The sequence below is a fragment of the Streptomyces sp. NPDC007901 genome, from assembly GCF_042959465.1.
Lineage (GTDB): Bacteria > Actinomycetota > Actinomycetes > Streptomycetales > Streptomycetaceae > Streptomyces.
This window is the reverse complement of record NZ_JBIBKW010000003.1, coordinates 538,323-595,993: the sequence shown is the minus strand read 5'-3', so window position 1 is coordinate 595,993 and position 57,671 is coordinate 538,323. Positions and strand designations below refer to the sequence as shown.

General features: G+C 72.9%; 40 protein-coding genes (2 of these 40 cut by a window edge). 15 read left to right on the top strand and 25 right to left on the bottom strand.

The window, feature by feature from the left end; translation table 11 throughout:
* The 8 genes from ACFZDK_RS12945 to ACFZDK_RS12910 all read right to left on the bottom strand — a co-directional run.
* On the bottom strand, nt 1–1,279 hold the 5' portion of the coding sequence (locus tag ACFZDK_RS12945; RefSeq protein WP_390972055.1) for an ABC transporter substrate-binding protein. The gene continues 389 nt to the left of window position 1, outside the view; the window shows 1,279 of its 1,668 coding nt (coding positions 1–1,279); it begins with the start codon at nt 1,277–1,279; the stop codon falls past the left edge of the window.
* 73 nt (nt 1,280–1,352) lie between these two features.
* Nucleotides 1,353–2,402, bottom strand: a complete 1,050-nt coding sequence (locus ACFZDK_RS12940) for a MupA/Atu3671 family FMN-dependent luciferase-like monooxygenase (protein ID WP_390972054.1) — start codon at nt 2,400–2,402, stop codon at nt 1,353–1,355.
* A 40-nt stretch (nt 2,403–2,442) separates the two neighbouring features.
* Nucleotides 2,443–2,643 carry an MbtH family NRPS accessory protein gene (locus ACFZDK_RS12935; RefSeq protein ID WP_390972053.1) on the bottom strand — a complete coding sequence of 67 codons (201 nt, stop codon included), beginning with the start codon at nt 2,641–2,643 and terminating at the stop codon, nt 2,443–2,445.
* Nucleotides 2,643–3,974 carry an MFS transporter gene (locus ACFZDK_RS12930; RefSeq protein WP_390972052.1) on the bottom strand — a complete coding sequence of 444 codons (1,332 nt, stop codon included), beginning with the start codon at nt 3,972–3,974 and terminating at the stop codon, nt 2,643–2,645. The genes ACFZDK_RS12935 and ACFZDK_RS12930 overlap by 1 nt, the downstream gene beginning before the upstream one ends.
* A 51-nt stretch (nt 3,975–4,025) precedes the next feature.
* On the bottom strand, nt 4,026–7,985 hold the full coding sequence (locus tag ACFZDK_RS12925; RefSeq protein WP_390972051.1) for an amino acid adenylation domain-containing protein: 3,960 nt from the start codon (nt 7,983–7,985) through the stop codon (nt 4,026–4,028).
* A gap of 44 nt (nt 7,986–8,029) precedes the next feature.
* Nucleotides 8,030–14,434 (bottom strand): amino acid adenylation domain-containing protein, encoded by a 6,405-nt coding sequence (locus ACFZDK_RS12920; RefSeq protein ID WP_390972050.1) that lies wholly within the window; start codon nt 14,432–14,434, stop codon nt 8,030–8,032.
* The gene (locus ACFZDK_RS12915; protein WP_390972049.1) at nt 14,431–17,874 is read right to left on the bottom strand and encodes an AMP-binding protein; all 3,444 of its coding nucleotides are present in this window, start codon (nt 17,872–17,874) and stop codon (nt 14,431–14,433) included. Before ACFZDK_RS12915 ends, ACFZDK_RS12920 begins: the two co-directional genes overlap by 4 nt.
* A complete protein-coding gene (locus tag ACFZDK_RS12910; protein ID WP_390972048.1) occupies nt 17,871–18,119 on the bottom strand; it encodes a phosphopantetheine-binding protein in 249 nt (82 codons plus the stop codon). The genes ACFZDK_RS12915 and ACFZDK_RS12910 overlap by 4 nt, the downstream gene beginning before the upstream one ends.
* 491 nt (nt 18,120–18,610) lie before the next feature.
* Between ACFZDK_RS12910 and ACFZDK_RS12905 the strand changes: the two genes are divergently transcribed.
* Nucleotides 18,611–19,528 (top strand): LuxR C-terminal-related transcriptional regulator, encoded by a 918-nt coding sequence (locus tag ACFZDK_RS12905; RefSeq protein WP_390972047.1) that lies wholly within the window; start codon nt 18,611–18,613, stop codon nt 19,526–19,528.
* A 103-nt stretch (nt 19,529–19,631) separates the two neighbouring features.
* On the opposite strand, the gene clpB is transcribed toward ACFZDK_RS12905, so the two are convergent.
* A complete protein-coding gene (gene clpB, locus ACFZDK_RS12900; protein ID WP_390972046.1) occupies nt 19,632–22,244 on the bottom strand; it encodes an ATP-dependent chaperone ClpB in 2,613 nt (870 codons plus the stop codon).
* 113 nt (nt 22,245–22,357) lie between these two features.
* Between clpB and ACFZDK_RS12895 the strand changes: the two genes are divergently transcribed.
* A complete protein-coding gene (locus ACFZDK_RS12895; RefSeq protein ID WP_390972045.1) occupies nt 22,358–22,768 on the top strand; it encodes a pyridoxamine 5'-phosphate oxidase family protein in 411 nt (136 codons plus the stop codon).
* 190 nt (nt 22,769–22,958) lie between these two features.
* Here the strand turns inward: ACFZDK_RS12895 and ACFZDK_RS12890 are convergent, their stop codons facing one another.
* Both ACFZDK_RS12890 and ACFZDK_RS12885 read right to left on the bottom strand, forming a co-directional pair.
* Nucleotides 22,959–23,255 (bottom strand): (2Fe-2S)-binding protein, encoded by a 297-nt coding sequence (locus tag ACFZDK_RS12890; RefSeq protein WP_330461901.1) that lies wholly within the window; start codon nt 23,253–23,255, stop codon nt 22,959–22,961.
* Between the two features lie 43 nt (nt 23,256–23,298).
* Nucleotides 23,299–23,511 (bottom strand): hypothetical protein, encoded by a 213-nt coding sequence (locus ACFZDK_RS12885; protein ID WP_390972044.1) that lies wholly within the window; start codon nt 23,509–23,511, stop codon nt 23,299–23,301.
* Nucleotides 23,512–23,598: 87 nt separating this feature from the next.
* Between ACFZDK_RS12885 and ACFZDK_RS12880 the strand changes: the two genes are divergently transcribed.
* Both ACFZDK_RS12880 and ACFZDK_RS12875 read left to right on the top strand, forming a co-directional pair.
* On the top strand, nt 23,599–24,630 hold the full coding sequence (locus ACFZDK_RS12880; RefSeq protein WP_390972043.1) for a helix-turn-helix transcriptional regulator: 1,032 nt from the start codon (nt 23,599–23,601) through the stop codon (nt 24,628–24,630).
* Entirely contained in the window at nt 24,627–25,616 is a 990-nt protein-coding gene (locus tag ACFZDK_RS12875; RefSeq protein ID WP_390972042.1) for a helix-turn-helix transcriptional regulator, read from the top strand. The genes ACFZDK_RS12880 and ACFZDK_RS12875 overlap by 4 nt, the downstream gene beginning before the upstream one ends.
* On the opposite strand, the gene ACFZDK_RS12870 is transcribed toward ACFZDK_RS12875, so the two are convergent.
* Nucleotides 25,579–26,631, bottom strand: a complete 1,053-nt coding sequence (locus ACFZDK_RS12870; protein WP_390972041.1) for a LuxR C-terminal-related transcriptional regulator — start codon at nt 26,629–26,631, stop codon at nt 25,579–25,581. The genes ACFZDK_RS12875 and ACFZDK_RS12870 overlap by 38 nt on opposite strands.
* A gap of 394 nt (nt 26,632–27,025) precedes the next feature.
* Between ACFZDK_RS12870 and ACFZDK_RS12865 the strand changes: the two genes are divergently transcribed.
* The 4 genes from ACFZDK_RS12865 (at nt 27,026) to ACFZDK_RS12850 (ending at nt 30,977) form a co-directional block, all read left to right on the top strand.
* Complete coding sequence (locus ACFZDK_RS12865; protein ID WP_390972040.1) at nt 27,026–28,573, top strand: circularly permuted type 2 ATP-grasp protein; 1,548 nt, start codon at nt 27,026–27,028, stop codon at nt 28,571–28,573.
* Complete coding sequence (locus tag ACFZDK_RS12860; protein WP_355725256.1) at nt 28,570–29,502, top strand: alpha-E domain-containing protein; 933 nt, start codon at nt 28,570–28,572, stop codon at nt 29,500–29,502. Before ACFZDK_RS12865 ends, ACFZDK_RS12860 begins: the two co-directional genes overlap by 4 nt.
* Nucleotide 29,503: 1 nt before the next feature.
* A complete protein-coding gene (locus ACFZDK_RS12855) occupies nt 29,504–30,346 on the top strand; it encodes a transglutaminase N-terminal domain-containing protein (protein ID WP_390972039.1) in 843 nt (280 codons plus the stop codon).
* Between the two features lie 265 nt (nt 30,347–30,611).
* Nucleotides 30,612–30,977 carry a hypothetical protein gene (locus tag ACFZDK_RS12850; RefSeq protein ID WP_390972038.1) on the top strand — a complete coding sequence of 122 codons (366 nt, stop codon included), beginning with the start codon at nt 30,612–30,614 and terminating at the stop codon, nt 30,975–30,977.
* Nucleotides 30,978–30,995: 18 nt separating this feature from the next.
* Here the strand turns inward: ACFZDK_RS12850 and ACFZDK_RS12845 are convergent, their stop codons facing one another.
* Nucleotides 30,996–32,105: a substrate-binding domain-containing protein gene (locus ACFZDK_RS12845; RefSeq protein ID WP_390972037.1), complete on the bottom strand. Its 1,110-nt coding sequence runs from the start codon at nt 32,103–32,105 to the stop codon at nt 30,996–30,998.
* A gap of 293 nt (nt 32,106–32,398) precedes the next feature.
* Here ACFZDK_RS12845 and ACFZDK_RS12840 point away from each other — a divergent pair, with 293 nt between their 5' ends.
* Nucleotides 32,399–34,432, top strand: coding sequence for a PA14 domain-containing protein (locus ACFZDK_RS12840; protein WP_390972036.1), 2,034 nt, complete (start codon nt 32,399–32,401; stop codon nt 34,430–34,432).
* A gap of 7 nt (nt 34,433–34,439) precedes the next feature.
* Nucleotides 34,440–36,413, top strand: a complete 1,974-nt coding sequence (locus ACFZDK_RS12835) for a PA14 domain-containing protein (RefSeq protein WP_390972035.1) — start codon at nt 34,440–34,442, stop codon at nt 36,411–36,413.
* A gap of 53 nt (nt 36,414–36,466) precedes the next feature.
* On the opposite strand, the gene ACFZDK_RS12830 is transcribed toward ACFZDK_RS12835, so the two are convergent.
* The 5 genes from ACFZDK_RS12830 to ACFZDK_RS12810 form a co-directional block, all read right to left on the bottom strand.
* Nucleotides 36,467–36,913 carry a heat shock protein transcriptional repressor HspR gene (locus tag ACFZDK_RS12830; protein WP_390972515.1) on the bottom strand — a complete coding sequence of 149 codons (447 nt, stop codon included), beginning with the start codon at nt 36,911–36,913 and terminating at the stop codon, nt 36,467–36,469.
* 5 nt (nt 36,914–36,918) lie between these two features.
* On the bottom strand, nt 36,919–38,097 hold the full coding sequence (gene dnaJ, locus ACFZDK_RS12825; protein WP_390972034.1) for a molecular chaperone DnaJ: 1,179 nt from the start codon (nt 38,095–38,097) through the stop codon (nt 36,919–36,921).
* 36 nt (nt 38,098–38,133) lie between these two features.
* Nucleotides 38,134–38,790 carry a nucleotide exchange factor GrpE gene (gene grpE, locus ACFZDK_RS12820; RefSeq protein ID WP_390972033.1) on the bottom strand — a complete coding sequence of 219 codons (657 nt, stop codon included), beginning with the start codon at nt 38,788–38,790 and terminating at the stop codon, nt 38,134–38,136.
* Nucleotides 38,787–40,622 carry a molecular chaperone DnaK gene (gene dnaK / locus ACFZDK_RS12815; protein ID WP_359206418.1) on the bottom strand — a complete coding sequence of 612 codons (1,836 nt, stop codon included), beginning with the start codon at nt 40,620–40,622 and terminating at the stop codon, nt 38,787–38,789. The genes grpE and dnaK overlap by 4 nt, the downstream gene beginning before the upstream one ends.
* A gap of 94 nt (nt 40,623–40,716) precedes the next feature.
* Nucleotides 40,717–41,736: an MraY family glycosyltransferase gene (locus ACFZDK_RS12810; protein WP_390972032.1), complete on the bottom strand. Its 1,020-nt coding sequence runs from the start codon at nt 41,734–41,736 to the stop codon at nt 40,717–40,719.
* A gap of 200 nt (nt 41,737–41,936) precedes the next feature.
* Here ACFZDK_RS12810 and ACFZDK_RS12805 point away from each other — a divergent pair, with 200 nt between their 5' ends.
* Nucleotides 41,937–44,204, top strand: coding sequence for a heterodisulfide reductase-related iron-sulfur binding cluster (locus ACFZDK_RS12805; RefSeq protein ID WP_390972031.1), 2,268 nt, complete (start codon nt 41,937–41,939; stop codon nt 44,202–44,204).
* A gap of 187 nt (nt 44,205–44,391) precedes the next feature.
* Here the strand turns inward: ACFZDK_RS12805 and ACFZDK_RS12800 are convergent, their stop codons facing one another.
* Both ACFZDK_RS12800 and ACFZDK_RS12795 read right to left on the bottom strand, forming a co-directional pair.
* Nucleotides 44,392–45,528, bottom strand: coding sequence for a substrate-binding domain-containing protein (locus ACFZDK_RS12800; RefSeq protein ID WP_390972030.1), 1,137 nt, complete (start codon nt 45,526–45,528; stop codon nt 44,392–44,394).
* A 136-nt stretch (nt 45,529–45,664) separates the two neighbouring features.
* Entirely contained in the window at nt 45,665–46,174 is a 510-nt protein-coding gene (locus ACFZDK_RS12795) for a DUF664 domain-containing protein (RefSeq protein WP_390972029.1), read from the bottom strand.
* Nucleotides 46,175–46,403: 229 nt separating this feature from the next.
* Here ACFZDK_RS12795 and ACFZDK_RS12790 point away from each other — a divergent pair, with 229 nt between their 5' ends.
* Nucleotides 46,404–46,787, top strand: a complete 384-nt coding sequence (locus ACFZDK_RS12790) for a hypothetical protein (RefSeq protein WP_390972028.1) — start codon at nt 46,404–46,406, stop codon at nt 46,785–46,787.
* Nucleotides 46,788–46,899: 112 nt separating this feature from the next.
* Nucleotides 46,900–47,064, top strand: coding sequence for a hypothetical protein (locus tag ACFZDK_RS12785; RefSeq protein WP_390972027.1), 165 nt, complete (start codon nt 46,900–46,902; stop codon nt 47,062–47,064).
* Nucleotides 47,065–47,068: 4 nt separating this feature from the next.
* Here ACFZDK_RS12785 and ACFZDK_RS12780 read toward each other — a convergent pair whose 3' ends face one another.
* Nucleotides 47,069–50,095 (bottom strand): BTAD domain-containing putative transcriptional regulator, encoded by a 3,027-nt coding sequence (locus ACFZDK_RS12780; protein ID WP_390972026.1) that lies wholly within the window; start codon nt 50,093–50,095, stop codon nt 47,069–47,071.
* Nucleotides 50,096–50,609: 514 nt separating this feature from the next.
* On the opposite strand from ACFZDK_RS12780, the gene ACFZDK_RS12775 reads away from it, so the two are divergent.
* Together ACFZDK_RS12775 and ACFZDK_RS12770 are read left to right on the top strand one after the other, a co-directional pair.
* Nucleotides 50,610–52,166: an NB-ARC domain-containing protein gene (locus ACFZDK_RS12775; RefSeq protein ID WP_390972025.1), complete on the top strand. Its 1,557-nt coding sequence runs from the start codon at nt 50,610–50,612 to the stop codon at nt 52,164–52,166.
* Entirely contained in the window at nt 52,163–53,815 is a 1,653-nt protein-coding gene (locus ACFZDK_RS12770) for a DUF885 family protein (protein WP_390972024.1), read from the top strand. Before ACFZDK_RS12775 ends, ACFZDK_RS12770 begins: the two co-directional genes overlap by 4 nt.
* A 55-nt stretch (nt 53,816–53,870) precedes the next feature.
* On the opposite strand, the gene ACFZDK_RS12765 is transcribed toward ACFZDK_RS12770, so the two are convergent.
* From ACFZDK_RS12765 to ACFZDK_RS12750, 4 genes are all read right to left on the bottom strand, one after another.
* Nucleotides 53,871–54,707, bottom strand: coding sequence for an isocitrate lyase/phosphoenolpyruvate mutase family protein (locus ACFZDK_RS12765; RefSeq protein ID WP_390972023.1), 837 nt, complete (start codon nt 54,705–54,707; stop codon nt 53,871–53,873).
* A 120-nt stretch (nt 54,708–54,827) separates the two neighbouring features.
* Nucleotides 54,828–55,826 carry an MmcQ/YjbR family DNA-binding protein gene (locus ACFZDK_RS12760; RefSeq protein WP_390972022.1) on the bottom strand — a complete coding sequence of 333 codons (999 nt, stop codon included), beginning with the start codon at nt 55,824–55,826 and terminating at the stop codon, nt 54,828–54,830.
* A gap of 50 nt (nt 55,827–55,876) precedes the next feature.
* Nucleotides 55,877–57,145, bottom strand: a complete 1,269-nt coding sequence (locus ACFZDK_RS12755) for an ATP-grasp domain-containing protein (protein ID WP_390972021.1) — start codon at nt 57,143–57,145, stop codon at nt 55,877–55,879.
* A gap of 35 nt (nt 57,146–57,180) precedes the next feature.
* A protein-coding gene (locus ACFZDK_RS12750; protein ID WP_390972020.1) for an ATP-grasp domain-containing protein crosses the window boundary here: on the bottom strand, nt 57,181–57,671 show its 3' portion. The gene runs 766 nt beyond the window's last position; the window shows 491 of its 1,257 coding nt (coding positions 767–1,257); its start codon lies beyond the right edge, outside the window; the stop codon is at nt 57,181–57,183.

Below are 57,671 nucleotides of genomic sequence, written 5' to 3'. Positions count from 1 at the left end.
GGTAGAGGTCGAAGTCGTGGCCGCGGGTGAGGACCGCGGTGTTGTGCCGGGGGCGTTCGGTCTCCACCACGTCGACGGTGAAGCCGGCCGCCGTCAGGGAGCGGGCGACCTCCCGGGCCCCGGCCGTGAAGTAGGCCCCGTCGCGGCTGAGCAGCCGCAGCGGACGGCCGTCCCAGCCGTCCGGCAGACCGCGCGGGCCGCCGGCGTGCGGGTCGGGGTAGGGGCGGTGGCCGATGGTGGCCGGGGACAGGATGGTGTGGGTGATCTCGCCCTGGGTGGCGCCCGCCATCGCGTCGCGGACCGCCTCCTTGTCGAGGGCGCGGGCGATCTCCCGGCGGACCTCGACGTGCGTCACCCGGGCCGTGTTGATCGCCAGGTACCAGACGAGCGGGGTGCGGTCGCGGTGCACCCGGGGGCCCGGGTCCGGGTCGGCCAGCAGCTGGGCGGCGACCTCCTCGGGAGCCTGGTTCTCGGCGATGGCGAAGGCGTCCGGGCCCTGTCCGGCGTGGGCGCGCCGGTTCTGGTCGGCGGCGTCGACGCCGAGCTCGAACTCGATCCGGTCCGGGTGGTCGTGGCGTACGGCGTCGGTGGCCGGGTCCCAGTGCGGGTTGCGCTCCAGGACCAGGCGCTCCCCGGGGACGTTCTCGGTGATGCGGTACGGCCCGGAGGCGAGCGGTGCCTTGCCGTACGTCTCGCCGGTGTCGGCGTCGCGCGGGACCGGCACGGTGGTCACCAGGGCGGCGGCGAACGGCAGGTCGGGACGCGGCTCGGGGAAGCGGAACACCAGGGTGCGCGCGCCGCGCACCTCCAGGCCCGGGACCTGGCCGGTGCCGTCGGTGAAGGGGCCCGCGTAGGGGCCGTTCGCGCCCAGCCAGTCCTGGAGGTGGTGGGGGCCGCCGGCCAGGCTCTCCTCGAAGGAGCGGGCGATGCCGTGGGCGACGTCGGCGGCGGTGATCTCCCGGCCGTCCTCGTAGCGCAGGCCCGCCTTGAGCGTGAACTCCCAGGTGCGGCCGTCGCCGTCGACGTCCCGGCCGGGGTCGTCGGCGAGGTCGCCGACCAGCCGCCAGCCGCCCGCGCCGTCCTCGGCGAACATCGTCAGCGTGCGGAAGAGGAGGTGGCCGAGCGCGGTGGCCTGGAGGGTCTGGACGCGCTGCGGGTCCAGGTGGTCGTGGTCGCCGTCGCGCAGCACGCGCAGGGTGCCGCCGCGCACGGCGCCCGGCACCGGCCGGGCCGGCCCCCGCGAGTCGCGCGGGTCGCGGGCGATGGATGCCTTGCTCATGTGCGTGCTCCGATTCGTGCGGCGCGGGGGCCGGTGGCGGGGACGGCGGAGGGGGCGGGGACAGGAAGCGGGGTCACGCGGACGCCTCGCGCAGGGTGTCGAGATGCGCCAGGCCGGCCAGCACCGCGTCCTTGGCCACCCCGAAGTCGATCAGGCAGGCCAGTTCGTCGACCCCGGCGGCGCGCGCCCGCTCCACCACGGCCGCCGCCTGCGCCACCGTCCCGAACAGGCCGCTGGTGGTGTAGTAGGTGTCGAAGGAGCGCCGGACCAGGAAGTCGATGTCGGACTCGCGGAGCTTGTCGGGGTCGAAGCCGGACAGGATGCTGCCCGCCGAGCGGGCGATGAGTCCGAAGGAGCTCTTGAGATACGCGGTGAACGGCTCGCGGACCGTCGCCTTCACCTCCTCCGGGTCCTCCCCGAGGTAGGTGTGCAGCATCAGCGCCACCTGGCCGGGCCATCCGTCGTGGCCGGGGCGTTCGGCGAGCGCCTTGCGGTAGAGGGCGATCTTCTCGGCGAGCTGGTCGAAGTCCTGGCCGAGGAGGTGGGTGAGGACGCCCGCGCCCGCCGCGCCGGCCGCGCGGAAGGTCTCGGGGCCGCCCGCGCTGGTCACCCAGACCGGCAGTTCGGGCTGGACGGGCGGCGGGAAGACGCGCACCTCGGCGGGGTGGCCGGCGCCGTCGGTGACGGCGAGGGGCTCACCCCGCCACAGGGCGCGCACCTGCCGCACGGCGTCGATGACGGCGGTCTTGCGACCCGCGTAGCCCTCGGGGCGCAGCGCGAAGTCGACGGCGTTCCAGCCGGAGGCCAGGGACAGGCCGGCCCGGCCGCCGGAGAGGTTGTCGACGACCGACCACTCCTCGGCGATGCGCAGCGGGTGGTGCAGCGGGGCGACCACGCTGCCGGCGCGGATCGCGACCCGCTCGGTGACGGCGGCGACGGCGGCGCCGGTCACCGACGGGTTCGGGTAGAGCCCGCCGAAGGGGTGGAAGTGGCGCTCGGGGGTCCATACGGCCGAGAAGCCGTGCGTGTCGGCGTACTTGGCGCCTTCGAGCAGCAGGTCGTAGCGACCGCCGCCGCCACCCTCGTCGGCGCCGTCGGCGAAGTAGAAGAGGCTGAAGTCCATTGCGGGGCCCTCTCGGGACGGGTGATCGGTGACGGCCGGGTCAGCGCACGCTGAGCGGGCGCAGGTCGGTCCAGACCGTGGCGATGTGCGCGAGGGCCTCCTCGCGGGTGCCTTCGAATCCGGTGGCGCGCCAGCCGGCGGGCAGGGGCAGCGGGGCGGGCCACACCGAGTACTGCTCCTCGTGATTGACGACCACGAGATGGCGGGGCTGCCCGGCGGTGGCGGTGTTCTGCTGGGTCATCAGACGGCTTCCTTGGTGTCGGGCGTGGAGTGGGGGGCGGGGTCCGTGAGCGGGGCCGGCAGGTCGTACCTGATCCGGGCGAGTGAGGAAAGGCCCAGCGGGAGCAGCGCCGAGGAGAGGCCGATCGCGGTGATCAGGACCGTGGCGCGCAGGCCGACGGCGCCGCCGAGGAATCCGCCGAGCAGGGCGCCGACGGGGGCGATGCCCATGGCGACGAACCGGTTGGTGGCGGCCACCCGGCCCTGCAGGGAGTCGGGGGTGAGGGTCTGCCGGATGCTGAGGACGGTGACGTTGTTGGCGACGCCGAAGGACGCGAACAGGAAGTTGACCAGCATCAGGGTGCCGACGGCGAGGACCCCGGAGCCGTGCACGGCGGAGAGGCCGAGCATGACGAGGTTGGCGATGGCGGCGGTGACCAGCATGGTGCGGCCGTAGCCGAAGCGCCGCGGCAGCCGGCCCGCGAAGGCCGCGCCGACCAGGAAGCCGGGCCCCAGCGCGGCCATCACCAGGCCGATCTCGCCCGCGGACAGCCCCAGGGTGCGGGGCATGAACTGGACGAAGGCGACCTCCAGCGCGGTGAAGGACAGGTTGAAGATCGAGGCCATGACGGTCATGGCGCGCAGCGGTTCGTTGCCGAAGACGAACCGCAGGCCCGCCCACACCTCGCGCAGCGTGCCGGCCGGGGAGGCGTCCCCGGCGTGCTCGGCGCGGTCCTCCCGGTGCCGGATGGTGGCGACGGTCAGCGCGGACACCAGGTACGAGACCGAGGCGGCCAGCACCGCGACGGGCGCGGTCAGCCACTGCACCAGCACACCGCCGAGCGCGGGCCCGCCGATGGTGGCGGCGGACTGGCTGGCGCCGAGCGCCGAGTTGCCCGCGGTGAGCTGGTCGCGCTCCACCAGCCGGGGCAGATAGGCCTGTCCGGCCACGTCGAAGAGGACGCTGCCGCAGCCGGCGAGGAAGCCGAGCACGTACAGCCAGCTGATGCCGAGCCGGTCGGTCCAGTACAGGACGGGCACCACGGACAGCACCAGGGCCCGGCCGAGGTCGGTGGCGATGAGGATGTTCTTGCGCCGGACCCGGTCCACGAGCACGCCCGCGAACAACGAGACCAGCAGATACGGCAGTTTGACCACCGAGGTGAGCAGGCCGACCTGGGCCGAGGTGGCGGCCAGGGCCAGCACCGCGACCAGGGGCAGCGCGAGTTCGCTGATCTGGGCGGCGAACAGGGAGGCGGTCTGCCCGGTCCACAGCCGGGTGAAGTCGGCGTTGCGCCAGACGCTGGGGGCGGGCGGGGCGGCGGCTTCCCCGACGGTCGCGGCGTCGCTCATGAGGTGCTCCTACAGAGGGGGTCGGGTCCTGCAGAGGGGGTGGGGGACGGATCAGGACTCGGCGGGGACGCCGCGCGGCCGGCCGGCGGCCGCGTCCTGAAGACGGCTCGCGACCTGGGGGACGTTGGGCTGTTCGAGCATGCTGAAGTGGTTGCCGGGCGACTCGTCGATCAGCAGGGTGCCGCCGACCCGGGGCTGCCATCCCATGTGCCAGCCCTCGAACAGCTCGGTCTCGGCGCGGATCAGCACCGCGTCGCCGCGCAGCGGCTCGCGCGGGGTGTCGCGGTAGGCGAGCAGGGCGCGGGCGTGCCGGGTGTACAGCCGCACCAGCCGGCGCAGGTCCTCCACCGAGCGCGCGTCGGCCCGCTCGTCGCTGGTGCCCTGGGTGAGCTGGACGACCCTGGCGAGCCGGGCCTCGGGGTCGAGGGCCTCCAGTTCGGCCTCGGTGACGTCGAGCCGGCCGGCGAAGGCGCCGAGGATGGCGGCGGACTCGCTGGTGGCGTAGCGCGGCGGGACCGGGTCGTCGATGCTGGCGCTGATGATCGTCAGCATGCCGACCTCCTCGCCGGCGGCCTCCAGCTGGCGGGCCATCTCGTAGGAGACCATGCCGCCCATGCACCAGCCGCCCAGGAAGTACGGGCCCTCGGGCTGCACGGCCCGCACCTCGGAGAGGTACAGCGCGGCGATCTCCTCGACGCTCTCCGGGCGGGGCACGTCGGGGCCCGCGTACTCCGGTGCCTGGAAGGCGTACAGCGGGCGGTCCGGGTCGAGGACGTCGACGAGTTCGGAGTAGCAGAAGACGCTGCCGCCCAGCGGGTGGACCAGGAAGAACGGGGACTCGGTGCCGGTCGAGCGCAGCGGCACCAGGGTGGACGCGGCCTGCTGCCGTTCGCCGCTGACGATCTCGGCGAGCCGCTCGACGGTGCCGCCCTCGAACAGCGCGGCCACCGGCACCTCGACGTCGGTGATCTCGGGCAGCCGCATGATCACGCGGAGCGCGGAGATGGAGTTGCCGCCGAGGTCGAGGAAGGCGTCGGTGACACCGACCTCCGCCACGCCGAGGACGTCCCGCCAGATCGCGGCGACGGCCTCCTCGGTGGGGGTGCGGGGCGCGACGAAGGCACCCGCGGTGGTCTCCTCCCGGCCGGGGGCGGGCAGGGCGAGGCGGTCGACCTTGCCGTTGGGGGTGAGCGGGAAGGCGTCCAGGACGACGAAGGCGCTGGGCACCATGTACTCGGGCAGCGCACCGGCGGCCAGCTCGCGGAGTTCGGCCGCGCCCGGGGCGGTGCCGCTCTCGGCGGTGAGGTAGGCGACCAGGCGGGCGTCTCCGGGCTGGTCGCGCCGGGCCATGACGACGACCCGGCCGACCCCCGGATGCCGGGCCAGCACGGTCTCTATCTCGCCGAGTTCGATGCGGAAGCCGCGCACCTTCACCTGGTGGTCGGAGCGGCCGAGGAACTCCAGCCGCCCGTCCGGCAGCCGGCGGGCCACGTCGCCGGTGCGGTACATCCGGGCGCCCGGCGCATCGCCGTACGGGTCGGGCACGAAGCGGTCGGCGGTCAGGTCGCCGCGCCGGGAGTAGCCGCGGGCCAGCCCGTCGCCGGCAATGTAGAGGTCGCCGGGGACGCCCACGGGGACCGGGGCGAAGGAGGCGTCGAGGACGTGGAGGCGGGTGCCGGCGATCGGGCGGCCCAGGGTGACCGGCTCGCCGGGGAGCACCCGGTCCAGGGCGGACCAGATGGTGGTCTCGGTGGGCCCGTAGGCGTTCCACACCACCGGGAAGCGGGCGGTCAGCTCCTCGGCGAGGTCCTCGGGCAGCGCCTCGCCGCCGGAGACCACCCGCAGCCGCTCGTCGCCGCCGAGCCCGGCCTCCACCAGCAGCCGCCAGCTGGACGGGGTGGCCTGGACGACGGTCGCGCCGGAGCGCTTCACCGCCTCGCGCAGCCGGGGCCCGTCCACCGCGATGTCGGGGGCGACGATCAGCTCGGCCCCGGCCAGCAGCGGCAGGTACACCTCCAGGGCGGCGATGTCGAAGGACAGCGAGGTGACCGCCAGCAGCCGGTCCTCCTCGGTCAGTTCGAGGTCGCGGCCGAAGGAGAACAGCAGGTTGAGCAGCGCCCGGTGCGGGATCTGCACGCCCTTGGGGCGGCCGGTGGAGCCCGAGGTGTAGATCGTGTACGCCAGGTGCCCGGGCCCGGCCTGCGGCAGCGGGTCGGTCTCCGGCCGGTCCGCGGCGACCGCGCGGTCCACCTCGACCACGGCCGTCCCCTCGGGCACGGCGGGCGGGGCGAGCCCGGCGCCGGTCAGCAGGACGGGCACCCGGGCGTCGTCGAGCATGTACTCCAGGCGCTCGCGTGGATATCCCGGGTCCAGCGGGACGTACGCGCCGCCCGCCTTCAGCACCGCGACCAGCGCCACGATCAGCTCGGCCGAGCGTTCCAGGTGGACGCCGACCAGGGTGTCCGGGCCGACGCCGAGTCCGCGCAGCTCGTGGGCGAGCCGGTTGGCCCAGGCGTTGAACTCGCCGTAGGTCAGGACGGTGTCGCCGAAGCGTACGGCGGTGCGGTCGGGGTGCTTGGCGGCGCGCTCGGCGAGGAGTTCGGGCAGGGTGCGGTCGAGGTCCCAGCCGGCCGCGGTGTCGTTCCACTCGGTGAACAGCCGGTCCAGGTCGGCGGCGGCCAGCAGCGGGGTGGCGTGCACGGCGGCGTGCGGGTCGGCGACCAGCGCGGCGAGCGCACCGGCGTAGTAGCCGCCGACGGTGTCGATCCGGGCGGCGGTGAACTCGGCGGCGTCGTAGTTGATGCGCAGCCGGACCGCGCCGGTGACCGGGTCGGTGCCGAAGTTGGCGGTGAACGGGAAGTTGGTCTGTTCGAAGAACTCGCCGCCGGTGACGGCCAGGTGCTCCAGTTCCATGTCGTAGCTGCGGAAGCTGCGGTGGTCGACGACCGTCTCGAAGAACCGCGGCCGGCGCTGGTCCTGGAGCATCTGGGCCAGCGGGTAGCGGCGGTGCGGCAGCGCGCCGCTCTCCGCGCCGTGGACGCGCCGGGCCAGCTCGATCCAGGTGGTGGCGGTGACGTCGACGACGAGCGGCAGGGTGTTCAGGAACAGGCCGACGACCTGGTCGCCGTCGGCGGTCTCCGGGCGGCCGTTGCCGACCAGGCCGGTGACGACCCGGCTCTGCCCGGACAGCAGGGACAGCACCCGGGCGTGGGCCGCGAACATCACCGACTTCACCGGCACCCGGGCCTCGGCGGCCACCGCGCGCAGCCGCTCCCCGAGCCCCTCGGGCAGCGGCACCTCGTGCACCCGGGCCGTGCGCACGGCCGCGAGTTGAGGGTCCGCCTGCCGGGGCAGCCCGGTGAAGTCGGTGTCCTCCAGGACGTCGGCCCAGTAGGCGCGGGACTCCTCGCTGGCCAGCGCCTCCTGCTCCAGGGCCAGGAAGTCACGGAACCGGGTGGCCGGAGCGGTCGCCGGGTCGGGGCGGCCGGCCAGCCGGGCGTCGTAGCCGGTGATCAGCTGGGAGGTGACCAGGGACAGGCTCCAGCCGTCCAGGACCGCGTGGTGGAAGCTGAGGGCGAGCCGGAAGTCGTCGTCGGCGAAGACGTGCACCTGCAGGGTGAGCAGCGGGGCCCGGGTCAGCGTGAACGGCGTCGCCTTCTCCTGCTCGGTCCAGGCGGCCACCCGCCGCTCCTGCTCCGCCGGGTCGAGACCGCGCAGGTCCGTCACGGTCAGCGGGGTCTCGACGGCGGCGTGCACCAGCTGCATCGGTCTGCTGAACCGGGTCAGGTCGAAGGAGCTGCGCAGGATGTCGGAGCGCTCGACCACCGCGGCGAGCGCGGCGCGCAGGGCGGACTCGTCGAACGGACCGGACAGCCGGACCGCGGAGATGTCGTGGTAGGTGGGGGTGGCGCCGTCGGCGTGGCTGTGGAACAGCATGCCGGACTGGAGCAGGGTCAGCGGATAGGCGTCGATGATGTCGGCGGTGGCGGCGTTGTCGTCGTGGGACGGCACGGGGTTCCTTCCGGAGTGGGGGGCGGGTGGCCGGGGCGGCGGGGTCAGGGCCTGAGGCGGGCGAGGTCCTCCGGGGAGAGCAGGCCGAAGGCGGCGACCTCCTGCCGGGCGGGCCCGGCGCCGCCGTTCGCGGCCAGCCGGCGGGCCAGGGCCTCGACGGTCTGCGCGGCGAACAGCTGCTGGAGGGGGATCTCGTGACCGGCCTCGCGGGCCAGGCCGACGATCCGGACGGCGTGCATCGAGTCGCCGCCGATCTCGAAGAAGTTGTCCCGGGTGCCGACCCGGTCCAGACCCAGCACGCGCTGCCACAGCCCGGCCAGCAGCTCCTCCTCCGGGGTGGCCGGGGCGATGTGCTCACCCGCCGCGCCGGCGAGCGGGCCCGGGGCGGGCAGGGCCTTGCGGTCGACCTTGCCGTTGGGGCTGAGCGGCAGCGCGTCGAGCACGACGAAGGCACTGGGCACCATGTGCTCGGGCAGCCGCTCGGCGAGGACGGAGCGCAGCTCGCCCACCGACGGCTCGTGGGACGCCGTCAGATAGGCGACGATCCGCCGGTCCCCCGGCCGGTCCTCGCGGACCACGACCACCGCCTGCCCGACGGCGTCCAGGTCCAGCAACGCGGCCTCGATCTCGCCGAGTTCGATGCGGAAGCCGCGCACCTTGACCTGGTGGTCGGTGCGGCCCAGGTACTCGAGGTGGCCGTCGGCGTGCCAGCGAGCCACGTCCCCGGTGCGGTAGAGGCGGGCGCCGGGGGTGCCGCCGTACGGGTCGGGCACGAAGCGGTCGGCGGTCATTTCGGGGCGGCCGCCGTAGCCGCGGGCCAGCTGCACCCCGCCCAGGTACAGCTCACCGGGCACCCCGACGGGGGCGGGGCGCAGAAGGGCGTCCAGGACGTAGGCGCGGGTGTTGGCGATGGGGGTGCCGATGGGGACGGCGGCGCCGTTCCGTTCGGGGCGGGACGTCCAGCGGGTGACGTCGACGGACGCCTCGGTGGGGCCGTACAGGTTCTCCAGGGCGGCCCGCGGCAGCTCCCGGTGGAAGCGGCGGGCCAGCTCCGCCGGGAGGGCCTCGCCGCTGCACACCACCAGCCGCAGCGACCCGCAGTCGGCGGCCCGCCCCGCCGCGAGGAACGTGTCCAGCATGGGCGGCACGAAGTGGCAGACGGTGACCCGCTCGTCCCGCACCAGCGCGGCCAGGTGCGCGGGGTCGCGGTGCCCGCCGGGCTCGGCCAGCACCAGCCGGGCGCCGGTCAGCAGCGGCCAGAACAGCTCCCACACCGACACGTCGAAGCTGATGGGCGTCTTCTGCAGCACGGTGTCCGCACCGGTCAGCCGGTACGCGTCCTGCATCCAGCGCAGCCGGTTGACGATGCCCCGGTGCGGCACCTGCACGCCCTTGGGCCGGCCGGTGGAACCGGAGGTGTAGATCACGTACGCCAGGTGGCCGGGACCGGCGACCGGTTCGGGCTCGGACGCCGGGTACCCGTCCCCGGCCCGCTCGTCCACGGCTACGACGGTGATCCCGTCGGCGGCGAGCGCCTCGCCCCCGCCCGGGTGGGCGAGCAGCACCGGCACCCGGGCGTCGGCGAGCATGAACGCCAGCCGCTCGTGCGGGTATCCGGTGTCCAGCGGCAGATAGGCGCCGCCCGCCTTGAGGACCGCGAGCAGGGCCACCATCAGCTCCGGCGAGCGGTCCAGGTGGACGCCGACGACCGTGTCCGGGCCGACGCCGAGGCTCCGCAGCCGGTGCGCGAGCGCGTTGGCCCGGCCGTGCAGTTCGCCGTAGGTCAGCTCGCGGTCCGCGAACCGGACGGCGACCGCGTCCCCGTGCCGGCCGGCGGCCTCGGCGAGCAGCCCGGTCAGGGTGTCGCCGTCCGGCCAGTCCACGGCCGTGTCGTTCCAGGTGTCCAGGAGCCGGGCGCGCTCGGCGGACCCGAGCGGGTCGATCCGGGAGAGCGCGGCCGTCGGGTCGGCGGCGACGGCGGTGAGCACACGGGTGAAGTGCTCCGCGAACCGTTCCGCGGTGGCCGGGTCGAACAGCTCCACGTCGTGGTCGAGCCAGCCGATCAGCTCCCGGCCGGTGTCGATCATCCGCAGGTTGAGGTCGAACTGGCTGTTGGCTGCGGATACCTCCACCAACTCACTCTCCACACCGGGCAGTTCCAGGGTGCCGAGCTCGACGTTCTGCAGGGCGAACAGCGCCTGCACCAGCGGCCCCCGGGACAGGTCGCGCTCCGGGGCCAGCTCGTTCACCAGCCGTCCGAAGGGCACCCGCTGGTGGGCGAAGGCCGCCAGGGCGCTGTCCCGGACCCGGCCGAGCAGCGCGCCGAAGCCGGGGTCGCCGTCGAGGTCGACCCGGAGCGGCACGGTGTTGAGGAAGCAGCCGGGCAGGTCCTCGAACTCGGCGCGCGGCCGGTTGGCGACGGGCGTGCCGACCAGCAGCCGTTCCTGGCCGCTCCAGCGGGACAGCACGACGGCGTAGGCGGACAGCAGGGTCATGAACAGGGTCGCGCCCCGGGCCCGGGACAGCTCGCGCAGCGCGGCCGAGGTGGCCGCGTCCACGGTCACCCGGCGGCGGGCGCCGCGGTGGGCGCGCACGGCCGGGCGCGGCCGGTCGGTGGGCAGCTCCAGCACCCGGGGCGTGCCGTCCAGGTGGCCGCGCCACCACTCCACCAGCCCGTCGAGCACCGGCCCGTCCAGGTCGGCACGCTCCCAGCGGGCCACGTCGGCGAACTGGAGTGCGGGCTCCGGCAGTTCGCCCGCCCGCCCGGCGCAGGCGGCCGACAGCTCACGCAGCAGCACCCCGAACGACCAGCCGTCGAACACGATGTGATGCACCGTCAGGGCCAGTACGTGATCCCCGTCGGCGATCCGCAGCAGCGCCACCCGCAGCAGCGGGCCGCGCGCCAGGTCGAAGGGCTCCCGGACGCTCTCCATCGCCGCGGCCACGGCCGCCGCCTCCGGGTCCGGCCGGTCCGACAGGTCCGTGACGCGGACGACGACCCGGGCACCGGGGACGGCCCGCTGGCGCGGGCCGCCGTCCGGTCCGGCCTCGAAGACGGTCCGCAGCACGGCGTGCCGGTCCACCACCGTGTCCACGGCCCGCTGCAGCACGGCCGCGTCCAGCGGGCCGCGCAGCCGCAGCACCACGGGCATGTGATACGCCGTGTCGCCGGGGCGCAACTGCTCCTCCAGCCACAGCCGTTCCTGGGTCCAGGACAGCGGCGCGGGCTCGGCGGGGTCGGTGCGCGCGATGTCCGCGTACGCCGCCGGGCCCGTCTCCGCCCGCGTCTCCCCGTCCACCAGGAGGGGTGCGAGTGCGGCGACGGTCGGGTGGGCGAACAGGTCCTGGAGGGTGAGTCGTTCGGCGGCCGGGCCCGGGAACTCGCGCCGGATCCGGGCCAGCAGCCGGGTCAGCAGCAGCGAGTGCCCGCCGAGCGCGAAGAAGTCGTCGGTGGCGCCGACGCGTTCGCGGTGCAGCAGCGCCCGCCACTGCGCGGCCAGCCGCTCCTGCACCGGGCCCCGGGGGGCGACGAAGGTGCCGGTGGCGGCCTCGGCGCGGTGCTCCAGGGCGCGCAGGGCGTCCCGGTCGACCTTGCGGTTGGCGGTGAGCGGAAGGGCGTCGAGGACCACGTACGCGGACGGCACCAGGTGGCCGGGCAGCCGCCGGGCCAGCGCGGTGCGCACCTCGGCGAGGTCCGGGGCGGTGTCGCCGGCAGCGTCACCGGCGGCGAGGAAGGCCACCAGCCGGTGGTCGCCGTCGGTGTCCGGCAGCGCGAGGACGGTGCTCTGCCGGATCCCGGGCAGCGCGTCGAGCGCGGCCTCCGTCTCGGCGGGCTCCACCCGGTGACCGCGCACCTTGGCCTGCCGGTCGGCGCGCCCGAGGTGGTCCAGCAGCCCGTCGGGGCGCAGCCGGGCGAGGTCGCCGGTCCGGTAGATCCGCTCCCCGACCCGTTCGGAGAACGGATCGGGCACGAACCCGGAAGCGTCCTCGTCGTCGCCGTACCGGGCCAGGTACGGGGTCCGTACGACGAGTTCGCCGATCTCCCCGAGCCCGGCGGGGCGGTCGCCCGCGAGGACCAGCAGCTGAACGCCCTCGATGCCGGGACCGAGCGGCACCGGCCCGGCCGGGAGGGCGTCGGCGGGCGTGCCCGCGCGGTGCGCGAGGTGGACGGAGACCGCCTGCGGGGTCTCGGTGGCGCCGTACAGGTTCAGCAGGTCGGCGCCGGGCGCCAGCCGGGCCCAGGCGCGCAGGGTGCGGCCGGTGAGGGTGTCGCCGCCGAAGCCGGCCAGCCGCAGCGCGGGCCAGCCCGCCGTGCCGTCCGCCTGGTCGGCGAGGGCGCGGCCGAGGGCCGGGGTGAGGTGGGCGACGGTCGGCGCGGCCTCGGCGAGCCAGCCGGCGAGGGCGGCGGTGTCCCGGACGTCCGGACCGGGGAAGACGGCGGCGCCGCCCGCCCACAGCGGGGTGAGGACGTCCCGCAGGAACGGGTCGTGGCCGAGCCCGGACAGCACGGCGAACCGGTCGTCCGGGCCGAGGCCGAAGGCGCGCGTGTACCAGTCCAGGAAGTGGATGAGCGGCCGGTGGGTGCCGACGACCCGGCGGGGCCGCCCTGTGGTGCCCGAGGTGAAGGCGACATAGGCGTCGGCGTCGAGGGCCGGAGTGACAGCGGGGCCGTCGTCGGGCAGTCCGGCCGGAGCGCGTTCCGGCTCCTCGCCGGGTTCGGCGCGCAGCACCGGTCCGGTGACGAAGCCGGGCAGCGGCAGGCCGGGGGCGCAGCCGATCCAGGCCCGGGGCGCGAGGGCCTCGGCGCGGACCCGCAGGGCGTCCTCGGGATGGTCCGCGTCCAGCACGGCGAAGACCGCGCCCGCCTTGACGGCGGCCAGGACGCCGAGGACGACGGCAGGGTGCCGGGACGCGTGCAGGGCGACGACGTCACCGGGCCGGACACCGCGCTCGTGCAGCAGCCGGGCCAGCCGGCCGGTGGTGCGTTCGACCTCGGCGTACGACCACACGCGGTCGCCCGCGATCAGGGCGGGGGCGTCCGGGGTGGCCGCGGCGTGCTTGGCGAGCCGCTCGGCGAGCGGCTCGGGGGCGACGGGCACCAGCTCCGCCGCGGGGTCGGGCAGCAGGGCCGCGGAACGCCGGGTCGCCAGGTCGAAGTCCCTTACCGTGCGGGCGGGTTCGGCCGCCGCCTGGGCCAGGACGGAGCGCAGCTGGCGCAGCAGCTCCTCGACCCGTCCGGCGTCGAACAGACCGGCGTCGTACACCGCCTCCAGGGTGTAGCCGCCGTCGGATCGGGCACCGGCGTACAGGGTGAGGTCGAACTTGTTGTCGATGTCGCCGTAGGGCAGCTGTTCCACCGCGCAGCCCGCCAGGCCGGGGGTGCCGACGGGCGGCAGCATGTTGAAGAAGACCTGCACCAGCCGGCCCCGGGACAGATCGCGTTCCGGCGCGAGACCGGCGACCAGCCGTCCGAACGGCACCCGCTGCCGGGCGAAGGCCTCCAGCGCGTCGTCCCGGACCCGGCCGAGCAGCTCGCCGAACGCCGGATCGCCCGCCGCGTCCACCTTCAGCGGCAGGGTGTTGAGGAAGCAGCCGACCAGGTCGCGGCTGCCGGGACCGCGGGTGGACGCCGGGGTGCCGACGATCATCCGCTGCTGCCCGCTCTGCCGGGCGAGTACGACACCGAACGCGGCGAGCAGGGTCATGAACGGCGTCGCCTCATGGGCTCGGGCCAGCTCCCGCACCGCCGCCCCGGCCACCGCGTCCAGCTCCCGCCCGACCCGGGCGCCACGGTGACCGCGTACGGCGGGACGCGGGCGGTCGGCGGGCAGCTCCAGCACCCGGGGCACCCCGTCGAGGTGCCCGCGCCACCACGCCACCAGCTCGTCGGCCCCCGCCTCGCCGACCCGCTCCCGCTCGGCGCGCACCGCCTCGGCGAAACCGCTCCGGGGCGGCCTGAGGGCGGTGCCGGGGTCGGCGTACAGCCGGGACAGCTCGTCGAGGAGGACCGCGAACGACTGGCCGTCCGCGATCAGGTGATGGGCCGACAGCAGGAGCAGCCGCGCGTCGTCGGCGTACCGGACGGCCAGGACGCGCAGCAGCGGTCCGTGGGCCAGGTCGAACGGCTCGCGCACGGCCCGGCGCAGCGCCGTGTGCGCCGCCGCCTCCGGGTCGGCGAACCCGCGTACGTCCTCGGTGCGGACGGGTACGGTCACCACGGCCGACACCCGCTGCCGGGGCTCCCCGTCCTCGGCGGAGAAGACGGTGCGCAGGGCGTCGTGGCGGGCCACCAGGGCGTCCACGGCGGTCTGCAGCGCGGTGGGGTCGAGGGGTCCGCGCACCCGTAGCACCACCGGCATGTGGTACGCGGTGCCGCCCGGGCTCAGCTGCTCCTCGAACCAGATCCGCTCCTGGGTCCAGGAGAGCGGGGCGGCCGGGTGGTCGGTCATGAGGGGTCCCCCAGAAGATCGGTGCGGCCGGTGAGGTCGGCGAGGCCGGTGGTGAACAGGGCCGCGGTCTCGGCGAGCGCGGCGGGGCCCAGCAGCCCCTCGGGTGCGGTGACGGCACCGGCGAAGGACCGGCCGTCGTCCCAGAGTTCGCAGGTCAGCTCGGTCTGGCAGCCGAGGGCGGGGGCGGGCAGCGGAGTGAACCGCACGCCGTCCGCCTCGGCCGGGACGGCCACCCGCTGCAGCGCCAGCAGGTTCTGGTAGAGCGGGGCGCGGCCCGGCGCCGGGCGGGGCGCGCACGCGGCGACCTCGTCGGTGCCGAGGGCCGTGTGCGCGAAGACCTCCAGGAGCCGCTCGCGGACCAGCCCCAGCAGGGCCGGGCCGTCCAGGGCCGGGTCGGCGGCGATCCGTACGGGCAGGCCGTTGGCGAAGTAGCCGACGGTGCGCTCGTGGCCGTCGGGGCGGTCCTCGACGACCGTGCCGACGGCGAGGTCGTCCTGCCCGGTGACCTTGGCGAGCGCCCGCCACCAGGCGGCGAGCAGCGGCACCAGCACCGGGTACCGCTCCCGGGCGGCGAACTCCCGCAGCCGTGCGGTGTCCTGCGGGCCGAGGTCGACGGGGTGCGCGACGACGGGCCGCGTCCACACCTCCCGTAGCCCGGGTACCGCCCCGCCGGGCCACCGCGGCGCGGCCAGCCCGGCCAGCCGCCCCCGCCAGAACTCCCGCGCCGCCACGGCACCGGCATGCGGCACACCCGTGGGCGGCGCGGGTGCCGGTGCCGGGGACCGGCCCGCGTAGGCGGCGGCGAGGTCGGCCACCAGGATCTCCTCGGACCGGCCGTCGTAGACGATGTGGTGCACCGCGAGCAGCAGCAGCCGACGCCCGTCCGCCGACTCGACGACACCGGCCGCGAACAGCGGACCGGCCTCGATGTCCCGGACCCGGGCGGCGAGTTCCCGGGTGAGTGCCGCCTCCACGGACCCGGCGGCCGGAGCGCGCCCGCCGTCGGAGGTGGACCGGGGGTGGGGGTTCGCGTCGGCGGCGGGCCGCGGCCGGTGGTCCCCCGGTGCGGCCGTACGCATCAGCAGCGCGGGCGGGGCCGGGGCCTCGACGACCCTCCGGCGCGGCCGGCCGCCCTCGCGGGAGAACGTGGTGCGCAGTGCCGGATGGGCGGCGGCGACCGCCTCCAGCGCGTGCCGCAACCGGTCCGGGTCCAGCGGGCCGTCGACCTCGATCCGGCTGACCGCCACATGGCCGGGGGCGCCGGGCGCCAGCCGCGAGGCCAGCCAGAAGCGCCGCTCCCCCGGGGACAGCGCGGCCGGATCACCGGAGCCGCTGTCACCGGCCGGTTTCTCGGCCCCCCGGGCCGCCGCGAGCTTCTCCAGCGCGGACACGCTCGGGTTCTCGTACACGTCCCGCGCCGACAACCGCACCCCGAGCACCCGGGAGAACCGGGCGGCGATCCGCAGCACATGCAGCGAGGTCGCCCCGGACATCAGCAGATCGGAGCCGGCACGCAGCCCAGGCACCGCGAGGATGTCCCGCGCCTCACGCAGAGCGGGGGCCGCGTCCGGGGCACCCGGTACGGCGGAGGCCGGTACGGCGGAGGCCGGTACGGCGGAGGCCGGTACGGCGGAGGCCGGTGCGGCGGGAACGCCGACGGACCCGGCACGGTCCCCGACACCGAGGACATCGTCGCCCCCGGCAACCCCGACAACCCCGCTCCCCGGCGCGGCAGAAGCGCCCGCAGACCCGGCACGGTCCCCGGCGCCGTCTCCGGCACCGAGGGCGTCTCCGGCACCGAGGGCGTTTCCGCCCCTGGCGGCCCCGGTCGGCCACCCGGCCCTGAGGGCCCCGCCCCCGACACCCGCCGCACCCCGCTCCCTCACCCACGCCTCCACCGTGCGCAGGTCCGCCTTGCCCGTCGGGCCGAGGGGGACCGAGGGCAGGTGCAGGTAGCGGTCGGGGCGCAGGTAGGAGGGGAGGGTGGACGCGGCCGAGTCGCGGAGGGCGGGTTCCGGGAGGGGGGCGGCGTTGTCGGTGGTGTAGGCGCAGACCGTGCCGGTGACGGTGGCGTGCGGGTCGCGCAGAGGGACGAGGAAGGCGTGCCGGATGCCGGGGAGGGCGGCGATGCGGCGTTCGACCTCGCCCGGCTCGACCCGGTAGCCGCGGATCTTGAACTGGCGGTCGGCGCGGCCGACGTAGGACAGCCGGTCCCCGTCGTCCATGCGGACCCGGTCGCCGGTGGCGTACGCGCGCAGGGTGCCGTGGCCCGGGAGGGCGACGTCGGCGAACCGGCGGGCGTTCTCCTCGGGCCGGTGGAGATAGCCGAGGGCGAGCCCGTCGCCCGCCACCCACAGCTCGCCCTCGGTGCCGCGGGCCACGGGGCGCAGGGTCTCGGGGTCGAGGACGGCGAGGACGGTGCCGCGGACCGGGCGGCCGACGGGGATGCCGTCCGGGTCGGCGGTGTCGGCGCGGCGGACGTCGTGCGTGGAGACGAAGACCATCGACTCGACGGGCCCGTAGCCGTTGGTGACGCGCAGCCCGGGGTGGTGGTCGAGGAGGGCCGCGAGGTGCGGTGGGGACAGCCGTTCGCCGCCGCACAGCAGGTGCCGTATCCCGGTGAACGCCCCGGGGTCCTCGTCGACGAACAGGTTGAGCAGGGAGCTGGTGAGCCAGAGCGTGTCGACGCCCTGCCCGGTGACGAGGGACCGCAGCCCGTCCGGGGTGATCGGCGTTTCGTCGGGGGTGACGCAGGTGCCGCCGTTCATCAAGGGCCCGAAGACCTCCAGCGCGCCGGCGTCCCAGTACGGCGCGGCGAGCAGGGGCATGACGGTGCCGGGCCCGAACGCGGCGTACCCGCCGTCGACGAAGGTGCGGACGAAGGCCCGGTGGGGCAGGACGACGCCCTTGGGGCGCCCGGTCGAGCCGGAGGTGAAGAAGACGCAGGCGGGGTCGTCGGCGCCGACGGCCGGACGGCCGGTCTCCGCTGCCAAGGGTCGGGCGGCGCCGGGGCCCGGCAAGGAGACGGTCCGGACCCCAGGCGGCAGCGCGGCCGAGGCGCCGGCCGCGTCGAGGACCACGCGGGCGCCGAGGTCCTCGATCACCTCGCGCAGCCGTCGGGCGGGCCAGTCCGGGTCCACGGCGGCGTAGGCGGCGCCCGCCAGCAGCACGCCGAGCGCCGCCACGGCGGACTCGGCGCCGGCCCGGGCGACCACGGGCACGAAGCCGCGGGCCGGGACGCCCGCCTCGACGAGCAGATCGCGTACCGCGCGGGCGCGGGTGACCAGGCCGGCGTAGGTCAGGCGGGCACCGCCCGGTCCGCGCAGCGCTGTGGCGTGCGGGGACCGGGCGGCCTGCCGCAGTACCGCCTCGTGGGCGGTGGCGCCGGCCGGGACGGGACGTCCCGGGCCGACGGCGACCGATGGACGCGGGCCCGTCATGACAGGCGGGGCGCCGCGCTGAGCGCCGCCGCCAATTCGGCGGGGGTCGACCGCAGTACGGTGGTGAAGTCGGCCTCGATTCCCCAGAGTTCCGAGACGCGCTCGACCACCAGCACCGCGTGGTAGGAGTCGCCGCCCTGCGCCAGGAAAGTCAGGTCGTCGAGGATTTCGGTACCCAGGATGTCGGCGAGAAGCAGCCGGACGCTTTTCTTGGTGATTCCTTGGGACGCGTCGAGTTGAGTCATATCGTTTTCTCCACTGCTCGGCGGGCCGGGGCGCGATCGGATTCCTAGCTCCAGCCGCTGTCGTCGAGCGGCCCGGCGAGGGCGCTCTCCGAATGGGCCTTTTCGGCCACCGTGGCCGTCGGGAGACCGTCCGTACCTCGTGCGGCAGCTGTGTGCGCGCCACCGGCCAGCCCGGTCGCGGCCAGCAGAGCAAAAACGACAAACCCGTACCTAGTCACGGAAAAATCCCCCGTATTCGAGACGCTATGTGACCGGCCGACCGCACGGCCGACCCTTTCACGATGTTGTAATCCCGCCTGCATAGCCGTCCAGGGAGGTCGCCCCGCATGATGGTGCGAACAGGAAACTGCAGGGGGGAAGAAGTGGACAAAATCCTGGAAACCGACCCTTCACTGCTCCTTCAGGGACTCGCGCCGGACCACATTCGGCTTTATCACTGGGGAGCGGCGCAGGCCTTTTTCACGACGGAAGAAGCCGCGCTGGCCCTGGGTATGGGCGAAACCCATACGGTCGAGGCGATCGAGGCGCTGGCGGAATTCCATCTGGTCGCGCCCGTGAACGGCTCGGAAATCCTGGACGATCTGCGCAATCCCAGTCCCTGGTGGCGCGCCGTCCATCCGCACCTGGCCGCCGCCCGCATGGCGAGCACGGAGTCACGGCTGCGCCGACGCCTCTACGAGCTGACCGCACGGCGCGACTCGCTGACCGCCCTCGCCTCGGCCTACCCGGCCCGCCCGCACCGGGGTGCGGAGGCGTCCGAGGTGATCGAGGTGGTGGACTCCCTCGACGACGTGATCACGCTGATCGAGCAGGCCAGCGCCGAGTGCGAGCAGGAGATGATCACCTGTCAGCCCGGCGGCGGCCGTCCCCCGTCGGAGCTGGAGCAGGCGGTGGCCCGGGACACCGCGTTGCTGGCCCGGGGCGTGCGGATGCGCACGCTCTACCAGCACTCCGCCCGGCGGCACGCGCCCACCCAGGCCTATGTGGACCGGGTCTCCCCGGCGGGCGCCGAGGTGCGGACGATGACCGACCTGTTCGGGCGGCTGATCGCCTTCGACCGCAGGGTCGCCTTCGTCCCGCACCCCCAGCGCCGGGGCGGTGCCGTGGTGCTGCGCTCCCCGGCCGCGGTGGCGTTCCTGTGCGACGCCTTCGACCGGGCCTGGGACCACGCCACCCCGTTCTGCGGGTCCGAGCGCACCCGGGTCGCCGTGGACGACCTGCGCCAGGCCATCCTGCGGCTGCTGAGCAGGGGCCTGAAGGACGAGGTGATCGCCCGCCGCCTGGGCATCTCGCTGCGCACCTGCCGCAAGCACATAGCGGACCTCTTCCAGGAGCTGAACGCCGAGAGCCGCTTCCAGGCGGGGTATCTCGCGGCCACCCGCGACCTGCTGCGGGAGAGCGCCGGCTAGCGGACGCCGGCACGGCGAACACGGCGACGGCCGGGGTGGCCGTGAACCTCACCGGTTCACGGCCACCCCGGCCGTCGTGTCGGTCCGCCGCGGACCGTGGACGTCAGAGCGTCTTCGCGGGCTTCTCCTCCGGCGTCGCCGGTCCCACGATCAGCCCCTCCCCGAACGCGTCCACCCGGATGGTGTCCCCGTCCTTGACCTCGCCGGAGAGGATCTCCCTGGCCAGCCGGTCGCCGATGGCGGTCTGCACCAGGCGGCGCAGGGGGCGGGCGCCGTAGGCCGGGTCGTTGCCCTCCTCGGCCAGCCAGGCGAGGGCCTCCGGGGTGACCTCCAGAGCGAGCCGGCGGTCGGCGAGGCGCTTGGCCAGCCGGTCGATCTGGAGCCGGGCGATCCGGACCAGTTCGTCCTTGGCCAGGGCCGAGAAGACCACCAGGTCGTCCAGCCGGTTCAGGAACTCCGGCTTGAAGGACTGCCGGACCACCTCCAGCACCTGCCGCTTCTTCTCCTCCTCCCCGAGGACCGGGTCGACCAGGTACTGGCTGCCCAGGTTCGAGGTGAGGACCAGGATCGTGTTGCGGAAGTCGACCGTGCGGCCCTGCCCGTCGGTGAGACGGCCGTCGTCCAGCACCTGGAGGAGGATGTCGAAGACCTCGGGGTGCGCCTTCTCCACCTCGTCGAGGAGAACCACCGTGTACGGGCGGCGGCGGACCGCCTCCGTGAGCTGGCCGCCCTCCTCGTAGCCGACGTATCCGGGCGGGGCGCCGACCAGCCGGGCCACGCTGTGCTTCTCGCTGTACTCCGACATGTCGATACGGACCATCGCCCGCTCGTCGTCGAAGAGGAAGTCGGCGAGGGCCTTGGCCAGTTCCGTCTTGCCGACACCGGTCGGGCCGAGGAAGAGGAAGGAGCCGGTGGGGCGGTCCGGGTCGGCGATCCCGGCGCGGGAGCGTCGTACGGCGTCCGACACCGCTCGTACGGCCTCGGTCTGGCCGATCAGACGGCGGCCCAGCTCGTCCTCCATGCGGAGCAGCTTCTGGGTCTCGCCCTCCATCAGGCGCCCGGCCGGGATCCCGGTCCAGGCGGCCACCACGTCGGCGATGTCGTCGGAGCCGACCTCGTCCTTGACCATGGTGTCCCGGGAGGTCTCCTCCTCGGCCTCGGACGCGGCCTCCAGCTCCTTCTCCAGCTGCGGGATCTCGCCGTACAGCAACTTGGAGGCGGTGTCGAAGTCGCCGTCGCGCTGGGCGCGTTCGGCGGTGCCGCGCAGGGCGTCGAGCCTCTCCTTCAGCTCGCCGACCCGGTTCAGGGACTGCTTCTCGCGCTCCCAGCGGGCGTTGAGGCCGCGCAGGTCCTCCTCCTTGTCGGCGAGGTCGCGGCGCAGCTTCTCCAGGCGCTCCCGGGAGGCCGGGTCGGTCTCCTTCTCCAGCGCCAGCTCCTCCATCTTCAACCGGTCGACGGAACGCTGCAGTTCGTCGATCTCGACCGGGGAGGAGTCGATCTCCATCCGCAGTCTGGAGGCCGCCTCGTCGACCAGGTCGATCGCCTTGTCGGGGAGGAAGCGGGAGGTGATGTAGCGGTCGGAGAGGGTCGCGGAGGCGACCAGCGCCGAGTCCGCGATCTGCACCTTGTGGTGGGCCTCGTAACGGCCCTTGAGACCACGGAGGATGGCGATGGTGTCCTCGACCGTCGGCTCGGCGACCAGCACCTGCTGGAAGCGCCGCTCCAGCGCCGGGTCCTTCTCGATGCGTTCGCGGTACTCGTCGAGCGTCGTGGCGCCGACCATGCGCAGTTCGCCGCGCGCCAGCATCGGCTTCAGCATGTTGCCGGCGTCCATGGCGGAGTCGCCGCCCGCGCCGGCCCCGACGACCGTGTGCAGCTCGTCGATGAAGGTGATGATCTGCCCGTCGGAGTCCTTGATCTCGGCGAGGACGGTCTTGAGCCGCTCCTCGAACTCGCCCCGGTACTTCGCGCCCGCGACCATCGCGCCGAGGTCCAGCGACACCAGCCGCTTGTCCTTCAGCGACTCGGGCACGTCCCCCTTCACGATCCGCTGGGCGAGCCCCTCGACCACGGCGGTCTTGCCGACGCCGGGCTCACCGATGAGCACGGGGTTGTTCTTGGTCCGGCGGGACAGCACCTGCACGACCCGGCGGATCTCGGTGTCCCGGCCGATGACGGGGTCGAGCTTGCCGTCCCGGGCGGCGGCCGTGAAGTCGGTGCCGAACTTCTCCAGCGCCTTGTACTGGCCCTCGGGGTCGGCGGTGGTCACCCGGCGCCCGCCACGCGCCTTCTGGAACGCCGCCACCAGCTTCTTCGCGGTGGCCCCCTGCCGGTCGAGGACCTCGCCGGCGGCGCCGCCCTTCGCGGCGATGCCGATGAGCAGGTGCTCGGTGGAGAGGAAGTCGTCGCCGAGCTCCTTGGCGCGTTCGCCCGCGTCGGCGAGGACCGCGAGCAGCTCGCGGTTGGGCTGCGGGGGCGCGACCGTGGACCCGGTCACGCTGGGCAGCGCGGCCAGCGCGCGCTCGGCGCCCTGGCGTACGGCGGCCTGGTCGGCGTCGACCGCCGCGAGCAGGTCGGTGATGTTCTCGTTGTCCTGCCCTGCGAGCAGAGCCAGCAGCAGGTGGGCAGGCGTGAGGTCCGCGTGCCCCATGGTCACGGCACGGTTGCTGGCCGCGTTGATCGCGTCCCGGCTCCTGTTGGTCAGCTCGGCGTCCACGTTCGGGTTCTCCTCCTCGGCGTCGTACGACTGCTTCAGCCAACGTACATAAAGTTGAGTCTATTCCACTCAAGGTGTGGCCGGGAGTCCTTCCGGCGGCTGCCTTCCGGACCATGAGTACGTATCGCGTGAACCCTGCCGCACCGGACGAGGCCTACGTGGCCTTCTGGCGGGAACGCCACCTGTGCACCCTCACCACCCTGCGCCCGGACGGCAGCCCGGGGCCGGCCCGGGTGATCACGAACAAGGCGAGCGCGAAGGTGTCGCACGTGCCGGCCGCGGGGCCGGACGGAGCCCGGGTCGCGGTGTGCCAGGTGGCCGGACGGCGGTGGGCGACGCTGGAGGGCCGGGCCCACGTCCGGACCGAACCGATGGGGGTCCCCCCGCTCGAGCGAAGCCGAGAGTGGGGGAGGGTGGCGGAGGCGGAGCGGCGGTACGCCGAGCGGTACGAGCGGGTGCCGGGGGAGAACCCGTCCCGGGTGGTCATCGAGATCGAGGTGGAGCGGGCGCTGGGCCGGGGATGAGGAACGGAGGCGGGGGCGGGGTGACCGACCCGTTCCGACGGCGGATTTCAGCCACCGTGCGGCCTGGCCGAAACCCGCCGATACCCGGAAATGTCCCCCGAAAACTGCAGCGGCGTCACCGTGTTCAGGTCACGGTGACGCCGCTGCGGGGGGAAGTACCTGAGCGATCTTTTACGACGGGGGAATCGCGTCAGGCACTGCGGGGGGTGGCCGAGATGGTCCTCACGTCCGGAACGTCCGGCTCAGCCAGCCGGTGGTCCCGTTGGTCAAGGTTTACAAAGATCATTCCGTACCGGACGGCACAGCGCACGGGCTGCGGCGCCCCTCGCGGCTTGCGCAGACACCGGTACGCCCGTACGTCCTCGTCATCGTCCCGCGTGACGACCACCGGTTCACCGAAGACGGTCACCATCAGGGAGTCACCGCTGTGGGGGATGGCGGTGACCAGGTCGATGAAGTGCCAGCCGGAGCGATAGGCGGTGGCCATTTCGCGCCGGAAGGATCGGTCGTCCGGTGGGGTGGTCACGTCCTCAGCTCCCGGCGCTGTCGTTTGTGTCGACCGTAGAAGCAGTGCTGTCGGCAAGCGTGGTCGATTCGGCGACCGACGGCCACCTCGTGTCCGCCCGGACGTCGCCCCCCGTACCGGAGAGACCGCCGACTATCCCGGCAGCCGCAACGGCGAAGAAGGCGGCGACAAGTACCGAGCGAAGCGATCTCTTGTTCATCTTCGGCTTCGTCCTCACTTGAAGGTCCCCTCTTCCCCCGTACGAATAAGACGATGGCTCATTCGGGCACGTCATGGCCACACGATCGGTGCATCATGTTCCTGCATGTTCAGGACCCTGGGGGGTGGAGATTTGACAACGAAACAGACCAAAGTGGCACATCCCCATGCGGTGACCGAACTGTGTGAAGAAGGTGGCCGACTTTATGCGACCGCCCTGCGTACGGGACGCATCTCCCGCGCGGACGCGGAACCGGCTCCCTGCCTGATGGAGCTGGCTCTGCTGCGCCCCGACCTCGACGACCCGGAGTGGCTGCGCCCGGTCTCTCCGGCGGTCGCCCTGGCTCAGCGGCTCAACCCCCTGGAACAGGAGATAGCCGAGCGCCGGCAACGGTCAATCGAATTGTCCGAAGCTTTCGAGCCGTTCATCGCCCTGGGCATGCAGACGGCGGCACCCACGGACTCGATCTCCGTCCTGGAGGGCAGCGACCGGATCAACGCGGCCCTCGACCTGGCCACCAACCAGTGCCAGAGCGAGGTGCTCACGGTCCAGCCGACCAACCGGTTCTCCGAGCGCACCTTCCTGCAGGGTCTGGAGCGCGACCGGCCGCTGATCGAACGCGGGGTGCGGATCCGCACCCTCTACCAGCACACGGCCCGGTACAACCCGGAGAAGCTGTCCTACGTGGAGCACTTCGTGGACGGCAAGGTGGAGTACCGCACGATCGACGAGCTGGTGGAACGGCTCATCATCTGCGACGAGACCGTGGCCTTCATCCCCACCCGCGACGACCAGCAGGTCGCCCTGGAACTGCGCCACCCGGGACTGGTGCGGTACCTCATCAAGGTCTTCGAGTTCATGTGGAACCGGGCGACTCCGCTGAACGCCGGCGCCCCCTACGAGACCGCCCCGGACGGCATCACCGAGATCCAGCACTCCATCGCCAAGCTCCTGATCGAGGGCCATGTCGACGAGGCCATCGCCCGCCGGCTGGGCATGAACGTGCGGACCTGCCGCGCCCACATCGCCAAGCTGGCCCTGGCGCTCGGCAGCGGCAGCCGCGCCCAGCTCGGCTATCTCATCGCCCAGTCCGGGATCCTGGACCAGCGGCTCCCGGAGGAGGGAGGCACCCGTTGACCCCCGTCCCGCACGCCGAGCACGGCATCGAGGACCTGTGCGCCGCGGGGACGAAACTGTACGAACGCGCCCTGGACGGCGGACACCTCGCCGCCGGGGACACCGTCGAGGCCCCCTGTCTCGTCGATCTCGGTCTGCTGCAGCCGGCGCTGGACGACCCGGGCCGGCTGGAACCCGTGGCCCCGGCCGTCGCCCTGAACCGGCGGCTGCGCGGCGCCCGGGCCCGGATCGCCGACGAATGGCGGCGGGAGGAGCGGCTGGTCGAGTTCTTCGCCCCGCTGATGCGCATCGCACCGCAGCTCGCGACGACGGCGGACTCCCCCGCGCTCCGGCTGCTGAGCGGCACCCGGCGGATCAACCAGGCCATCGAGGAGGCCATGCCGCAGGCCCGGCGGGAAGTCCTGTGCGTCCAGCCGCACACCGGTATGGTCGGCGAGCGCGGCGAGCTCGCCCACTCCGCCTCCTACGGCCGTGACCAGGCCTTCCTCGACCGCGGCGGCCGTATCCGGGTGCTCATCCAGCACTCGATGGTCCACCTGCCGGGCATCCTGGCCTACAACGAGCTGCTGACCGGTGACAACGAGGTGCGCGGCCTCGACGAGCTGCCCGACCGGCTGATCGTCGTGGACGACAGGGCCGCGTTCCTGCCCGCCGACGCCGACGGCAGCCTCGCCCTGGAAGTCCGCCACCCCACCCTGATCAGCTACCTGAGCACGGTCTTCGACCGGCTCTGGCGGCTGGCCACCCCCGTCTACCCGCACCGCGAGCACCGCCCGTCCGTCAACGGCGTCACCCCCCGCCAGGGGGCCATCGCCGCCCTCCTCGTCGAAGGCCACACCGACGCCGTCATCGCCGAACGCCTCGGCATGAACATCCGCACCGCACGCGACCACATCGCCCGCCTCGCCACCACCCTCGGCAGCGACAGCCGCGCCCAACTCGGCTACCTCATCGGCCGGTCCGGGATCCTTGACCAGGCAGGCTGACCACGGCCGGCGACCCGCTCGCCCCGCCCGGCGGCCGGTCCAGCCCCACCTGCGCTATCCGCACGCCCAGCTGGGTACGGCTGGCCGCGCCCAGCGTCTCCGAGAGACGGGCGATATGGGCCCGGCAGGTGCGGACGCTGATGCCGAGGCGCTCGGCGATGACGGCGTCCTGGTGGCCCTCCGCGAGGAGCGCCGCGATGGACTGCTCGCGGTGCGAGATGCCCTCGATACCGGTGTCGGGGAGCGGGGTGGTGAGCGGGATCGCCAGCCGCCAGAGCCGTTCGAAGACCGTGACCAGGTACTCCACCAGGGCGGGGTGGCGCAGCTCCAGGGCCATCGTGCGGTCCGCGTTGGCGGGGATGAAGGCCACCGTGCGGTCGAAGAGGATCAGCCGGTCGATGACCTCGTCGAGGGTGCGGGCCTCCACCGCGTCGCCCATCAGCTCCAGGTAGTTGAGCAGGCCCTGGCCGTGCCGGGCGACATGGTTGTACAGGTCGCGCATCCGCACGCCCCGGCCGCGCAGGGCCACCGCCCGGTGCAGGCCCTCGGTCAGCTCGGACTCACGCCGGATGCCGCCCGGCTGCACGGTCAGCACCTCGGCGGTGCACGCCTGAGTCGCCTCGTCCATGGCCGCCTGGATCCGGGACAGCCCGTCCAGGACCCGGATCGCCGAGGTGCCCTCGGCGGAGGCCGACACGGCCCGCAACTGCCGTCCCAGACCGGCGTACCAGTCGAACGCGGCCACCGCCGAACCCACCCGCCGCTGGCTGTCGGTGACCTCGTCGTAGACCCCGCGCAGCAGCCGGGTCATGACCTCCTGCGGGGAGGTCGGCACCAGCCAGTCCATGTCGTCGGGGTCGGGGTGCAGCAGCGCCAGCTCCAGCAGGCAGGGCACCGTGTCGGCGTCGGTGCGCGGCACCCGGCCCCGGCGCACGGCCCGGGAGTACACGCGGTCCCCGGCGGCGCACAGTCGGTCGGCTCCGTGTGGATGCTCCTCCGTCCCGTGCCCGGCCATCGCCCATTCCACCCCCGGTTTGCTGCCTCTTCCGCAGCGCAACTATGAGCGGTCCGGACCGGCTCCGCAACACGGCTCCCCCCGCGCGGGGCGTCCCCATAACCGGATACGGCTGGATATCGCCCCGCCTCCGCAGCCCGCGTTGCAACAAGCTGACGGTGGTGGCCGGGAGGTGTGCGCGGCATCGTTGATGTCGCTTCCCACGGGCGTCGCCGGACACCCGGCGGGGCCCCGGGCCGTCCTCCCCCGATTGGCCCGGGGCCCCGTGCGACGCACCCACGGGGGAGGTGCGTCGCAGGGAGGGTCGCTCGCGGGCACGTGGCCCGGCGGACCCGGCGAATCCCCGAAATCCGCCAGTGATCGCCGTGTTACGTGCCCGCTCTAACGTCCCTCCATGGCGGACATATTTGACGCGTACGCGTTGGCCGACGCGTGGGACGAGATGTTTGAGCGGCCGGGTGAGGTCAGGACCGCCTATGAGCCGGTACTGGCGGCGCTCCAGCCGATCGAGCCGAGTGAACTGCGCTTCCGGGCCGACCAGATGGCCCGTGCCTTCACCGACCGGGGGGTGACCTACGCCTTCGCGGGCGAGGAGCGGCCCTGGCCGCTGGACCTGGTGCCCAGGATCCTGGACGCCCTGGAATGGGATCTCATACAAAGAGGCGTGAGCCAACGGGTCAGAGCCCTGGAGGCCTATCTCGCCGACGCCTACGGGCACGCCCGCGCCTTCGAGGACGGGGTGGTCCCCTGGCGGCTGCTGCTCTCCTCGCCGCACTTCCACCGGGCCGCGCACGCGGTCGAGCCGGCCGGCGGGGTGCGCATCCATGTGGCCGGAATCGACCTGGTCCGTGACGAGGCCGGCGCCTTCCGGGTCCTGGAGGACAACGTGCGGGTGCCGAGCGGGGTGTCGTACGTCATCGAGAACCGCAGGGCGATGACCCGGATCTTTCCCTCGCTCTTCGCCGAGCAGCACGTCCTCCCGGTGGACGGGTACCCGGCACGGCTGCTGGCCGCCCTGCGCGCCGCCGCCCCCGGCGGGGCCGCGGGCGACCCCCGGGTGGTGGTGCTCACCCCCGGTCCCAGCAACGCGGCCTACTTCGAACACGCCCTGCTGGCCCGGCTGATGGGCGTGCAGCTGGTGGAGGGCCACGACCTGGTGTGCCGCAGCAACCGGGTGTGGATGCGGACGACCCGCGGCGAGGTGCCCGTGCACGTGGTGTACCGGCGCCTCGACGACGACTTCCTCGACCCCCTGCACTTCCGCCCCGACTCGGTGATCGGCTGCCCCGGCATCCTGAACGCCGCCGTCGCCGGGAACGTCACACTCGCGAACGCCGTCGGCAACGGCATCGCCGACGACAAACTCCTCTACACCTACGTCCCGGACCTGATCCGTTACTACCTCGGCGAGGAACCGATTCTCCCCAATGTGGAGTCCTACCGGCCGGACGAACCGGGCCAGTTGGAGGCGGTCCTGGACCAGCTCGACCAGCTGGTGGTGAAGCCCGTCGACGGGGCCGGCGGCCAGGGCATCGTGATCGGACCGAAGGCCGACCGGGACACCCTGGAACGCACTCGCAAAGCCGTCGTAGCCGACCCGCGCGGCTTCATCGCCCAGCGTCCCGTCGCCCTCTCCACCTCCCCCACCCTCACGGGTGACCGCATGGCCCCCCGCCACATTGACCTGCGCCCGTTCGCCGTGAACGACGGCACGGACATCTGGGTGCTGCCCGGCGGCCTCACCCGGGTCGCCCTCCAGGAGGGCAACCTGATCGTCAACTCCAGCCAGGGCGGCGGCTCCAAGGACACCTGGGTACTCGCCGAGGGCCCCGCCGAGCGCCCGGCGCCGGCCGGCGCGGGCCCGATCCCCGCGATCGCCCCGCGCCGCCTCGGGCCCGACGGCACCCGTGCCGTCGTAGCGGAAGGAGCGCAGCAGCAATGAACGACGTGATCCTCTCCCGTATCGCCGAGTCGCTGACCTGGACCGGACGGTACGTCGAGCGGGCCGACGCCACCGGCCGCATCCTCGACGCCTATCTGCACCGGATGCTGGAGGACCCCTGGCGCGACGAGGACGTCGCCTGCCGCTCGCTGTACGCGATCCTCGGCGTGGACGCCGGCGCGGAGCGGGTGGACATGCAGCAGGTCCTGGACCAGCTCGCCTTCGACGCCCGCTCGACGGGATCGATCGAGGGCGCGCTCGGCGCGGCCCGGCTCAACGCCCGCAGCGCCCGGGAGGCCGTCTCCTCCGAGATGTGGGAGTGCCTCAACTCGACCTGGCACGCGCTCGGCGACCAGCGCCGCGCGGCCCGCCGCACCGGCCCCTACGCCTACCTGGAGCTGGTCCGCAGCCGGGCCGCCCTCTTCTTCGGCCTCGCCGACTCCACCATGAGCCGGGACGACAGCTGGCGGTTCGTCGTCCTCGGCCGGAGCCTGGAGAGGGTGGATATGACCGTACGACTCCTTTCGGTACGGGTGCTGGACGCGGCGCACGCGCCGGACTGGACCACGCTGCTCAGCGCGAGCGGCGCCGACGAGGCGTACGCGCGGGTGCACAGCGGGTTCGGGGACACCCCGCGGGTGGCCGAATACCTGCTTCTGGACCGGGACTTCCCGCGCTCGGCGCTGCACGCGCTGACCACGGCGGAGGAGTGCCTGGCCGCGCTCGGCCGGCCCCGCCAGGACCCGGCCCGCTCCCCGATCGGCCGGGCCCGCACCCGCCTGGAGTACCTGGACACCGCCACCCTGGAGGCACAGCTTCCCGCACTGCTGCGGGAGTTGCAGCAGGCCTGCATGACGTCCGCCGACGCGGTGGCGGAGCGGTTCTTCCCGTACCAGGGGCCCGTCGAGTGGGCCCAGGAAGGAGCCTGACATGGCTCGTCGCCTCCGCATCCGGCACACCACCCGGGTCTCCTACGCGCAGCCCGCGGCCTCCTCGCACAACGAGGTCCGGATGACCCCGCTGACCCTGCCGGGGCAGACGACGCTGGACGCCCGGGTCACGGTGCAGCCGGCGACCACCGTCTGGTCGTACTGGGACTACTGGGGCACCCAGGTCACCGGCTTCGACCTGCCGGACCCGCACGGGGACCTGACCATCACGGCGTCGAGCCTGGTGGAGACGTCGCCACCGGAGCCGTTGCCGGAGGCGCCGACGTGGGAGGAGGTGGCCGAACGGGCCGCGGGGTCACGGCTGTGGGAGTTCGTGTGCGGGACGTCCCGGACGTCGGTGCCGAAGAGGCTGGTGAAGAAGGCGCTGGGTGCCGCGGGCGGGCTGGGGCCGCACGAGACGGCGGTGGCCGTGTCCGAGCTGGTCGCCGACCGGGTGGCGTACCTGCCCGGGGCGACCGGGGTGAACACGTCGCCCGCGGAGGCGTGGGCCCAGCGGGCGGGGGTCTGCCAGGACATCACGCATCTGACGATCGCGCTGCTGCGGGGGGTGGGGCTGCCGACCCGGTACGTCTCGGGGTATCTGCATCCGGAGCGGGAGGCGGAGTTGCACCGGCCGGTCGCCGGGCAGAGCCATGCGTGGATCGAGTACTGGGCCGGGGAGTGGTGCGGGTACGACCCCACGAACCGGGTGCGGGTGGATGAGTCGCATGTGGTGGTGGCCCGGGGGCGGGACTATGACGACGTCACTCCGCACAAGGGGATCTATCGGGGGGTTCCTGGAGGGCTTCCGGAGGTGAGTGTGGTGTTCACAAGGGTCGCGTAGTCGGGTGCGGGGCGGTGGGGGCTGGTCGCGCCCACGCGGCGGAGCCGCACACGGACACTGTCCCGCGCCCCTGAGGGGCGCGCACAATCGGCGTATGGCCAAGAGGTGGGCGTCGGTCTGTGGATTGGTTCTGCTGCTTCTCGCGGGGTGTGGGGGCGGTAGCGGCAGTGCGTCCCCCTCGCCCTCCGCCCAAGCCCCTTCCCGCCCCCACAAGGACGGGCATCTCACCTTCACGTTGCTGTCGTTGCGCTGTGGGTTGACGGCGGTGTCCGGGTCGCACAGTGAGGCGCAGCCGGAGGGGCAGTTCTGCTGGGCGCGGTTGCGGGTGGAGAACAAGGACCCGGAGTTCCACACGTATGTGGTGGGGCGGCAGCGGCTGGCCGGGGTGAGCGGGCGGCGGGGGCTGCCGGACTCCTTCGCGATGGCCGTGCGGCGGCAGCACGACAGTGTCGACATCGGCGGGCACGATCTGATCGAGGTCGAGCTCTGGTACGACGTGCCGCGGGGCGCGCGGGTCGGCGGGGTGCGGGTGTCCGGGGACCGGGACCGGGTCGGGTTCATGAACAGCAGCCCCGTTCCGTACGCGCGGAACGGGGTGCTGATCGCGATGAAGCCGCTGACGGGGTGGTAGCGCCGGCCCCGGAGGGGCTTACTTGAGGCCGGCCTCGGTGCACGCCGTCTTGTAGGCGGCGGTGCAGATCTGCGAGATCTTGTAGATGCCGTCGGCGACGACGGTCTCCTTGATCTTGCTCTTGGTCACGGCGCTGACCTGCACCAGCCGGGCCGGGATGTCCTTGTTGGTGGGGCTGTCGACCTGGTCCTGGGCGAGCGCGTCGAACTGGATGTCCTTGCCCTGGACCTTGTAGACGGCCATCTGGGCGGCGGCCTCGGCCTCGTCCGGGTAGGGCTTGTAGACGGTCATGTACTGATCGCCGACAAGGATCCGCTGGATGGCGTCGAGGTCCGCGTCCTGGCCGGTGATCGGCGGCATGGTGGTCACGCCCGCCGCCTTGAGGGCCTTGACGACACCGCCGGCCATCGCGTCGTTGGCGGAGTAGACGGCGGCGATGTTGTCCTTGCCGATCAGGTCGATCGCCTTGGTGACCTCCTTCTCGGCGATGCCCGGGTCCCAGTCCTTGGTGTCGTACGAGTAGTGGTCGGTCGTCACCTTGCCGGCCAGCTCGGACATGGCGCCCGTCTTGAACTGCTTGGCGTTCGGGTCGGTCGGCGAGCCGTTGATCATGACGACCTTGTCGGAGGTGTCGACGTTCGAGCCGAGGCCTTCGAGGAGCGTGCGGGCCTGGACCTCTCCGACGAGCTCGTTGTCGAAGGAGACGTAGGAGTCGATGGGGCCCTCGGCGAGGCGGTCGTAGGCGATGACGGGGATGCCCGCGTCCTTGGCCTTCTTCACCTTGTCGGCGATGGCGTGCGCGTCGACGGAGTCCAGGACGATCACGTCGACCTTGTCGTCGATCATCTTCTGCATCTGGTCCGCCTGGGTGGAGGCGGAGGACGCGGCGTTCTGGTAGTCGACCTTGCCCTGGTCGTTGGTGAGCTCGGCGATCTTCGACTTCATGATCGGGTAGTCGAAGTTGGTGTACCGGGTGTTGATCTTGTCCGGCATCAGCACGCCCACCGTGATGTCGTTGCCCTTCTTCGGGCTCGCGGACGTCGACGATCCTGTCGCGTTGAGCACGCCGCAGCCGGCAAGCGAAAGGGTCATCGTGGACGCGGCCACAAACATGGCTATACGACGCATACGGGGGCTCACTTCAGGTGCGTTCCGGACGTGGGCTGCTTTGCGACCCAGATGTCTGAAAAGACAACGCGTACGCCACACCCGGCGTCAAGCGGAACTACTTAACGAGTGCGCAACACCACGCTCCGCTGCATCTGTGAAGGTAGAGCGGAATCGCCTACAAACACTCTTTACGGACCCTCCATCCAAAGGGAGTTCACGGGCAGGCAAAGATCAGTACAACCAAGTCGTTTCCTCATGAGTCGACATCGGCAACGGCCGTCCCCGCCGTGTCGATCCGATCAGAGGAACGAATGAACCCAGCCAGAAGCGCCTCGGCCGCAGCCGTGGTGCTCGCCACCGCCGGCACCCTGCTCGGCGGCGCCGTCGTGACCGCCTCGGCCGCGACCAGCTGCGCCTCGCCCGTCTTCAAGCGGCAGTTCTTCGCGAACACCACCTTCAAGGGCACCCCGAAGAAGACCGACTGCGACTCGGCGGTCGACCAGAGCTGGAGCGGCGCACCCGCCTCCGGACTGCCCAAGGACAACTTCGGGGTGCGCTGGAGCGTGACCCGCGACTTCGGCTCCGGCGGGCCCTTCGCCCTCGCCGCCTCCGGACTCGACGGGATCCGGGTGTACGTGGACGGCGTCCGCAAGGTCGACCTCTGGAAGAACACGACCAAGACGGTGGCCAAGTCCGTCAACGTGACCGTCCCGTCCGGCAAGCACACCCTGCGGATCGACTACGTCAACTGGACCGGCGCCGCCAAGGTCAAGTTCGCCTACACACCCCGCACTTCGGCCACCGTCGACAAGGTCAGGCCGCTCGCGCCGGCCGGGGTCTCCGCCGTCTACCAGCCCGACGGGGAGGGGTCGTACACCGAAGTCACCTGGGCGGCCAACAAGGAGATGGACCTCGCCGGTTACCGGCTCTACCGGCGGCTGAAGGGCTCCAGCAGCTGGACCGAGGTGGCCTCGACCACGGCCGGCACCCGCCAGGCCTGGGACCAGACGCCGCCGACCGGGCAGTCGTACTACTACGAGGTACGCGCCTACGACAAGGCGGGCAACCAGTCGGCGGGCTCCGACGACCAGCTCGTCGTGTCGCAGGACATGACCGCCCCCGCCGCCCCGGTCCTCACCGCCACCGCCGTCGAGGCCTCCAACGACCTCTCCTGGACGTCCCCCGCGGACGCCGCGACCTACAAGGTCTTCCGCAAGTCGGCGTCGGAGACCTCGTACACCGAGCTCACCGAGATCACCGGCACGAGCTACTCGGACACCAAGGCGTCCTACGGCCGGGCCTACGACTACAAGGTCAGCGCCCTCGACGCGGCCAGGAACGCCCGCGCCTCCAACGTGGTGCGCAGCACCCGGTCGATCCTGCCGCCGCAGAACGTGACGGCGACCGTGCCGAGCTACGGCGCGGTGTTCACCTGGACCGAGCCGGCGGGCGGCGACACCGCCGACTACGACGTCTACCGCTCCACGACCTCCCCGGTGGAGCTCACCTACGACAACCTCACCGACTGCCGCAGCCGCAAGAAGAGCACCGACGCGGCCGGCAACACGGTCCGCTCCTGCGTCGACTACGACGGCGACCAGGGCGCCACCTACCACTACGTGATGATCCGGCAGAACACCGCCGGCCGCTGGTCCACCGGCTCCGCCGACATGACCGTCACCCGGCCCGGCGACGAGGTCCCGCCGCCGCCCGTGACCCACCTGACGGCCGAGCCCCTGGAGTACGGCGTCAAGCTGGACTGGGACGACAGCACGGCGGCGGACATCGACCACTACGAGGTGTACGAGGACCTGGAGGGCTACGAGCCCTCGTACATCGAGTCCGTCCCCGCCGGCAGCTCCGAGTACGTCGTCGGCCCGGAGGTGGCGAACGGCGAGACGAAGAGCTACATCGTCGTCCCGGTCGACATCTACGGGAACTCCGGGTCGTACGAGGACAGTCAGGACATCCCGGAATGGGGCGGTCCCTACTCCCAGGTCACCGTCACCGAGCAGGACCTGACCCCGGCGGTGGTCCCCGAGGACACCGCGGACTGCTCGCTGACCACGTACTCGACCCTCGGCGACGAGGGCGGCATGTACATCGACTGCGCGGACTCGGTGGCCACGGGCGCCGCCGGGATCAACGTGTACCGCTGGGACCGTGCCACGGCCTCCTACGTCCGGGTGACGGACGTACCGCTGGCCCCTACCGCCACCCACTACACCGACACCACCGTGCCCCACGGCACGACCGTCTTCTACGTGCTCTCCGTCGTCGCTCCCGACGGCTCGGAGACCTTCAGCAACGTGGACGCCTGTGCGTCCCTGCCGAGCGGAGCCTGAGCCCCCGATGAAGACCACCCTGCAGGCGACGGCCGTGGTGCTGGCCACCACGGCCGGACTCCTCACCACCGTCGCCGTATCCACCGCCTCGGCGGCCACGACCTGTACCTCGCCCGTCTTCAAACGGCAGTTCTTCGCGAACACCACCTTCAAGGGCACCCCGAAGAAGACCGACTGCGACTCCACGATCAGCGAGTCCTGGAGCGGCGCCCCCGCCTCCGGACTGCCCAAGGACAACTTCGGCGTGCGCTGGAGCGTGACCCGCGACTTCGGCTCCGGCGGACCCTTCGCCCTCGCCGCCTCCGGACTCGACGGGATCCGCGTCTACCTCGACGGCGTCCGCAAGGTCGACCTCTGGAAGAACACGACCAAGACGGTGAGCAAGACCGTCAACGTGACCGTCCCGTCCGGCAAGCACACCCTGCGGATCGACTACGTCAACTGGACCGGCGCCGCCAAGGTCAAGTTCACCTACACACCCCGCACTTCGGCCGCCGTCGACAAGGTCAAGCCCCTCACCCCGCTGGATCCGCTGGTGTCCTACGACGGCAGCGCCAACACGACGAAGCTGAGCTGGACGAAGAACCGGGAGATGGACCTCGCCGGCTACCGGGTCTACCGGCGCCTGCGGGGCAGCACCAGTTGGACGAAGACGGGGACGACGACGGCGACGTCCCTGACCGACGCCCCGCCCGCGACCGGCGACCTCTACTACTACGAGGTCCGCGCCTACGACAAGGCCGGCAACGAGTCGACCGGCACCGCCGACGCCCTGGTCACCAGCACCGTCCTGCAGACACCCGCCGGGTTCACCGCGTCCGCCACCGACACGGGCGCCGAGCTGAGCTGGTCGGGGGTGCACGCCGCGGTGAAGTACCGGGTGGAGCGGACCGACTCCTACGGCGTCGTCACCAAGTCCTGGGACCTCGCCTACACGGTGACCCTCACCGACGACTCGCTCACCCGGGGCGAGACCGTCAAGTACCGGGTCGCCTCCGTGGACGGCTCGGGCCACCTGTCGCCGTTCACCGACCTCAAGGCGGTGACCCGCCCGCTGGCCCCACCCCGCGAACTCACCGCGACCGCGGGCATCGGCAGCGCGACCCTCCAGTGGACGATGAAGCCCGAGGACGCGCCGTACGGCGAGTTCCGCGTCTACCGCTCGACCACGCTGCCCGTGGACACCTCGACGGCGCAGTGGGTGACCTGTACGACCAGCTTCACCACCCTCGCCGACGGGTCCCGCCGGTACAGCTGCGGCGACTTCTCGGCCGAGGAGGGCACGACGTACCACTACGCGGTGGCGAACGTGCAGTGGCCCTACGTGTCCCCGCTCTCCAACACCGCGACCGTCACCACGCTGGAGTCGGACAAGCCGCCCGCCCAGGTGACCGGCCTGACCGCGACGGCCACCGAGTACGGCATCGAGCTGGACTGGGACGACAACACCGAGTCCGACCTGAAGCGGTACGTGGTCTACCGGGGCACGGTCCTCGGCGAGGACGACGCGGAGCAGGTCTGCTCCGCCGGTGAGTGGGCATGGCTGAACGCCGGCACCTCCCACTACCGGGACGTGCGGACGCCCGACGGCGACCACGCCTGCTACTGGGTGGACGCCATCGACGCCGCGGGCAACTCCAGCCGGTCGCTGGGGCCGGTGAGCGCGGTCGCCGTCGACGAGCTGGACCTGACCCCGTCGGTGGCGACCCCGGAGGGCGCCCCGCTGACCCTGACGGCGGACGCCCCGGACTCGGGCGGCGTCCACCTCGGGTGGAGCGCGGTCGACTCGGCGACCGGCTACCAGGTGTACCGCTGGGATCCGGCGACGGAGACGTACGTGAAGCTGGCGGCCACGACCGACCGCTCCTACGACGACACCACGGCCGCCCGCGGCACCACCCACTACTACTGGGTGACCGCGCTGTACGCCGACGGCACGGAGTCGGCACCCGGCGCGGACTGGGCGATCCTGGAGCCGTAGACACGAGAAGAGGCCCGGAGGTGTGACCTCCGGGCCCCTCGACGCGCGTACGGCTAGTCCTTGGCCTTCTTCGGCCGCCACACCACCAGCGCGCTGGTCTGCTGGACCTCCTGGTACGGGACCAGGTCGCGGCGGTAGGAGGCGTGGACGGCGGCCTCGCGCTGCTGCATGGCGGCCGCGGCGCCGTCGACCGCCGCCTGGAGTTCGGCGACGCGCTGCTGGAGCGCTATGACCTGGTTCTCCAGTTCGATGATGCGCTTGATGCCGGCCAGGTTGATGCCCTCGTCCTGCGACAACTGCTGCACCTGGCGGAGCAGTTCGATGTCGCGGGCCGAGTAGCGCCGGCCCCGCCCGGCCGTGCGGTCCGGGGAGACCAGGCCGAGGCGGTCGTACTGGCGCAGCGTCTGCGGGTGCAGTCCGGAGAGCTGGGCCGCCACCGAGATGACGTAGACCGGGGTCTCCTCGGTCAGTTCGTACGGGTTACGCCGACGGCCGTCCATCTCTGTCATGCTCCCTTCGCGGCCTCGAACAGCTCGGCCCGCGGGTCCTCACCCGCGGTCGCCTCGCGATACGCCTCCAGTGCGTCACGAGCATTCCCCGACAGGTCCTTCGGGACACTCACCTCGACGGTGACCAACAGGTCGCCGCGGGTGCCGTCCTTGCGGACCGCGCCCTTGCCACGGGCGCGCATGGTGCGGCCGTTGGGCGTGCCCGGGGGCAGCTTCAGGGTGACCGGCGGTCCGCCCAGGGTCGGGACCCTGACCTCGCCGCCGAGCGCCGCCTCGGTGAAGGTCACCGGGACGGTCACCGTGAGGTTGTCGTCCTTGCGGCCGAACACCGGGTGGGTGTCCACGTGCACCATGACGTACAGGTCGCCCGCGGGGCCGCCGCGTTCGCCCGGTGCGCCCTTGCCGCGCAGCCGGATGCGCTGGCCGTCCGTCACTCCGGCGGGGATGCGGACCTGCATGGTCCGGGACGACTTGGCGCGGCCGCTGCCCTTGCAGTCCGGGCAGGGGTTCTCCGCGATCAGGCCGCGGCCCTTGCAGTCCGGGCAGGGGTCGGTGAGCGAGAAGCCGCCTCCGGATCCTCGCGCCACCTGGCCGGTGCCGACGCAGGTCGGGCACACCCGGGGGGTGCCGTTCGCGTCGCCGGTGCCCGAACAGGCCTTGCAGGGGGCCTGCGAGGACATCCGCAGCGGGACCGTGGCGCCCTCGATGGCCTCCGTGAAGCTGAGCGTGACCTCGGACTCGATGTCCTGGCCGCGCCGGGGCTGAGTGCGGGAGCCCGCGCCGCCGCCCCGGTTGAACAGGCCCCCCAGGACGTCACTGAAGCCGCCGCCGCCCCCGCCGAAGCCGCCCCCGCCCTGGGCGTTGCCCCCGAAGAGGTCGCCCAGGTCGAAGTTGAAGTTGCCGCCGCCCGCGCCCGGCCCCGGGCGGAAGCCGCCGTTGCCGAAGAGGGCGCGGGCCTCGTCGTACTCCTTGCGCTTCTTGGGGTCGCCGAGTATGTCGTTGGCCTCGGAGATCTCCTTGAAGCGCTCCTCGGCCTTGGCGTTGCCCTTGTTGGCGTCCGGGTGGAACTCGCGCGCGAGCTTCCGGTACGCCTTCTTGATCTCGGCCTCGGTGGCGTCCTTGGGGACGCCGAGGACCTTGTAGTAGTCCTTCTCGATGAAGTCCTTGGTGCTCATCCCCGACGCCCCTCCTTCCGCTCGGTCCTTATTGCGTCAGCCCTCCTCAGGGCCGTTGTCCTTCTCGTCCCCGGTCGCGGGGGCCTCTTCGGTCCCCTCGGCCTTCACCGCCGTCGCGCCCGGCTGCGGTTCGGCGACCGCCACCCGCGCGGGGCGGATGGTGCGCTCGCCGATGCGATACCCCGGCTGCAGAATCGCCACGCACGTCGTCTCGGTGACGTCCGGCGCGTAGCTGTGCATCAGGGCCTCGTGGATCGTCGGGTCGAAGGGCTCGCCCTCCTTGCCGAACTGCTGCAGGCCCATCTTCGCGGCGACCGTCTCGAGGGACTCGGCCACCGACTTGAAACCGCCGACCAGTTCGCCGTGTTCCCGGGCGCGGCCGATGTCGTCGAGCACGGGCAGGAGTTCGGTCAGGAGGTTCGCGATGGCGATCTCCCGGACCGTGATCCGGTCGCGCTCCACGCGTCGGCGGTAGTTCTGGTACTCGGCCTGGAGGCGCTGGAGGTCCGTGGTGCGCTCGCCGAGCGCGGTGCGTACCTGGTCCAGCTGTGCGGTCAGACCGGCCAGCTGTGCGCTTGAGTCCCCGGCCGGGGCCGCCCCCTGGGAGGGAGCGGCCTTCGGCCCGGCGTCGTCGGGGGTGGCGCCGGAGGGGACGTCGGGCTTCTCCTCGAAGCCCGGGGTCTCCTCCGTCACGCGGCACCGTCCTTGCGCTCGTCGTCGACGATCTCGGCGTCCACCACGTCGTCGGCGGCGTCACCGGCGGGGGCACCGCCGGCCGCGGCACCGGAGGCCTGGGCGTCGGCGTACATGGCCTGGCCCAGCTTCTGGGAGACGGCCGCGACCTTCTCGGTGGCGGTGCGGATCTCGGCGGTGTCCTCGCCCTTGAGGGTCTCCTTGAGCTCCTCCAGGGAGGCCTCGACCTCGGTCTTGATCTCGCCGGGGACCTTGTCCTCGTTGTCCTTGAGGAACTTCTCCGTCTGGTAGACGAGCTGCTCGCCCTGGTTGCGGGTCTCGGCGGCCTCGCGGCGGCGGTGGTCCTCCTCCGCGTACTGCTCGGCCTCCTGGCGCATCCGGTCGACCTCGTCCTTCGGCAGCGAGGAGCCGCCGGTGACGGTCATCTTCTGCTCCTTGCCCGTGCCCAGGTCCTTGGCCGTGACGTGCATGATGCCGTTGGCGTCGATGTCGAAGGCGACCTCGATCTGCGGGACACCGCGCGGGGCCGGCGGCAGACCGGTCAGCTCGAACATGCCGAGCTTCTTGTTGTACGCCGCGATCTCGCGCTCGCCCTGGTAGACCTGGATCTGGACGGAGGGCTGGTTGTCCTCGGCGGTGGTGAAGATCTCGGACCGCTTGGTCGGGATCGTCGTGTTCCGCTCGATGAGCTTGGTCATGATGCCGCCCTTGGTCTCGATACCGAGGGACAGCGGGGTGACGTCGAGGAGCAGGACGTCCTTGACCTCGCCCTTGAGGACACCGGCCTGGAGCGCGGCGCCGATGGCGACGACCTCGTCCGGGTTGACGCCCTTGTTGGCGTCCTTGCCGCCGGTCAGCTCCTTGACGAGCTCGGCGACGGCGGGCATACGGGTGGAGCCGCCGACGAGGACGACGTGGTCGATCTCGCCGAGGTTGATGCCGGCGTCCTTGATGACGTTGTGGAACGGCGTCTTGCAGCGCTCCAGCAGGTCCGCGGTCAGCTGCTGGAACTGGGCGCGGGTGAGCTTCTCGTCGAGGTGCAGGGGGCCCTCGGCGGAGGCGGTGATGTACGGCAGGTTGATCGAGGTCTCCGTGGAGGACGACAGCTCGATCTTGGCCTTCTCGGCGGCCTCGCGGAGGCGCTGGAGGGCCATCTTGTCCTTGCCGAGGTCCACGCCGTGGCCGGCCGCGAACTGCTTGACCAGGTAGTCGACGACGCGCTGGTCCCAGTCGTCACCACCGAGGTGGTTGTCGCCGTTGGTGGCCTTCACCTCGACGACGCCGTCGCCGATCTCCAGGAGGGACACGTCGAAGGTGCCGCCACCGAGGTCGAAGACGAGGATCGTCTGGTCGTCCTTGTCGAGGCCGTACGCCAGCGCGGCGGCGGTCGGCTCGTTGACGATGCGCAGGACGTTCAGGCCCGCGATCTCACCGGCCTCCTTCGTCGCCTGGCGCTCGGAGTCGTTGAAGTAGGCCGGGACGGTGATGACCGCGTCGGTCACCTTCTCGCCCAGGTAGGCCTCGGCGTCCCGCTTGAGCTTCTGCAGGATGAACGCGGAGATCTGCTGGGGGTTGAAGTCCTTCCCGTCCAGCTGGATCTTCCAGTCGGTGCCCATGTGGCGCTTCACGGACCGGATGGTCCGGTCGACGTTGGTGACCGCCTGACGCTTGGCGACCTCGCCGACGAGGACTTCGCCGTTCTTCGCGAAGGCGACGACGGACGGCGTGGTCCGGGCACCCTCGGCGTTGGTGATGACGGTGGGCTCGCCGCCTTCAAGAACGCTGACGACGGAGTTAGTCGTGCCCAGGTCGATGCCGACCGCACGTGCCATGGTGATTTCCTCCAGCTGACTTGAGTGGAACGGACTCAAGTGTGCATCAAGCCTCGCGCTGGGTCAACAGACCTGAGTGGAGCCGACTCAAGTCTTATCCGTTCCTTACACGCAAGTGGCCGCTGACCTGCGAAGATTCCGGGTGCCGGGGTCCGTACACCGGCACCCGAAGGAGGAGGAGCACGAGACTGAAGGTGACGCAGGCGACGCAGGTGGCGGCGGTCCGCCCGATCCAGCCGCCGTGCACGAGCACCGCGACGAGCACCCCGGCGAAGGACGCGGCCCCGAGGAGGATCGTCGCGCCCGGCGAGGCGAGCCCCAGCCGGCGCAGCCGGTGCGCTAGGTGATCGGGCCCGCGCCGCAGCACCGGCCGCCCGGCGAGCAGCCGCGACAGGAGGACGAGGAGGACGTCGGCGCCCGCGACGGCGGTGAGCGCGAACAGCACGCCCGCGCTGGCGAGGGGGTCGTACCCGGTCCTGGTCAGCAGGGCGGCGGCGGCCAGCACGAACCCCGCGAACAGCGAGCCGGTGGCGCCGAGGGCGATCCGCGCGGGGTGCCAGTTGTGCATCAGGAAGCCGGTGAGCGCGGCGGCGAGCACGCTCAGCAGCACGGCGAGCCCGTCCATCATCTCCGCGGTGGCGCAGGCCCCGGTCCCGAAGGCGGTCACCACCCCCACGGTCCCGGCCAGCCCGTCCGCGTGGTCGAGCCCCTTGAAGGCGACGGCGACGAAGGCGATCCAGCCGACCCCGAGCACCCCGCCGGCGATCCCGAACTCCCCGTACGGCACCACACAGGCGGCCGCCACCGCCGTACCGAACAGCAGGAACCGGGTCTTCAGCCGCCACACGTCGGCGACCAGCCCGAGCAGCGCCACGACGCCCCCGGCGATCAGCAGCTCCCCGACCCCGGTGCCGAGCGGGGCGACCCCGGTCCACTCCCCGGCCCCCGCGACCAGACAGGTCGCCCCGACGACGGCGAGCCCGCCCAGCACCGGCACGGGCCGTGCCCGCCTGCGGTCGACCAGGCCCAGCCGCAGCGCGGCCGGCCGGATCGACGCGGCGAGGACGGCGGCGAGCAGCAGGGCGGTGGTGGCGGCGGCGATCCCGTAGAGCACAGGTCCAAATTAGACCTGAATGTAACAATTCCGTATGAATAACACGATCGGGTTGTGGGGCCGGCGCAGAGGCAAGCCTCAGCGATTCAGATCACTCCGCACCTGGCTACAGTGCGGGTAAAGATGCGGGTAGTCTCAGACGGACTGCATAAGTTACCGCTTAGTAATTTCGAGAGACCTCGCAGGCCCGAGGAGCCCCCATGCAACTCGCCGCGATCATCGTGTCGCTGGTTCTGATCGTGGTCGGCGTGGCGTTGTTCGCCCGCGCCGTCCTCCAGATCTACACCTTCCTGCGGCTCGGCCAGAACGTGCCCGCCGGGACCCGCACCGACGAGCCCGTCCAGCGGACGGTCACGGTGGTCCGGGAGTTCCTCGGGCACACCCGGATGAACCGCTGGGGCATCGTCGGCGTCGCGCACTGGTTCGTCGCGGTCGGCTTCTTCTCCCTGCTGCTGACGATCGTCAACGCCGTCGGCCAGCTCTTCCAGGCCGACTGGATCCTGCCGGTCATCGGTGACTGGGCGCCGTACAACGTCTTCGTCGAGTTCATCGGCACCATGACGGTCCTCGGCATCCTGGTGCTGATCGTCATCCGCCAGCTGAGCAAGCCGAACCGGCCGGGCCGCAAGTCCCGCTTCGCCGGCTCCAACTTCGGCCAGGCGTACTTCGTCGAGACGGTCATCCTGATCGTCGGCGTCTGCATCTTCACGCTGCACGCCCTGGAGGGCGCCCAGCACCACGTGGACTCCTACGAGGCGTCGTTCTTCATCTCGTACCCGGTGGTCTCCTGGTTCCGGGGCATGGACGTCTCCACGCTCCAGAACCTCACCTACTTCTTCGCCGGCCTGAAGATCGCGACCTCGTTCATCTGGATGATCGTGGTCGCCCTGAAGACCGACATGGGCGTCGCCTGGCACCGCTTCCTCGCCTTCCCGAACATCTGGTTCAAGCGGAACGCGAAGGGCGAGACCGCCCTCGGCGCGCTGCTCCCGATGACCTCCGGCGGCAAGCCGATCGACTTCACCGACCCCGGTGAGGACGACGTCTTCGGCGTCTCCCAGGTCGAGCAGTTCTCCTGGAAGGGCCTCCTCGACTTCTCCACCTGCACCGAGTGCGGCCGCTGCCAGTCGCAGTGCCCCGCCTGGAACACCGGCAAGCCGCTCTCCCCCAAGCTGCTGATCATGTCCCTGCGGGACAACGCGCACGCCAAGGCGCCCTACCTGCTCGCGGGCGGCGGCAAGAGTGCCGAGGGCGAGGAGAAGGGCTCCGAGGAGCAGCTGAAGAACGTCCCCGCCGCCGCTCTCGCGGAGGCCGAGCGGCCGCTGATCGGCACCGCCGAGGAGAACGGCGTCATCGACCCGGACGTGCTGTGGTCCTGCACCACCTGCGGCGCCTGCGTCGAGCAGTGCCCCGTCGACATCGAGCACGTCGACCACATCGTCGACATGCGCCGCTACCAGGTCATGATCGAGTCCGCGTTCCCGTCCGAGGCGGGCACGATGCTCAAGAACCTGGAGAAGAAGGGCAACCCCTGGGGCCTGGCGAAGAAGCAGCGCCTGGAGTGGCTCAAGGAGGTCGACTTCGAGGTCCCGGTCGTCGGCAAGGACATCGAGGACCTCACCGAGGTCGAGTACCTCTACTGGGTCGGCTGCGCCGGCTCCCTCGAGGACCGCGCCAAGAAGACCACGAAGGCCTTCGCCGAACTCCTGCACATCGCGGGCGTCAAGTTCGCGATCATGGGCGGCGACGAGAAGTGCACCGGCGACTCGGCGCGGAGGCTCGGCAACGAGCCGCTGTTCCAGGAGCTGGGCATGGAGAACGTGGCCGCGCTGAACATGGCGTTCGGTGAGGACGACGAGGACGAGTCGACGAAGAAGCCGAAGTCGGCCAAGAAGATCGTCGCGACCTGCCCGCACTGCCTCAACACCATCGGCAACGAGTACCCGCAGCTCGGCGGCGACTACGAGGTCATCCACCACACCCAGCTGCTCCAGCACCTGGTGGACGAGGGCAAGCTGGTCCCGGTCACCCCGGTCGAGGGCATCATCACCTACCACGACCCCTGCTACCTGGGCCGCCACAACAAGATCTACACGCCCCCGCGCGAGATCATCGCCAGCGTCCCGGGCCTGCGCAACGAGGAGATGCACCGCCACAAGGAGCGCGGCTTCTGCTGCGGCGCCGGTGGTGCCCGGATGTGGATGGAGGAGCGGATCGGCAAGCGCATCAACAACGAGCGTGTCGACGAGGCTCTCTCCGTCAACCCGGACATCGTCTCCACGGCCTGCCCGTTCTGCCTGGTCATGCTGACCGACTCCGTGAACGGCAAGAAGAACGACGGCAAGGCCAAGGAGTCCATCACCGTGGTGGACGTCGCCCAGCTGCTCCTCGACTCCGTCAAGACGCCGGTCGACCCGGCGGGCGAGGCGGAGCAGGAGAGCGCCCCGGAGCCGGAGCCGGTGAAGTAACCCGGTCCCCCGTTCGGACACGGAACGCCCCCCGGCCCTGTGCGGGCCGGGGGGCGTTCCGCTGTCCTACGGCGGTCGGACGGTCCCCCGTGCCGCCCGACCGGCCGCCGGCCCTACGAGCGGGGACGCTACCGGCCCGGTGGCCGCGCGGTCTTGGAAGAATGTGCACTCACCGAACCGGCCGGTGCTACTTCAGACCGATCGCCGCGCAGGCCGACGCGTACTTCGGGGTGCAGATGTCGGCGACCGTGTAGACGCCGTCGGCGATCACCGTGTCCTTGATGTTGTCCTTGGTGAGGGCGACCACCGGCACGAGCGTCGCGGGGATGTCCTTCTCGGTCGGGCTGTCGACCTTGTCCTGGGCGAGCGCGTCGTACTGGATGTCGCGGCCCTGCACCTTGTACACCGCCATCTGCGCGGCGTCGGTGGCCTCGTCCAGGAAGGACTTGTACACGGTCATGTACTGCTCGCCCGAGACCACCCGCTGCACCGCGTCCAGGTTGGCGTCCTGTCCGGTCACCGGCGGGATCCTGGTGGCGCCCGCCTTCTTCAGCGCGTCGATGACGGCGCCCGCCATACCGTCGTTGGCGGAGTAGACGGCGGCGATGTTGCCGAGGCCGACGGCCCGGATGGCCTTCTTCATGTTCGCTTCCGCGACGGCCGGGGACCACTTGTCGGTGTCGTACTGCTCGGCGATGCGCACCTTGTTCTCGAGTTCGCCGAGGGCGCCCTCCTTGAACCGCGCGGTGTTGGGGTCCGCGGGGTCGCCGTTCATCATGACGATCTCGCTGGAGGCCGCCTTGCTGCCGAGGGCCTCGACGATGGCGCGGCCCTGGACCTCGCCGACGAGTTCGTTGTCGTGGGAGACGTAGGCGTCGATGGGGCCCTGGGCGAGCCGGTCGTAGGCGATGACGGGGATGCCGGCGTCCTTCGCCTTGCGCACGTCCGGTGCGATGGCCGCGGAGTCGAGCGCGTCCACCACGATGATGTCGACCTTCCTGGCCACCATCTCCTGGAACTGCCTGCTCTGTGTGGCCTGGTCCGCCTCGGCGTTGGCGTAGTCGACCGTGCCCTTGCCGTGGGTGAGGGTGGCGACCTCCTTCTTGAAGATGGGGTAGTCGAACGCCTCGAAGCGGGCCGTGTCCTTGTCGGGCAGCAGCAGTCCCACGGTGATGTCGTCCCGGTTGTTCGGGGACGTGGAGCTGTCGCTTCCGGTGATGCCGTCGAGGGCACCGCACGCGGTGAGCGTGAGGGCCGACGCGGAAGCGGCCAGGGCTAGGGCGAAACGGGGCACATGAACCCCGCGGCGGGCAGGAGTGCTCACATCAGGCGCCTTCCGGGTGGGGGGAGCGTGGTACGCGACCGATGATGTGAGGGAAGCAAACGCGCAACGGGCTCGCTACGTCAAGACGTATGGACAAGAAGCCCGTTGAGACGTCTCCGGGACGCCGCGTCGGGGCTCAGGCGCCCACCGTCCCGTCGACGCCCTCGCGCAGCAGGTCGGCGTGGCCGTTGTGGCGGCCGTACTCCAGGAGCACGTGCAGCATCACCATCCGCAGCGACACCTCCTCCTCCCACCTCGGCTGGTATCCGGCCCGGTCCAGGGAGGCGGCCTCGCGTTCGATACGACGGGAGACGGCCACCTCGGCCTCCCAGGCGGCGAACGCCTCGGCCCGGGTGGACGTGCTCGCGTCGTACGCCGCCTGGAAGTCCCACTCGTCGGACCACACCAGGGGGATGTCCTGGTCCTCGAACACCCGGCGGAACCAGGTGCGTTCCACCTCGGCCAGGTGCCGCACCAGTCCGAGCAGCGAGAGGGTGGACGGCGGCATGGACCGCTGCCGCAGCTCCTCGTCGGTGAGCCCGGCGCACTTCATGGCGAGGGTCTCGCGGTGGTAGTCCAGGAAGGCCCGCAGCATGTCGCGTTCGCTGCCGAAGTGGGGCGGTCCCGTGCGGTGGTCGCTGGTCACTGGCCGTGCTCCTGATCGGTTGGCGTCCGGGCAAGCAGCAAGTATCCAGGCAGGCGGGCGCCGGGAGCGCTCGGGGACCGGTCCGCCCGCCAAGTACCGTGTCGGGTGCGCGAGTTCACGGGTGGGATGTCGCCGGCGCGGCGGGATCCGGACGGGAACGCGACGGGAGGTGAACGGGGTCGGGGGCCGAAAACCTGGCCGCGACACACGTCTGCAGAAGGAGGATGCCGTGAGGCACCCGGAGGACAGCCCGGCCGACGAGTCGGTCCTGAACCGCATCAACCAGGAACTCACCCGAGTGGGCGGCGGGGAGCCCCGGGGAACGGGGGAGCCGTCGGAGGGCACCGAGTTCCTGATCACCACGGTCACCGAGAGCGGTATGCACCAGGTCGTCGACGTGGCCGCGCGGCGGCTCGGCAGCTCGGAGCCGTCCGAGGCGACCCCGGACGAACAGGTGGAACTCCGGTCGGTGGTGCGGGCCCTGCTCGACCTGGCCGGACACAGCGCGGGGCCGGTGCGCACCTCGCTGGTGCTGCTCGCGGAGGGCCCGCGGGTGGTGGCGTGCAGCGGGCTCGTGCCCACCCCGCCGAGCGGCGGCCGAACGGCCGGGTGAGCCGTTCCCTCGCAGGTCACCGGCCCCGGTATCGGCGGGGGAACGGTCCGGGAACGGCCGCCAGCAGCATCGGTGATGTCGAGAGCAGGACATCACAAGGGGGAACAAGACGATGCGTACCAAGCTGGCCGGACTGTTCGGGATGGTCGCGATGACGCTGGCGCTCGGACTGGGCGTGGCGGCCGGGCAGCACCCGGCGACCGACCACTCCGCCGGGCACCAGGTGATCGCCGAGAACCAGGGCCCGACCGTCGTCACCCCGACGTCCGGAAGCTGACCGCTCAGCGGCTCCGGCCGATCTCGGGCACGCCCATCGCGTCGAAGAGTCCGGCCGCCGCACCGGCGTGCTGCTCGGCCGCCGCGGTGTCGCCGAGGGCCTCGCAGGCCCGGGCCAGGCCGACCAGGGCGTGCGCCTCCTCGATCCGGTAGCCGATGCCGGCGGCGGTCTTCAGGGCACTCTCGTGCAGCCCCAGCGCCCTGGCCGGATCGCCCTGCCGGGTGCACAGCCGGCCGAGGATGTTCTCGGTCTTCACCTGCCGGATCGGCACCACGCTCGACCGGACCAGTTCCAGGGCGTTCTCCGCGAGACGCGCGGCCTCCGCCGGGTTGCCCAGCCGGTGCTGGACGTCGGCGGACAGCGCGAGCAGGACGCCGACGTTGCCGGGGTCGTGGGTCTGGTCGCTGATGCGCCGGGCCCGCTCCAGGCACTGCTGGGCCTCGGTGTACTTCTCCAGGCCCAGCAGGGCGAGGGCGAGGTCGGTCACGGACACGATCTCGTTCTCGCGGCTGCCGAGCTGCCGGTCGAGTTCCACGGCCCGCCGGGCCGCCTCCACCGCCTCCGGGTACCGGCCCCACTGCTCGTACAGGGTGCTGAGGATGGTGAGGCTCTCGGCCTCCGAGCGCACGTTCCGCAGCTCCCGGCCGAGATCCACGGCCCGCACCAGGTGCGGCAGGGCCTCGTCGAAGCGGCCGAGCACGCTGTTGAGCAGGCCGAGGGTGGACTCCGAGTGCGCCTCGGTGTCCCGGTCGCTCAGCTCGGTCGCCACTGCCAGGGCCTCCCGGGCCACTTCGACGCCTTCCTCGAAGCGGCCCAGTTTCCAGCAGGCCACTCCCAGGTTCGACAGGCTCACGGCGAGCAGCACCAGGTCGCCGAGGCGGCGGGCCGCGTCGACCGCACTGCGGCTCAGGTCGCGGAACTCGCTGATGTGGCCGCGGGCGTTGAGGTAGAAGACCAGGTTGCGGGTCAGCCACACCGCGTGCCGGTCGTAGCCCTGCGCCTGGGCCAGCGCGACCGCGCCGCTCAGCGCGGTGTGCTCCCGGGTGAACCAGGTGAGGGCCCGCTGGGCGTCGCCCAGGTCCGGCAGCTCGGCCCGGGTGGCCGGCAGACCGGTGGCGCGGCGCCGGCGGCCGGGGAAGAGGAGTTCGCAGGCCTGCTCGGCGGCCGTCAGGTAGTAGTCGAGCAGCCGCCCGACCGCGTCCTGGTCCTCCTCTTCGGTGGCCGGTCCGCGCAGGCTGAGCGCGAAGCTGCGCACCAGGTCGTGGAAGGCGTACACGCCCACGTCCGGCTGCTGGACCAGGTGCACGTCGAGCAGGTGCTCCAGGATGTCCTCGGCGTCCCGGGTGTCCGTGCCGAGGAGCGCCGCGGCCGAGTGGACGTCGATGTCGGAGCCGGGGTGCAGCGCCAGCAGCCGGAAGGCGCTGCGGGCGTCGGCCGCCATCGTCTGGTACGACAGACGCAGGGTGGCCGCCACGCTCCGCTCGCCCAGGCTCAGTTCGTCGAGCCGCCGGGTCTCGTCGCGCAGCCGGTCCACCAGGTAACCGACCGTCCAGCGCGGCCGGTTGCGCAGCCGGGCGGTGGCCAGCCGCAGGGCGAGCGGCAGATGGCCGCAGAGCGTGGCCAGTTCGGCCGACGCCTCGGGTTCCGCCGCGACCCGCTCGGCGCCGAGCGTCGTCGACACCAGACCCACGCTGTCGTCGCTGGACATCACGCCGAGCGAGGTCCAGTCCGCCCCGTCGAGGTCCAGCAGCCGGCTGCGGCTGGTCACCAGGACCAGGCAGCCCGGGGCCGGCGGCATGAGGAGGCGGACCTCGGCGGTGTCGGCCGCGTTGTCGAGCAGCAGGAGCAGCCGGCGGCCCAGCAGCGCGGCCCGCCAGGCGGCGGTGCGGCCCTCCAGGTCGTCGGGGATCTGGTCGCCGGGGACGCCGAGCGCCCGCAGCAGGGTGGCGAGCGCGGTCGCCGAGGTGACCGGCTGCTCGCCCGGGGTGTAGCCGCGCAGGTTGATGTACAGCTGGCCGTCGGGGTAGGCCTCGGCCAGCCGGTGGGCGACGCGGACGGCGAGCGCCGTCTTGCCGCAGCCGCCCATGCCGTCGATGGCGACGATCCCGGGCGCCCGGCCGCCGGAGCGCTGGGCGCAGTCGAGCAGTTCGCGCTGTTCCCGGTCGCGCCCGGAGAAGTCGGCCAGGTCGTAGGGGAGGGTGCAGGGCGCCTGCGCGGACACCGGGACGGGCGTCGGTGCCGGGGCCTCGGGCGGTACGGGGGCGGCCAGTTCGGGGCTCTCGCGGAGGATCCCCTCGTAGACCTGGGTGAGTTGCCGGCCGGGATCGATGCCCAGCTCCTCCACCAGCAGGTCCCGGACCCGGGCGTACTCCTCCAGTGCCTCGGCCTGCCTGCCGGAACGATACAGCGCGAGCATCAGCTGGCGGCGGAGGTTCTCCCGCAGCGGGTATCTCGCCGTCAGGTCGCGCAGGTCGGCGACGAGTTCGGCGGCCTGGCCGAGGCCGAGGCACAGCTCGAAGAGCCGCTCGGCGGCGCCGACCCGCCGCTCGTCCAGGGCGGCGGCGGCCGCGGAGATCACCGGTCCCGCGACATCGGGGAGGACGGGTCCGCGCCACAGCTCCAGGGCCGTGCGCAGCGCCTCGATCGCCGCGGCCGGATCGCCCTGGTCGGCCGCGCCCCTGGCCCGCAGGACCAGGTCGGTGAACTCGGTGAGGTCGAGCTGGTCGTCGGCGAGGGCGACGCGGTAGCCGGGGCCGTCGGTGAGGACGACCTGGCTGCCGTCGGGTATGCGGCGGCGCAGGTCGGCGACCGCCTTGCGGACCTGGTGGGAGGCGGTGGCCGGCGGCTCCTCCTCCCAGGCCGCCTCGACCAACCGGGAGACGGGAACGAGCCTGCCCGGCTCAAGCAGCAGGGTGGCGAGCACCCGTTCCTGGACCATCCCGCCGAGCCGGAGTCGAGTGTCTCCCGACCACACCTCCAGCGGTCCGAGCACGTTGAAACGCAGCCGGTTTTCGGCGTGTTGTCCCAGCAAGCCTCTTCCCCCCGTTTTCGTCCTCCCGGACCGCGCCGAGGCACAGGCGGTGGCCGTCCGGCCGGCTCTCCGACGGACCGGGCGGCACGCGGTACGGCTCGTGCGCCCCCCGCGCCGGATGCCCGACGGCACCGTCCGCGCCCTGCGCCCGCGTGGGCGCGACGAACCGGCAGGGGTAGGCCGCCACACCGCACACGGCGTCGAGTCCGCCGCTTTGCACGTCCATGGCCGCCATCGGCTCCCCCCACCCCCGTGCCCGCCTGGTCGCCCGGCGGAGCACAAATCCACGGAAGCATAACGCCTGGCGCGGCGAAGACCCCCTGTCCCGGCGCGCCGAAAAAACCCTGTGCCCGGGCCCGCCGAGGGCCGCCCGCACGGCCGCGGGACCGGCCGGTACCGCACGGGGAAGGGATCGGGAACGGCTGGTCGGACCCTGCGGAGGCAGGCAGGAGAGGGCGCAGGCGCCCGGCGAACCCGAGGCGCGCCGCCCCCGACCATCCCAAGGAGCATGAGCGTGGGCAGACCGGAGAAACCACTGGCGCAGGACGCCGGACCGGCCACCGCCTTCGCCCTGGAGCTGCGCCGGCTCCGGGCCGCGGCGGGCTCCCCCAGTTACCGGGAGCTGGCGAGGCGGGCACTGTTCTCGGCCTCGGTGCTCTCGGACGCGGCGGCCGGCTACCGGCTGCCCACCCTGCAGGTGGCCCTCGCGTTCGCCGAGGCCTGCGGCGGGGACCGGGCGGCCTGGGAGCGGCGCTGGCGGGCGGCGGCGGGCAGCGCGGGCGACGAACCGGCACCGGCCGCCGCCAAGACGGCACACCAGGCACCGGAACCACGGCTGCGGGCCGCCGCCGTACGGGCCCTGCTGCCCGTGCCGGCCCAGCTGCCGACGGAACCGCGGCCGCTGGCCGGCCGGTCCCGCGAGCTGGCCGCGGCCCGCGCGCTGACGGCACCGGCCGACGGCCCCGTGCCGCCGCTGGTCATCCACGGCCAGACCGGGGCCGGCAAGTCCGCGCTCGCCCTGCGGCTGGCCCGTGAGCTGGCCGCGGACCTGCCCGACGGACAGCTGTACGTCGGCCTGGGCACGGCCGCCGACGGCCGCAAGGACGCGGCGGGCATCGCGGGCGGATTACTGCAGTCCCTCGGCATCCCGGCCGAGCACATCCCGAACGACCCGGCCCAGCGCATCGGCCTGTACCGCTCGGTGCTGGCCGAACGGCGGGTGCTGGTCGTGCTCGACGGCACCCTCCAGGAGCGCCAGGTGCGCGACCTGCTGGTGGCCGGGGAGCACAGCAGGATCGTGATCACCGCGCGGTCCCGGCTGCTCGGCCTGGACGGGGTACGGCGCCTCGCGCTGCCCGTCCTGGACCGGGACGAGTCGATGGAACTGCTCGCGGGGGTGCTGGGCGCCGAGCGGCTGCGGGGCGCCCCGCGGGCCGGGCTGCGGCTCGCGGAGGCCTGCGGCGACCTGCCGCTCGCCCTCACCCTCGCCGGCCGTCGGCTGGCCGCGCGTCCGGAGGCCCTGCTCACCGAGGCGGTCGCCGAACTCGTCCGCGCGGACGGCCTGTCCGGACGGCTGCGGGTGGGCGACGAGAGTCTCGTCGAGCGGTACGAGGACGCCTACCGCCGTCTCACCCCCCGGGCCCGGCTGGTGCTGCACCGGTTCGCGACGGCCGGGGCGACACCGTCCGTGGACGGGGTGACCCGCGCGTCGGCCACGGCGCTTGCGCGGGTGATCGAACCGATGCAGGAGCCGGCGCACGGACCGGCAGTCGGACCGGCGGAGGAATGGGGGGCGGAGCCGGTGGAGGAGCCGGTGGAGGACCTCCTCGAAGCCGTCGTCGACAGCGGGCTGCTGGAGCGCACCGACGTGCCCGGCCAGTACGGACTGCCTCCGCTGGTACGGCAGTTCGCACGCGCCCGGCCGGTCCCCGCGGCGGACGCCCGGGACCCCGGGCGGCACCGCCCGCCGGACGTCCCGGCCCCCCAGCGGCACCGCCCGCCCGACGAGCGCCCCGGGCTCCCCCGGCACGACCGACCGTTCCCCGCCCTGAGACAGGAGACCTCAGCATGACCGCTCCCACCCCCCTCGACGCCCTCGCCGAGGAGGCCGTCGGCGTGATCGCCGCCGAGGACCCGCTGGAGGACGCCCTCGAAGGCTGCCCGGAGACGCTCGGGCGGCTGGCCGACCCCTCCTGGCAGGCACAGTCGGAGCTGGCCGCGCGGGCGGAGCTGCTCGCCGCCCGGGCCGCCGCAGCCCCGGTCGCGGACGCCGTCGAGGAGGTGACCCGGGCGGTGGTGGTGCAGCAGGCCCGGGCCGTCGCCGACCGGCTGGGGACCCGGCTGGTCGAGCACACCGTCGCCGACTACCAGACCTCCCCGCTCGGCCGGCTGCTCGGCTCCCTGCCCGCGGTGCGCCCGGTGGGCGAGGAGCAGGAACGCGGTCACCTGGAGCGGCTGGCGGCGGTCCCCGGCTACCTGGCGAAGGCGGCCGAACGGCACCGCGAGGGGCTGCGGGCGGGACGGCTGCCCGTCGCCGAGCGGGTCCGTACGGCGACGGACCGGCTGGACGCCTACCTCGCCGACCCGGCGGGGGACCCGCTGCGCGCGGTGCCCCTGAGCCCACGTCACCACGCCGAGCGGGACCGGCTGATCGACGAACGGGTGCGCCCGGCGTTCGCCGCCTACCGGGAGGCGCTGCACACGGACCTCGCCCCCCACGGGCGGCCCCCGGAGCGCCCGGGGCTGTGCCATCTGCCCGACGGCGAGGAGCACTACGCCACCCTGGCCCGCGTCCACACCACCACCGACCGCTCCCCCAAGGAACTCCACGACACCGGGGTGGAGCTGCTCGCCCACCTGGAGGCGGAGTACGGGCCGGCCGGGGCCCAGGCCTTCGGCGGGGCGCCGAGCGCGGGCGAGATACGGGACCGGCTGCGCACGGACGTCCGGTTGCGGTGGAGCGGCGCCCCGGAGCTGCTCGCGGCCGCCCGGACCGCGATCGGCCGGGCCGAGCTGGCCGCGCACCGGCGGTTCGGACGGCTGCCCGCCGCGCCCTGCGCGCTGGACGGCGCCGAGGCACCGGGCGCGCCCCTGGCCTGGTACATGCCGGCCGCCCTGGACGGTTCCCGGCCGGGGACGTACCACGCCAACACCGCGCGGGCGACGGAGCGTTCCCGGGTGCTGGCCGAGGCCACCGCCTTCCACGAGGCCGTGCCCGGCCACCACGTCCAGCTCTCCCTGGCCCAGGAGCTGACCGGGCTGCCCCGGCTGCGCCGGGTCGCCTGGATCAACGCCTACATCGAGGGCTGGGGGCTGTACGCGGAACGGCTCGCCGACGAGATGGGGCTGTACTCGGGTCCGGTGGCCCGGCTGGGCATGCTGGCGATGGACTCGCTGCGGGCCGCCCGACTGGTCGTCGACACCGGGCTGCACCACTTCGGCTGGAGCCGGGACCAGGCGGTGGCGTACCTGCGCGAGCACACCGTACTGGCCGAGGCCGAGGTGCAGAACGAGACCGACCGCTACATCGAGTGGCCCGGCCAGGCGCTGTCGTACATGACGGGCCGGCTGGAGATCCAGCGGCTGCGCACCCGCGCGGCCCGGCGGCTGGGTCCGGCCTTCGACATCCGGGCCTTCCACGACCTGGTGCTCGGCAGCGGCGCGCTGCCGCTGGACGTCCTGGACCAGGTGGTCGAGCGCTGGACGGCGACGACCGGCTGAAGGGCCACGCGGAGGCGGGGGCCGGTGGGGCTGCCACCGGCCCCCGTCGCCGTGCTCAGGCGTGGAAGAGGCCGTCCACCTGGAAGAAGTCCAGCGATCCGGCCAGTTCCTCGTAGGTGCCGGAGCCGAGGAGTTCCAGCGTGGCGCGGCGGGCCGCCGTGTACGCGGCCTGGGTGATCGCGGTGCCGACGCTGATCCTGCGCACCCCTGCCTTGGCCAGCTCGGCCACGCCGGGCCCGCCGGGACCGGCCATGACGTTCACCGGCAGCGGGGAGCGGGCGGCGAGTTCGCCGAGGACGGCCAGGTCGAGCAGGCCGGGCACGAAGATGCCGTCGGCGCCGGCGTCCGCGTACACGGCGGTCCGGGCCAGCACGTCGTCGAGCCGGCCGGACTCCTCGCCGATGCCGAACAGGTACACGTCGGTGCGGACGTTGAGCAGCAACTCGGGCAGCCCGGCGGCGGCAGCGGCGGTGCGCGCCGCCGCGATCCGCGCCGCCTGCTCCTCGGGCGTGAACAGCGGGCCGCCGGGGGCCTTGGAGTCCTCCAGGTTGACGCCCACCGCTCCGGCGGCGACCACCGCGGTGACCGTCTTCGCCACCTCCTCGGGGGCCGCGCCGTAGCCGGCCTCGATGTCCACGGTCACCGGGACGTCGACGGCCGCGACGATCCGCGCGGCGGCGGCGATCATCTCGTCCCGGCCGGCCTGCTCGCCGTCGCCCCGGCCGAGCGACCAGGCGACACCGCCGCTGGTGGTGCCGATCGCGAGGGCGCCCGCCGCGGCGATCACGGCGGCGCTGCCCGCGTCCCAGGCGTTGGGCAGCACGAGGACGGAGTCGCCGCCGAGCGCCCGCAGCCGCTCGGCCTTGTCCCTGGTGCTCTGGTCAACTGTCATGGTTTCTCGGTGCCTTTCACTGGGGTCACAGCTCGCTGCTGCGGTACGGACGACGATCGCGACGGATCGTCACACGCGGGTTCTGGGCGGGGGTGAAATTCGGACGACCCTGCCGTACGGTCAGTCGGCCGTACGGCGGGTGATGGTCACGTACAGGTGTTCGTCGAGGACCTTCGGAAGGGTGACGGCGGGCCGGCCGAGGTCGGCGGCGAGCGCGTCGGCGCCCAGCCCGCTCTCGGCGAGGGCGGCCCGGGCCCAGGCCCGGCCGGTGCGCAGATGGCGGGCGAACGCGGCCCCGTCCCGGGCGCCGTACAGCTCGGTGGCGATGGCCGCGTCCCACGGCATGACGGTGTGCGGGCGCAGCGCGTACAGCGCCTTCGCGGCGGCCGTCGGGCCGAGGGAGCGGGGGCGGGCCGGGGACCCGGCCGGGAGCCCGGCGAGGTCCTCGTACGCGGCGGCCAGCGCGTCGGTCTCGGCGTCGGTGAGGTCGGCGAGCGGAGTGCCGGGCAGCGGGTGCCCGGCCGCCCAGGCTGCCAGCGTCTCCCCGAGCGGGTACGGCTCGCCCTCGGGCGGATAAGGCAGCCTGCAGCCCCAGGAGTTGAGCCAGCGGTGCAGGGCGGTGCGGTGGGCGGGGTCGGTCAGGTCGAGGGCGGGGGCGGTCAGCCGGCGCAGCTCCAGCCAGCTGCGGTCGACGCCCCGGTAGCCGGCGAACACCTCCGCGGAGAGCCGCAGTCGGGCGAGCGGCGGAGCCGGGGGCAGGGGCGTCCCGGGGGCGGGGTCGGGGCCGAGGTGCTCGCGGGCCACCTTGGCGGGCACGCACATCCGCCACGCCTCGGTGACCAGTTCGGCGAGTTCGGCCGGGCCCAGCGCGGCGAGGGTCGCCTGGGCCCAGTTGTAGCGCAGGTCGGAGGTCCGGGGCAGCGAGAACTTCGCCGGTTCCGAGGCCACCAGGGCCGCGCGCTCCTCCTTGGGGAACGCGAAGCCCAGCGTGGTCTCGTCACGCGACAACGCGAGGTAGACGATCCGGCCGATCCGGAACTTCACCCGGTCCCGGATCAGGTGCTCCTCGGTGCGCGGCAGCGCGACCGCCAGACGCCGCACGTCCTCGACGGTGGCCATGTCTTCCCTCCTGTGGTGCGCGAACTGTGGTACGCGAGCGGTGCGCGAACCTACTCCGGCCGGCCCGGCACGGGGCGGACCTTCACCTGGATCGTGTCCAGGGCCCGGGCGGCGACGGCCGCCGCCTCGGCCCCGGTGGCCGCCTCGGTGACGACCGAGCCGATCCGGTCCCAGGAACTGCGCAGCTCCCGCACCTCGGCCCCCGGCTCCGCGCTCACCGTGCACGCCTCGACGCCGGGCAGCGCACGCGCCTCCTCGACACCCGAGACGGACTCCACGACCCCGGCCCCGGTGTGCAGGAAGCGGATCGCGGCGGCCCCGGGCGCCTTCTCGGGCAGCGGGGCGGGCAGCGGTTCGCCCTTCATCAGCGTCCAGAAGGCACGCACCAGGTCGACACGGTACGCGCGGTCCATCAGGTCCACGATGCCGTCGCCCGGGAACCGGCCGGCGCACTCCACCAGGAAGGGGCGGCCGTCCTCGACGATCCACTCGCAGTGCGCGATCCCGGTGCCGAACCCGACGGCGGCCAGCAGCCGTTCGGTCTCCGCGCGCAGCAGCGCGTCAAGTTCGGCCGGGATGTCGGCGGGCACCAAGTGGCCCAGCTCGACCGGACGGCCGCCCGGGTAGAGGTCCTTGCCGGTGACGTTGGCGAACACCGGACGGCCCCGCTCGACGAGCAGCTCCACGCTGTACTCGCGGCCCCGCACGCACCGCTCCACGAGCATGCGCAGCTCGATGCCCCGGTCGGGGACCATCACGCCCTCGTCCATGGCGGTGGTCTCCGCCCAGGCCTCGTCGATCTCGTCGGCGGAGCCGAGGATGCGGGTGCCGAGGGCGGCCTGGCGGTTGGCCGGCTTCAGGACGGCCGGGCCGGGGTGCTCCGCCATGAACGCGCGGACCTCGTCCGGGCCGGTGACCTCGACGGACTCCGGGTTGAGGATGCCGGCGGCCCGGCTGACCCGGCGCAGCACGGCCTTGTCCCGCAGGATCCGCAGCGCCCCGTGGCCGCCGGTGGGCAGGCCGTAGCGCTCGGCGAGGCGGGCCGCGAACGGGGTGGCGTACTCCTGGAGCGGGGCGATCGCGGCCGGGTCGAGGTCGGGGTGGGCGTTGTAGAAGGCGTCGGCCGCGCCTTCGAGCTGGTACTCCCAGGCGATCAGCTCCCGTACCACGGGCGCCTCCTCGGCCTTCGGCGCGAGCTCGCGCTTGCGGATCACGTCGGGTTCGTCGACGACGATCACCGAGCCCTCGGGCTGGAACTGGGCGAGGGAGGTCACCGCCACGGGCACGAAGCCCACCATGACGACGGGGCGTTCGGTCATGTCCTTGCTCCTTGTGGGGCCTTGTGGGGGTCGGGTCAGGCGTCCGGGTCGGTCAGGTCGGCGCGGACCTGGGCGGCGAGTTCTCCGGCGGTGGCCATGGCGTCCTCGAACGAGGTGCCCGTCACCCCGAGGAAGCCGAGGATGCTGTTGCCCGCGGGCGGCCTGCGGACCAGGTCGCCGGGCCTGGCGGTGAGTTTCAGGAAGAACACGTCCGCCCGGTCGGCGACGCCGTCGGGGACGTGGACCCGCTCGATACGGCCGGAGGCCGGGGGCAGCAGGCACAGGGCGGCCGTGTGGACGCCGGTCGGCGTGTAGTGGCCGACGTCGGGGCGGATGCCACGGGCCACGGCGGCGACGGCGGCGATCGGGTCGTAGCCGGCGGAGATCCGGGCCATGTGGTCCAGGCCGCCGCCGCCCGGGCGTACGGCGATCTCCACCAGGTGCGGGCGGCCCTCGTGGAAGCGGACCTCGGCGTGCATCACGCTGCGCCGCAGGCCCTGGGCGCGGGCGCCGGCCGTGACGACCT

Bases quoted from the DNA above. Each gene is read 5' to 3' on its own strand.
- ACFZDK_RS12940 (WP_390972054.1), bottom strand. From the start codon at position 2,402: ATGGACTTCAGCCTCTTCTACTTCGCCGACGGCGCCGACGAGGGTGGC.
- ACFZDK_RS12935 (WP_390972053.1), bottom strand. From the start codon at position 2,643: ATGACCCAGCAGAACACCGCCACCGCCGGGCAGCCCCGCCATCTCGTG.
- ACFZDK_RS12930 (WP_390972052.1), bottom strand. From the start codon at position 3,974: ATGAGCGACGCCGCGACCGTCGGGGAAGCCGCCGCCCCGCCCGCCCCC.
- ACFZDK_RS12920 (WP_390972050.1), bottom strand. From the start codon at position 14,434: ATGACCGACCACCCGGCCGCCCCGCTCTCCTGGACCCAGGAGCGGATC.
- ACFZDK_RS12915 (WP_390972049.1), bottom strand. From the start codon at position 17,874: ATGACGGGCCCGCGTCCATCGGTCGCCGTCGGCCCGGGACGTCCCGTC.
- ACFZDK_RS12910 (WP_390972048.1), bottom strand. From the start codon at position 18,119: ATGACTCAACTCGACGCGTCCCAAGGAATCACCAAGAAAAGCGTCCGG.
- ACFZDK_RS12905 (WP_390972047.1), top strand. From the start codon at position 18,611: ATGGGCGAAACCCATACGGTCGAGGCGATCGAGGCGCTGGCGGAATTC.
- ACFZDK_RS12895 (WP_390972045.1), top strand. From the start codon at position 22,358: ATGAGTACGTATCGCGTGAACCCTGCCGCACCGGACGAGGCCTACGTG.
- ACFZDK_RS12890 (WP_330461901.1), bottom strand. From the start codon at position 23,255: ATGGCCACCGCCTATCGCTCCGGCTGGCACTTCATCGACCTGGTCACC.
- ACFZDK_RS12880 (WP_390972043.1), top strand. From the start codon at position 23,599: ATGTTCAGGACCCTGGGGGGTGGAGATTTGACAACGAAACAGACCAAA.
- ACFZDK_RS12870 (WP_390972041.1), bottom strand. From the start codon at position 26,631: ATGGCCGGGCACGGGACGGAGGAGCATCCACACGGAGCCGACCGACTG.
- ACFZDK_RS12865 (WP_390972040.1), top strand. From the start codon at position 27,026: ATGGCGGACATATTTGACGCGTACGCGTTGGCCGACGCGTGGGACGAG.
- ACFZDK_RS12860 (WP_355725256.1), top strand. From the start codon at position 28,570: ATGAACGACGTGATCCTCTCCCGTATCGCCGAGTCGCTGACCTGGACC.
- ACFZDK_RS12855 (WP_390972039.1), top strand. From the start codon at position 29,504: ATGGCTCGTCGCCTCCGCATCCGGCACACCACCCGGGTCTCCTACGCG.
- ACFZDK_RS12845 (WP_390972037.1), bottom strand. From the start codon at position 32,105: ATGCGTCGTATAGCCATGTTTGTGGCCGCGTCCACGATGACCCTTTCG.
- ACFZDK_RS12840 (WP_390972036.1), top strand. From the start codon at position 32,399: ATGAACCCAGCCAGAAGCGCCTCGGCCGCAGCCGTGGTGCTCGCCACC.
- ACFZDK_RS12835 (WP_390972035.1), top strand. From the start codon at position 34,440: ATGAAGACCACCCTGCAGGCGACGGCCGTGGTGCTGGCCACCACGGCC.
- ACFZDK_RS12830 (WP_390972515.1), bottom strand. From the start codon at position 36,913: ATGGACGGCCGTCGGCGTAACCCGTACGAACTGACCGAGGAGACCCCG.
- dnaJ (WP_390972034.1), bottom strand. From the start codon at position 38,097: ATGAGCACCAAGGACTTCATCGAGAAGGACTACTACAAGGTCCTCGGC.
- dnaK (WP_359206418.1), bottom strand. From the start codon at position 40,622: ATGGCACGTGCGGTCGGCATCGACCTGGGCACGACTAACTCCGTCGTC.
- ACFZDK_RS12805 (WP_390972031.1), top strand. From the start codon at position 41,937: ATGCAACTCGCCGCGATCATCGTGTCGCTGGTTCTGATCGTGGTCGGC.
- ACFZDK_RS12785 (WP_390972027.1), top strand. From the start codon at position 46,900: ATGCGTACCAAGCTGGCCGGACTGTTCGGGATGGTCGCGATGACGCTG.
- ACFZDK_RS12770 (WP_390972024.1), top strand. From the start codon at position 52,163: ATGACCGCTCCCACCCCCCTCGACGCCCTCGCCGAGGAGGCCGTCGGC.
- ACFZDK_RS12765 (WP_390972023.1), bottom strand. From the start codon at position 54,707: ATGACAGTTGACCAGAGCACCAGGGACAAGGCCGAGCGGCTGCGGGCG.
- ACFZDK_RS12760 (WP_390972022.1), bottom strand. From the start codon at position 55,826: ATGGCCACCGTCGAGGACGTGCGGCGTCTGGCGGTCGCGCTGCCGCGC.
- ACFZDK_RS12755 (WP_390972021.1), bottom strand. From the start codon at position 57,145: ATGACCGAACGCCCCGTCGTCATGGTGGGCTTCGTGCCCGTGGCGGTG.